The organism is Delftia sp. PE138, from assembly GCF_018320755.1.
Taxonomy (GTDB): domain Bacteria; phylum Pseudomonadota; class Gammaproteobacteria; order Burkholderiales; family Burkholderiaceae_C; genus Comamonas; species Comamonas tsuruhatensis.
Genome location: NZ_JABEPN010000002.1, coordinates 110,877 through 168,547, shown reverse-complemented (window position 1 = coordinate 168,547; position 57,671 = coordinate 110,877). Strand labels below are relative to the sequence as shown.

At 68.2% G+C, this 57,671-nt stretch carries 48 protein-coding genes and 2 riboswitches (2 of these 50 cut by a window edge); of the genes, 40 read left to right on the top strand and 8 right to left on the bottom strand.

The features are described from left to right. Nucleotides 1–1,041 carry the 5' portion of a fatty acid--CoA ligase gene (locus HFGMBDPB_RS09680; protein WP_047217052.1) on the bottom strand. Its footprint begins 564 nt before the window's first position, so the window shows 1,041 of its 1,605 coding nt (coding positions 1–1,041); its start codon is at nt 1,039–1,041; its stop codon lies off the left edge, out of view. 169 nt (nt 1,042–1,210) lie between these two features. Then, nucleotides 1,211–1,322: riboswitch (glycine riboswitch) on the top strand. Between the two features lie 15 nt (nt 1,323–1,337). Continuing rightward, a riboswitch (glycine riboswitch) is annotated at nt 1,338–1,456 on the top strand. Nucleotides 1,457–1,514: 58 nt separating this feature from the next. Here HFGMBDPB_RS09680 and gcvT point away from each other — a divergent pair. From gcvT to HFGMBDPB_RS09570, 22 genes are all read left to right on the top strand, one after another. Further along, the gene (gene gcvT, locus HFGMBDPB_RS09675; RefSeq protein WP_502757463.1) at nt 1,515–2,648 is read left to right on the top strand and encodes a glycine cleavage system aminomethyltransferase GcvT; all 1,134 of its coding nucleotides are present in this window, start codon (nt 1,515–1,517) and stop codon (nt 2,646–2,648) included. A 133-nt stretch (nt 2,649–2,781) separates the two neighbouring features. Further along, nucleotides 2,782–3,156, top strand: a complete 375-nt coding sequence (gene gcvH, locus HFGMBDPB_RS09670; RefSeq protein WP_012206130.1) for a glycine cleavage system protein GcvH — start codon at nt 2,782–2,784, stop codon at nt 3,154–3,156. 71 nt (nt 3,157–3,227) lie between these two features. Beyond that, entirely contained in the window at nt 3,228–6,119 is a 2,892-nt protein-coding gene (gene gcvP, locus HFGMBDPB_RS09665) for an aminomethyl-transferring glycine dehydrogenase (RefSeq protein WP_126312576.1), read from the top strand. 155 nt (nt 6,120–6,274) lie between these two features. After that, nucleotides 6,275–8,503, top strand: a complete 2,229-nt coding sequence (locus HFGMBDPB_RS09660; RefSeq protein WP_017404836.1) for a PAS domain-containing hybrid sensor histidine kinase/response regulator — start codon at nt 6,275–6,277, stop codon at nt 8,501–8,503. Continuing rightward, nucleotides 8,500–9,201 carry an RluA family pseudouridine synthase gene (locus tag HFGMBDPB_RS09655; RefSeq protein WP_126312575.1) on the top strand — a complete coding sequence of 234 codons (702 nt, stop codon included), beginning with the start codon at nt 8,500–8,502 and terminating at the stop codon, nt 9,199–9,201. Before HFGMBDPB_RS09660 ends, HFGMBDPB_RS09655 begins: the two co-directional genes overlap by 4 nt. Nucleotides 9,202–9,541: 340 nt before the next feature. Next, nucleotides 9,542–10,663, top strand: a complete 1,122-nt coding sequence (locus HFGMBDPB_RS09650; protein ID WP_016446333.1) for a branched-chain amino acid ABC transporter substrate-binding protein — start codon at nt 9,542–9,544, stop codon at nt 10,661–10,663. 100 nt (nt 10,664–10,763) lie between these two features. Continuing rightward, entirely contained in the window at nt 10,764–11,690 is a 927-nt protein-coding gene (livH, locus tag HFGMBDPB_RS09645) for a high-affinity branched-chain amino acid ABC transporter permease LivH (protein ID WP_016446334.1), read from the top strand. Next, nucleotides 11,690–12,928: a high-affinity branched-chain amino acid ABC transporter permease LivM gene (locus HFGMBDPB_RS09640; protein WP_016451503.1), complete on the top strand. Its 1,239-nt coding sequence runs from the start codon at nt 11,690–11,692 to the stop codon at nt 12,926–12,928. Before livH ends, HFGMBDPB_RS09640 begins: the two co-directional genes overlap by 1 nt. A gap of 52 nt (nt 12,929–12,980) precedes the next feature. Further along, nucleotides 12,981–13,748: a high-affinity branched-chain amino acid ABC transporter ATP-binding protein LivG gene (livG, locus tag HFGMBDPB_RS09635; RefSeq protein ID WP_016446336.1), complete on the top strand. Its 768-nt coding sequence runs from the start codon at nt 12,981–12,983 to the stop codon at nt 13,746–13,748. 8 nt (nt 13,749–13,756) lie between these two features. Then, nucleotides 13,757–14,458 carry an ABC transporter ATP-binding protein gene (locus HFGMBDPB_RS09630; protein ID WP_026062223.1) on the top strand — a complete coding sequence of 234 codons (702 nt, stop codon included), beginning with the start codon at nt 13,757–13,759 and terminating at the stop codon, nt 14,456–14,458. A gap of 167 nt (nt 14,459–14,625) precedes the next feature. Then, on the top strand, nt 14,626–15,546 hold the full coding sequence (pdxK, locus tag HFGMBDPB_RS09625) for a pyridoxine/pyridoxal/pyridoxamine kinase (RefSeq protein WP_212645314.1): 921 nt from the start codon (nt 14,626–14,628) through the stop codon (nt 15,544–15,546). After that, nucleotides 15,543–16,319 (top strand): SDR family NAD(P)-dependent oxidoreductase, encoded by a 777-nt coding sequence (locus tag HFGMBDPB_RS09620; RefSeq protein WP_212645313.1) that lies wholly within the window; start codon nt 15,543–15,545, stop codon nt 16,317–16,319. The genes pdxK and HFGMBDPB_RS09620 overlap by 4 nt, the downstream gene beginning before the upstream one ends. A gap of 292 nt (nt 16,320–16,611) precedes the next feature. Further along, nucleotides 16,612–17,586 carry a hypothetical protein gene (locus tag HFGMBDPB_RS09615; protein ID WP_016451500.1) on the top strand — a complete coding sequence of 325 codons (975 nt, stop codon included), beginning with the start codon at nt 16,612–16,614 and terminating at the stop codon, nt 17,584–17,586. 134 nt (nt 17,587–17,720) lie between these two features. Continuing rightward, complete coding sequence (gene ligD, locus HFGMBDPB_RS09610; protein ID WP_212645312.1) at nt 17,721–20,399, top strand: DNA ligase D; 2,679 nt, start codon at nt 17,721–17,723, stop codon at nt 20,397–20,399. Then, nucleotides 20,396–21,385, top strand: coding sequence for a non-homologous end joining protein Ku (ku, locus tag HFGMBDPB_RS09605; RefSeq protein ID WP_046988070.1), 990 nt, complete (start codon nt 20,396–20,398; stop codon nt 21,383–21,385). The genes ligD and ku overlap by 4 nt, the downstream gene beginning before the upstream one ends. A 216-nt stretch (nt 21,386–21,601) precedes the next feature. Continuing rightward, nucleotides 21,602–21,811 (top strand): hypothetical protein, encoded by a 210-nt coding sequence (locus HFGMBDPB_RS09600; RefSeq protein ID WP_212645311.1) that lies wholly within the window; start codon nt 21,602–21,604, stop codon nt 21,809–21,811. Nucleotides 21,812–21,952: 141 nt separating this feature from the next. Further along, complete coding sequence (locus tag HFGMBDPB_RS09595; protein ID WP_212645310.1) at nt 21,953–24,040, top strand: catalase; 2,088 nt, start codon at nt 21,953–21,955, stop codon at nt 24,038–24,040. A gap of 339 nt (nt 24,041–24,379) precedes the next feature. Then, nucleotides 24,380–25,441: a DNA topoisomerase IB gene (locus tag HFGMBDPB_RS09590; RefSeq protein ID WP_212645309.1), complete on the top strand. Its 1,062-nt coding sequence runs from the start codon at nt 24,380–24,382 to the stop codon at nt 25,439–25,441. Between the two features lie 162 nt (nt 25,442–25,603). Further along, entirely contained in the window at nt 25,604–27,199 is a 1,596-nt protein-coding gene (locus HFGMBDPB_RS09585; RefSeq protein ID WP_212645308.1) for a sigma-54-dependent transcriptional regulator, read from the top strand. A 95-nt stretch (nt 27,200–27,294) separates the two neighbouring features. Beyond that, a complete protein-coding gene (locus tag HFGMBDPB_RS09580; protein WP_047473796.1) occupies nt 27,295–27,822 on the top strand; it encodes a hypothetical protein in 528 nt (175 codons plus the stop codon). Nucleotides 27,823–27,892: 70 nt separating this feature from the next. Next, complete coding sequence (locus HFGMBDPB_RS09575) at nt 27,893–28,171, top strand: GlsB/YeaQ/YmgE family stress response membrane protein (protein ID WP_016446350.1); 279 nt, start codon at nt 27,893–27,895, stop codon at nt 28,169–28,171. Nucleotides 28,172–28,215: 44 nt separating this feature from the next. Next, nucleotides 28,216–28,359, top strand: a complete 144-nt coding sequence (locus HFGMBDPB_RS09570; RefSeq protein ID WP_212645307.1) for a hypothetical protein — start codon at nt 28,216–28,218, stop codon at nt 28,357–28,359. 92 nt (nt 28,360–28,451) lie between these two features. Here the strand turns inward: HFGMBDPB_RS09570 and HFGMBDPB_RS09565 are convergent, their stop codons facing one another. Continuing rightward, nucleotides 28,452–30,044: a nitrogen regulation protein NR(II) gene (locus tag HFGMBDPB_RS09565; protein WP_212645306.1), complete on the bottom strand. Its 1,593-nt coding sequence runs from the start codon at nt 30,042–30,044 to the stop codon at nt 28,452–28,454. Between the two features lie 233 nt (nt 30,045–30,277). Here HFGMBDPB_RS09565 and rpoN point away from each other — a divergent pair, with 233 nt between their 5' ends. From rpoN to HFGMBDPB_RS09525, 8 genes are all read left to right on the top strand, one after another. Next, on the top strand, nt 30,278–31,612 hold the full coding sequence (gene rpoN, locus HFGMBDPB_RS09560; protein WP_212645305.1) for an RNA polymerase factor sigma-54: 1,335 nt from the start codon (nt 30,278–30,280) through the stop codon (nt 31,610–31,612). 184 nt (nt 31,613–31,796) lie between these two features. Beyond that, nucleotides 31,797–32,096, top strand: coding sequence for a hypothetical protein (locus tag HFGMBDPB_RS09555; protein WP_212645304.1), 300 nt, complete (start codon nt 31,797–31,799; stop codon nt 32,094–32,096). A 49-nt stretch (nt 32,097–32,145) separates the two neighbouring features. Further along, nucleotides 32,146–32,340: a hypothetical protein gene (locus HFGMBDPB_RS09550; protein ID WP_016446355.1), complete on the top strand. Its 195-nt coding sequence runs from the start codon at nt 32,146–32,148 to the stop codon at nt 32,338–32,340. A 1-nt stretch (nt 32,341) separates the two neighbouring features. Next, nucleotides 32,342–32,593, top strand: coding sequence for a plasmid stabilization protein (locus HFGMBDPB_RS09545; RefSeq protein WP_212645303.1), 252 nt, complete (start codon nt 32,342–32,344; stop codon nt 32,591–32,593). Between the two features lie 80 nt (nt 32,594–32,673). Continuing rightward, a complete protein-coding gene (locus tag HFGMBDPB_RS09540) occupies nt 32,674–36,513 on the top strand; it encodes an ATP-binding protein (protein ID WP_212645302.1) in 3,840 nt (1,279 codons plus the stop codon). Nucleotides 36,514–36,606: 93 nt separating this feature from the next. Beyond that, nucleotides 36,607–37,884: an N-carbamyl-l-glutamate amidohydrolase ErtE gene (gene ertE, locus HFGMBDPB_RS09535; RefSeq protein ID WP_212645301.1), complete on the top strand. Its 1,278-nt coding sequence runs from the start codon at nt 36,607–36,609 to the stop codon at nt 37,882–37,884. Between the two features lie 254 nt (nt 37,885–38,138). Next, nucleotides 38,139–39,122 carry a Bug family tripartite tricarboxylate transporter substrate binding protein gene (locus HFGMBDPB_RS09530; protein ID WP_141831517.1) on the top strand — a complete coding sequence of 328 codons (984 nt, stop codon included), beginning with the start codon at nt 38,139–38,141 and terminating at the stop codon, nt 39,120–39,122. A 110-nt stretch (nt 39,123–39,232) separates the two neighbouring features. Beyond that, nucleotides 39,233–39,787, top strand: a complete 555-nt coding sequence (locus HFGMBDPB_RS09525) for a bacteriohemerythrin (protein ID WP_224986183.1) — start codon at nt 39,233–39,235, stop codon at nt 39,785–39,787. 88 nt (nt 39,788–39,875) lie between these two features. Here the strand turns inward: HFGMBDPB_RS09525 and HFGMBDPB_RS09520 are convergent, their stop codons facing one another. The 3 genes from HFGMBDPB_RS09520 to pobA all read right to left on the bottom strand — a co-directional run bounded on the left by HFGMBDPB_RS09520 (nt 39,876) and on the right by pobA (nt 42,502). Continuing rightward, nucleotides 39,876–40,313 carry a universal stress protein gene (locus HFGMBDPB_RS09520; protein WP_012206159.1) on the bottom strand — a complete coding sequence of 146 codons (438 nt, stop codon included), beginning with the start codon at nt 40,311–40,313 and terminating at the stop codon, nt 39,876–39,878. 99 nt (nt 40,314–40,412) lie between these two features. After that, nucleotides 40,413–41,195 carry a 2OG-Fe dioxygenase family protein gene (locus tag HFGMBDPB_RS09515; protein ID WP_016451485.1) on the bottom strand — a complete coding sequence of 261 codons (783 nt, stop codon included), beginning with the start codon at nt 41,193–41,195 and terminating at the stop codon, nt 40,413–40,415. A gap of 131 nt (nt 41,196–41,326) precedes the next feature. Next, nucleotides 41,327–42,502 carry a 4-hydroxybenzoate 3-monooxygenase gene (pobA, locus tag HFGMBDPB_RS09510; RefSeq protein WP_016446365.1) on the bottom strand — a complete coding sequence of 392 codons (1,176 nt, stop codon included), beginning with the start codon at nt 42,500–42,502 and terminating at the stop codon, nt 41,327–41,329. Between the two features lie 170 nt (nt 42,503–42,672). Between pobA and HFGMBDPB_RS09505 the strand changes: the two genes are divergently transcribed. Next, a complete protein-coding gene (locus HFGMBDPB_RS09505) occupies nt 42,673–43,455 on the top strand; it encodes an IclR family transcriptional regulator domain-containing protein (protein WP_061287940.1) in 783 nt (260 codons plus the stop codon). 34 nt (nt 43,456–43,489) lie between these two features. Here HFGMBDPB_RS09505 and HFGMBDPB_RS09500 read toward each other — a convergent pair whose 3' ends face one another. Continuing rightward, entirely contained in the window at nt 43,490–44,389 is a 900-nt protein-coding gene (locus HFGMBDPB_RS09500) for a LysR family transcriptional regulator (protein WP_212645300.1), read from the bottom strand. 203 nt (nt 44,390–44,592) lie between these two features. Between HFGMBDPB_RS09500 and HFGMBDPB_RS09495 the strand changes: the two genes are divergently transcribed. After that, nucleotides 44,593–45,600, top strand: coding sequence for a Bug family tripartite tricarboxylate transporter substrate binding protein (locus HFGMBDPB_RS09495; RefSeq protein WP_047475041.1), 1,008 nt, complete (start codon nt 44,593–44,595; stop codon nt 45,598–45,600). 75 nt (nt 45,601–45,675) lie between these two features. On the opposite strand, the gene HFGMBDPB_RS09490 is transcribed toward HFGMBDPB_RS09495, so the two are convergent. Beyond that, nucleotides 45,676–46,818 (bottom strand): DSD1 family PLP-dependent enzyme, encoded by a 1,143-nt coding sequence (locus tag HFGMBDPB_RS09490; RefSeq protein WP_212645299.1) that lies wholly within the window; start codon nt 46,816–46,818, stop codon nt 45,676–45,678. Nucleotides 46,819–46,829: 11 nt separating this feature from the next. After that, nucleotides 46,830–47,234 (bottom strand): GFA family protein, encoded by a 405-nt coding sequence (locus tag HFGMBDPB_RS09485; protein ID WP_046985990.1) that lies wholly within the window; start codon nt 47,232–47,234, stop codon nt 46,830–46,832. Between the two features lie 110 nt (nt 47,235–47,344). On the opposite strand from HFGMBDPB_RS09485, the gene HFGMBDPB_RS09480 reads away from it, so the two are divergent. The 8 genes from HFGMBDPB_RS09480 to HFGMBDPB_RS09445 form a co-directional block, all read left to right on the top strand. Continuing rightward, nucleotides 47,345–47,884 (top strand): DUF6886 family protein, encoded by a 540-nt coding sequence (locus HFGMBDPB_RS09480; protein ID WP_046985991.1) that lies wholly within the window; start codon nt 47,345–47,347, stop codon nt 47,882–47,884. A 177-nt stretch (nt 47,885–48,061) separates the two neighbouring features. Next, nucleotides 48,062–52,150 (top strand): TOMM system kinase/cyclase fusion protein, encoded by a 4,089-nt coding sequence (locus HFGMBDPB_RS09475; protein ID WP_212645298.1) that lies wholly within the window; start codon nt 48,062–48,064, stop codon nt 52,148–52,150. A gap of 17 nt (nt 52,151–52,167) precedes the next feature. Further along, nucleotides 52,168–52,953: a BMA_0021/BMA_0022 family TOMM bacteriocin gene (locus HFGMBDPB_RS09470; RefSeq protein WP_016446373.1), complete on the top strand. Its 786-nt coding sequence runs from the start codon at nt 52,168–52,170 to the stop codon at nt 52,951–52,953. After that, on the top strand, nt 52,928–53,794 hold the full coding sequence (locus HFGMBDPB_RS09465; protein ID WP_289087145.1) for a class I SAM-dependent methyltransferase: 867 nt from the start codon (nt 52,928–52,930) through the stop codon (nt 53,792–53,794). The genes HFGMBDPB_RS09470 and HFGMBDPB_RS09465 overlap by 26 nt, the downstream gene beginning before the upstream one ends. Next, the gene (locus HFGMBDPB_RS09460) at nt 53,751–55,961 is read left to right on the top strand and encodes a TOMM precursor leader peptide-binding protein (RefSeq protein ID WP_154834081.1); all 2,211 of its coding nucleotides are present in this window, start codon (nt 53,751–53,753) and stop codon (nt 55,959–55,961) included. Before HFGMBDPB_RS09465 ends, HFGMBDPB_RS09460 begins: the two co-directional genes overlap by 44 nt. 119 nt (nt 55,962–56,080) lie before the next feature. After that, nucleotides 56,081–57,025 (top strand): FHA domain-containing protein, encoded by a 945-nt coding sequence (locus tag HFGMBDPB_RS09455; protein ID WP_016446376.1) that lies wholly within the window; start codon nt 56,081–56,083, stop codon nt 57,023–57,025. A 198-nt stretch (nt 57,026–57,223) separates the two neighbouring features. Next, complete coding sequence (locus HFGMBDPB_RS09450) at nt 57,224–57,559, top strand: hypothetical protein (protein WP_223275358.1); 336 nt, start codon at nt 57,224–57,226, stop codon at nt 57,557–57,559. A gap of 94 nt (nt 57,560–57,653) precedes the next feature. Next, a protein-coding gene (locus HFGMBDPB_RS09445) for a GFA family protein (RefSeq protein WP_212645297.1) crosses the window boundary here: on the top strand, nt 57,654–57,671 show its 5' portion. 390 nt of this gene lie beyond the right edge of the window; 18 of the gene's 408 nt are visible here — the first part of the coding sequence; it begins with the start codon at nt 57,654–57,656; its stop codon lies beyond the right edge, outside the window.

Sequence of the window (57,671 nt, the reverse complement as noted above, 5' to 3'; positions counted from 1 at the left end):
CGAGCCCGCGTGCGAGAGTTGCTCGCGCGGCAGGAGGATGGACATGCAGGGCCCCATCTCGGTGGTGCCGTAGACCTGGACCAGGTCGCTGCCGACCTTGCGTGTCCATTCGCGGATCAGGTGCGGCGCCATGGAGGCGCCGCCGTACTCCACCAGCCGCAGCGCGGGCGCCTGCTCAGGCGAGGCAATGGGGTCGGCCAGCAGCATGGTGACCATGGTGGGCGCCGCGAAGAAGAAGCTCACGCGCTCTTCGCGGATCAGGCGCCAGGCCTCGGTCACGTCGAAGCGGCGCAGCAGCACCTGGGTGGCACCGGCCTGCAGGCGCGGCAAAAAGCTGGTGTGCAGCTCGGCCGTGTGGTTGAGCGGCGCCATGGCCAGGCCCACGTCGTCGCGCGTGAACTGCATGGTCTGGTGCATGAGGGCGTTGTGCGCCAGCTTGCTGCGGTGCGTATGCAGCACGCCCTTGGGCCGGCCCGTGGTGCCGCTGGTGTACATGAGGATGCAGGGGTCGCTCTCGCGCACATGGGCCTGGGGCGGCGCGCTGCTGCGGCCACTGGCCAGGGCGGACAGGCGCTGCGTGGCCCAGGCCGGCAGCGGGTCGGCCGGGGCATCGTCGGCAAAGATCCAGTGCTCGATGCCCGTGCCAGTGCCGCCACCTTCGGCCTTGAGCAGGGCCTGGGCGCGTGCGGCCACCTCGCCGCCCTCGTGCTCGAACACAAGGGCGCGCGCTGCGCCGTCCTTGAGGATGAAGGCCAGCTCCTGCGCCGCCAGCCGGTAGTTGATGGGATTGAAGATGGCGCCCAGGCGCGCGGCCGCCAGCATGGTGAAAACAAAGGCCGGCGTGTTGTAGAGAAAGGCCGCGACCACGTCGCCATGGCCTATGCCCAGCTCGGCCAGGCCGTGGGCGTGGCGGTTGACTTCGGCATCGAGCTGGGCGTAGGTCCAGGCGCGGCGCTCGCCGCCCTCCCACGCGACCAGGGCTTCCTTGTTCGGCAGGTAACGTGCCGGCCAGGCCAATGTGTCTCCCAGCGTCTGCTGCATGTGCGCTTCTTCCTTCTCGCTCACGAGATTTCATATATCGATGCACCTCAATGTAGGAGATTTTTTAGACAGTTATGCAATTTGCAAATGCATCCATGCAGGCAAGCGCATGGAGTTGCAGTCGGCCCGCGGAAATCCCGAAGCCGCGCGGACGCTGGCCGCAGCTAGAATGCGCCGGTCAGGAGAGAGTGCCCGCCCGGCCGCAACGGTCGCAGGCAGCGGCACCGCCGAAGGCGCAGGGTTCGTCCCGAACGCTCAGGCAAAAGGACTGGCACCGCCTGCCGCCACGGCCGCAGGCGTTCCTAGCTGGAGAGAGATGCAGGGCACGGCGGTGTGCCCCATCCACCGAAGGAGCAAGCCCCACGCATGGAAGGTGCGGGTGAATCTCTCAGGTAAAGCGGACAGCAGGGCAGCACATCCCGGAGGACCGGGATGGCGTTATGCCTTGTTCCTTGCCTGAAAGAGAGCCCTCCTTGTCCGCTGCCTCCACCACCGATCTGCTCAAGACCCCGCTGTTCGACCTGCACCAGGAACTGGGCGCGCGCATGGTGCCGTTTGCCGGCTACTCCATGCCCGTGCAATACCCGCAGGGGCTGATGGCCGAGCATCTGCACACGCGCGAGGCGGCAGGCCTGTTCGATGTCTCGCACATGGGCCAGATCAGCGTGCGCGGTGCCGACGCCGGGGCCGCGCTGGAGTCGCTGATGCCCATGGACGTGCTGGGACTGGGCGAACACCGCCAGCGCTACGGCCTGCTGCTCAATGAGGCGGGCGGCATTCTGGACGACCTGATGTTCGTGCGCCGCGAGGACGACCTGTTCCTGATCGTCAACGGCGCCTGCAAGCACGAAGACCTGGCGCACATCCAGGCCCGCATCGGCCAGCGCTGCGGAATCGAGCCCCAGTTCGACCGGGGCCTGCTGGCGCTGCAGGGCCCGCAGGCCGCAGCCGCGATGGAGCGCCTGCTGCCGGATACGGCCGGCCTGGTGTTCATGACAGGCGGCCACTTCGACTGGGAGGGGGCCGAGCTGTACATCACGCGCAGCGGCTACACCGGCGAGGACGGCTTCGAGATCTCCCTGCCCCCCAGCCACGCCGAGGCCTTTGCCCGTGCCCTGCTGGCCCAGCCCGAAGTCAGGCCCGTGGGCCTGGGCGCGCGCAATTCGCTGCGCCTGGAAGCCGGCCTGTGCCTGTACGGCAACGATCTGGACACGACCACCACCCCGGCCGAGGCCGCCCTGAACTGGGCCGTGCAGAAGGTCCGCCGCATCGGGGGCGAGCGCGAAGGCGGCTTTCCCGGCGCAGCCACCGTGCTGGCCCAGCTGCAGTCGCCCGAGCTGCTCACGCGCAAGCGCGTGGGCCTGGTGGCCCTGGAGCGCGTGCCCGTGCGCGAAGGCACGGAACTGCTGGATGCCGGCGGCCGCAAGGTCGGCCAGGTCACCAGCGGCCTGCTGTCGCCCACGCTGAACCAGCCCGTGGCCCTGGCGTACGTGGAGCCGGGCAGCGCCGCCGTCGGCACCACGCTGCAGGCCATGGTGCGCGGCAAGGCCGTGCCCATGCAGGTGCAGGCCACGCCCTTCGTGGCGCCCCGCTATCACCGCGGTTGAGGACAGCCTGCGCGCTTGGCGTGGATGGAGTTCGGCGGATTCGTTTTTCCTGCCATCGCATGCCGCTACAGTGCGCACTGACCTTTCTCAAACCGCCTTTCACAGGTTTTTTTAGTTTCTATCGGAGCAAGCCATGAGCATCCAGTATTCCAAGGACCACGAGTGGATCAACGCCGCCAACCCTGACGCGGCCATCGTCGGCATCACCCTCCACGCGCAGGATGCGCTGGGCGACGTGGTGTTCGTCGACCTGCCCGCCGTGGGCACCAGCTTCAACCAGGGCGATGTGGCCGGCGTGGTCGAGTCCGTCAAGGCCGCCGCCGATGTCTACATGCCCGTCAGCGGCGAGATCGTCGAAGTCAACGAGGCCCTGCGCGACGACCCCTCCCTGGCCAACAGCGACCCGCTGGGCGAAGGCTGGTTCTTCAAGGTCAAGCTCAGCGACGCAGGCCAGCTGGCCGCGCTGCTTGACGAAGCCGCCTACACGGCCTTTGCCCAGAGCAACTGACGCCACTTTCCGGCCAGGACGGGCGCCAGGGCCCGCCCTGGCGCTTTTCAGCTTTTGAGACAGGTCCCTCCATGCTGATGCCCTCCACCCAGCCCCTTGCCGCCCTCGAGAACGCCACCGAATTCGTGGCCCGCCATATCGGCATCGCGCCCGAAGACGAGGCCCACATGCTCAGCGCCATCGGCGCGGCATCGCGCGATGCGCTGATCGACGCCATCGTCCCGCCCTCCATCCGGCGCCACCAGCCCATGGCGCTGCCGCCAGCGGCCACCGAGGCCCAGGCGCTGGCCGAACTCAAGGCGCTGGCAGGCCGCAACCAGTTGCTCAAAAGCTTCATCGGCCAGGGCTACTACGGCACGCACACGCCCGGCGTCATCCTGCGCAACATTCTCGAGAACCCCGCCTGGTACACGGCCTACACGCCCTACCAGGCCGAGATCTCGCAAGGCCGCATGGAGGCCCTGGTCAACTTCCAGACCATGGTCTGCGACCTGACGGCCATGCCGATTGCCAACGCCTCCATGCTGGACGAGGCCACGGCGGCCGCCGAGGCCATGACGCTGGCCAAGCGCTCCGTCAAAAGCAAGAGCAACCGTTTCGTGGTGGCCGGCGATGCCCACCCCCAGACCATCGAGGTGATACAGACGCGCGCCGCGCCGCTGGGCATCGAGGTGCTGCTGGCCAACTCGCTGGAGGAATGGAACCAGCTGATGGAGGGCGACTACTTCGCCGTGCTGGCCCAGTACCCTGCCACCAGCGGCCGCATCGACGATCTGCGCGCCGACGTGGACAAGGCCCATGGCAAGCAGGCCGCCTTCATCGTGGCCACCGACCTGCTGGCGCTGACCCTGATCACGCCGCCCGGCGAATGGGGAGCCGACATCGTGGTGGGCACCACCCAGCGCTTTGGCATGCCCATGGGCGCCGGCGGCCCGCACGCCGCCTTCATGGCCTGCCGCGACGAGTTCAAGCGCTCCCTGCCCGGCCGCCTGGTCGGTGTGAGCGTGGACGTGCACGGCAAGCCCGCCTACCGCCTGGCACTGCAGACGCGCGAGCAGCACATCCGCCGCGAAAAGGCCACCTCCAACATTTGCACGGCCCAGGTGCTGCCCGCCGTGGTGGCCAGCATGTACGCCGTCTACCACGGCCCCGAGGGCCTGGAGCGCATCGCCCGCCGCGTGGCCTCGTACACGGCCATCCTGGCGCGCGGCCTGGCCGAGCTGGGCGCGCCGCTGCGCGAGGCGCCCAGCTTCGACACGCTGAGCCTGCACACGGGCGCGGCCACCCAGGCCATCGTGGAGCGTGCCGTGTCCCTGGGCGCCAACCTGCGCGTGTATTTCAAGGAATACCTGTGCATCTCGCTGGACGAGACCACCACGCGCGCCGATGTCGAGCTGCTGTGGAAGATCTTCGCCCGGGACGGCCAGGCCCTGCCCAGCTTCACCGCCTTCGAAAAGGGCGTGGAGCCGCTGATTCCCGACGGACTGCGCCGCAGCAGCGCCTTCCTCACGCACCCGGTGTTCAACACCCACCGCTCCGAGACCGCCATGCTGCGCTACATCCGCCAGCTGTCGGACAAGGACCTGGCGCTGGACCGCAGCATGATCCCGCTGGGCTCCTGCACCATGAAGCTCAACGCCACCAGCGAGATGATTCCCATCACCTGGCCCGAATTCGCCCAGGTGCACCCCTTTGCCCCGGCCGACCAGCAGCAGGGCTATGCGGAACTGGACAAGCAGCTGCGCGACTGGCTGTGCCAGGCCACGGGCTACGCCGGCATCAGCCTGCAGCCCAATGCCGGCAGCCAGGGTGAGTACGCGGGCCTGCTGGCCATCAAGGGCTGGCATGCGAGCCGGGGCCAGTCGCACCGCAACGTCTGCCTGATTCCCAGCAGCGCCCACGGCACCAACCCCGCCAGCGCGCAGATGGTGGGCATGCAGGTGGTGGTCACCGCCTGCGACGCCAACGGCAACGTCGACATGGCGGACCTGGCGGCCAAGTGCGAGCAGCACAGTGCCAACCTGGCCTGCATCATGATCACCTACCCCAGCACGCACGGCGTGTTCGAGACCCAGGTCAAGGAGCTGTGCAAGCTGGTGCATGACCACGGCGGCCGCGTCTACGTGGACGGCGCCAACATGAACGCCCTGGTGGGCCTGGCCGCGCCGGGCAGCTTCGGCGGCGATGTCAGCCACCTGAACCTGCACAAGACCTTCTGCATCCCGCACGGCGGCGGCGGCCCGGGCGTGGGCCCCGTCTGCGTGGTCGAGGATCTCGTGCCCTTCCTGCCCGGCCATGCCACCACGGGCCTTGCGGGCGGCACGGGCGCGATCAGTGCCGCGCCGCTGGGCAATGCGGCCGTGCTGCCCATCAGCTGGATGTACATCCGCATGATGGGCGCCCAGGGCCTGACCCTGGCCACCGAGACCGCCATCCTCAGCGCCAACTACATCAGCGCCCGGCTGCGCGACCACTACCCCACGCTGTACGCGGGCGAGCACGGCCATGTGGCGCACGAGTGCATCCTGGACCTGCGCCAGTTCAAGGAAAGCACGGGCGTCATGGCCGAGGACGTGGCCAAGCGCCTGATCGACTACGGCTTCCATGCGCCCACGCTGTCCTTCCCCGTGCCCAACACGCTGATGGTGGAGCCCACCGAAAGCGAAAGCCTGTACGAGCTAGACCGCTTCGTGGACGCCATGATCGCCATCCGCGAGGAAATCCGCGCCATCGAGCAGGGCCGCCTGCCCCAGGACGACAACCCGCTCAAGAACGCGCCGCACACGGCCGAGACCCTGCTGGCTTCGGAATGGACCCACCCGTACAGCCGCGAGGCCGCCGCCTACCCCGTGGCTGCCCTGCGCCAGTCCAAGTACTGGTGTCCCGTGGGCCGGGTGGACAACGTCTACGGCGACCGCAACCTCTACTGCAGCTGCATCCCGGTCGACGCTTACCTGAGCTGAAGCACCTGCCACCCAAAGGGGCGCTTGTGGCGCCCCGGCCGGCGCGCGTACACTGCGGCCCTGCCCGCGCCGGGCCCCGGTCCATCTGCCGGACGCCAGGCGCGGGCGACCAGGATTTGTGCGGCAGATGCCGCTTTCCCCAGCGCCAGCACGCGATGAGCAGCCAAGACCCTTCCGACCAGCCTCGCGACGACGAGCACCTGCCCCTGCATGCCTTGCTGGCGCCCGGCGCCGACCTGCCCCCCGTCGAACGTTTCCCCTCCTTCCAGCCCGAAGACGATCCGCTGCAGGCCCTGGTCGCCGAGCTGCGCAACTACCAGCGCGAGCTGGAGATCCAGAACCGCGTGCTGGACTACAGCCAGGCCGTGGCCGAAAGCGCCTCCGAGCGCTTCGAAGCCCTGTTTGCCAGCATTCCCCTGCCCCTGCTGGTGGTGGACGAGCACGACATGGTGGTGCAGGCCAACGCCATGGCGCACAGCGCCTTCCAGCCCACCGAGCATGACCGGCTGCTGGTCAATTTCGCGCCCTTCGTGCACCCTGACGACGCCGAGCGCGTGCGCGAGACCTTCGTTGCGGCACGCGAGCTGGGCCGCACCGAGGCCCACGAGGTCTGCTTCGACATCACCGAGCAGCACCAGCTGCGCGCCGACCTGCATGTGGCCTGCATCGCCATTCCGCAGCAAAGCGGCCCGCCCATTGCGCAGTACCTGTGCGCCGTGGTCGACCAGGGTCCGCTGCTGGCCGAGCGCCTGGCGCTGCAGCAGCGCAACCACCAGCTGTTCCTGAGCGAGCGGCGGCTCGAATCGGTCATCAACTCGGCCCTGGACGCCATCATCTGCCTGGACCACGAGCAGCGCATCACCGTCTTCAATCCCACGGCTGCCGCCCTGTTTCTGTGTCCGCCGCACGACGCGCTGGGCAGTCCGCTGGAGCGTTTCCTGCCCGATGCGGCCCAGGCCCTGTCCTTTGCGCCACTGACCACGCAGGCCGTGCTGGGCGAGATGACGGCACGCACGGCCAGCGGCCGCGAAATCCCGGTCGAGGTCAGCGTCTCCTTCGAGCACCACAGCGGCGGCGAGACCACCACCGTGTTCGCGCGCGACCTCACCAGCCGCAAGAAGGCCGAGGCACAGCGCAACGAGCTGGAAGACCAGCTGCGCGAATCGCACAAGATGCAGGCCCTGGGCACCATGGCAGGCGGCATTGCCCACGACTTCAACAACATCGTGGGCGCCATCCTGGGCAATGTGGAGCTGGCCAAGGCCGACTGCGGCGGCAATGCCGCAGCCATCGAAAGCCTGCAGGAGATCGAAAAGGCCGGCCGCCGCGCGCGCGACCTGGTGCGCCAGATCCTGACGTTCAGCCGCAATGAACCGCCGCAGCGCAAGCCCGTGCAGGCGCGCGAGGTCATGGGCGACACGGCGCGGCTGCTGCGCGTGACCCTGCCGCCCGCCGTGGAGCTGCAGGTGCACGTGCCGCCGCAGATGCCGCCCATGCTGGCCGACGCCATGCAGGTGGAGCAGGCCCTGTTCAACCTGTGCACCAATGCCATGCACGCCCTGGGCGAGCGGCGCGGCCTGATCCAGATGGATGCCGACCTGGTGCGCCCGGACCAGCGCCTGTGCGAGCGCCTGGGCCTGCCGCCCGTCAGCTATGTGGCGCTGTCGGTGCAGGACAACGGCCCCGGCATGGACGCACGCACGCTGCAGCGCATCTTCGAGCCCTTCTTCACCACCAAGCCCGTGGGCCAGGGAACGGGCCTGGGCCTGCCCGTGGTGCACGGTGTCATGCGCAACCACGGCGGCGCCGTGGACGTGTACAGCATCCCCGGCCAGGGCAGCCGCTTCACGCTGTACTTTCCTCCGGCCGACCCCCTGACGCCGGCCGACTCTGCACCGGCCGAGCCCCTCGCCGCCCAGGCGCTGCCCAGCGCACCCGAGCCCCTGGCGGCCGCGGAAACCCCGACCGGCCCGCAGTTCGCCCTGCTGCCCGACCCGCAGGCCGCGCAGCAGCATGTGATGTACGTGGACGATGACCAGGCCCTGGTCTTTCTGGTGCAGCGCCTGCTGCGCCGGCGCGGCTACCAGGTCAGCGGCTTCACCGATCCGCACGAGGCCATCGAGGCGCTGCGCGCCGCGCCCCAGGACTGCGACCTGCTGGTCACCGACTACAACATGCCCGGCTACAGCGGCATCGACCTGGTGCATGAGGCCCTGTCCATCCAGCCGCAGCTGCCCATCGCGCTGGCCTCGGGCTACATCACCACCGAGATCGAGCAGGCCGCATTGGCTGCAGGCGCCAGGGCCCTGGTCCACAAGCCCAACGACGTGGAAGAGCTGTGCGCCACGGTGCACAGGCTGCTGAATGAGCGGGGAACGGCTTGAACCCTGAGCAACGCGATGGCGGCGCCAGTGCAGGTGACGGCGCAGGCGTCATCTGCCTGCACGAGGATGCCGAACTGCTGGTGCTGGACAAGCCCAGCGGCCTGCTGTGCGTGCCCGGGCGCGGCCCAGACAAGCAGGACTGCCTGAGCGCCCGCGCCCTGCAGCGCTGGCCCGATGCGCTGGTCGTGCACCGGCTGGACCAGGCCACCTCGGGCCTGGTGATCATGGCGCGCAGCCTGGCCAGCCAGCGCCTGCTGAGCGAGGCCTTTGCGCAGCGCCGCGTGCACAAGCGCTATGTGGCCGTGGTGGCAGGCAGCCCCGCCGCGCGGCAAGCCGGCGCATGGCAGAGCATCGACCTGCCGATTGCAGCCGACTGGGAGCGGCGCCCGCTGCGCATCATCGATGCCGTGCAGGGCAAGCCCAGCCAGACCCTGTGGCGCGCCCTGCTAGGCGCGCAAGCCACCGAAGTCCGGGATGCAATCACCACGCGGGTGCAGCTGCAGCCCGTGACGGGACGCACCCACCAGCTGCGCGTGCACATGGCCGCGCTGGGCCATCCCATCCTGGGCGATGCGCTCTATGCCGATGCCGCCGTGCAGGCGCTGTCGCCGCGCCTGCTGCTGCATGCGCAGCTGCTGGAGCTGGCGCATCCCCTGTCTGGCGAGACGCTGCGTTTCGAATCCGCCGCGCCGTTCTGATCCATCGCAGGAACACGCAAATCATCGCCACCGCGTACGTTGCTGCAATGCAACATTCAGCGTACGTGTTTCCCCTTCTTGCAGTTGGTCATATTGACTTCATGAAGCACCGTCAGGGTGCATCGTCGGCATCAGCCGTTTTCTTCGGCCAAAACAGCCCCCGCCCGACGGCGCAGGCCGCGATGGGAGCCTTAGCGAAAAGCCTGTTGCCGCGCCAGCCCCGGGATACCCTGTTGCCATTGGTAACCAGGCGATTAACCTGTGCTTCTTTGCGCGGCTAGCCCCTACAGGAGCCACCGCGTTTTTCAGAACGCTTTACCCAAAGTTGAAGGAAGTACTCATGAGCATTCCGTTCCGCATGCACACCGTCGTCGCCGCCCTGGGTTTGGCTGGCGCCGCCCTGTTCTCCACAGCGCATGCGCAAATCAAGATCGCCATGGTGGTTCCCACCACCGGCCCGCTGACGCAGTATGGCGACATGGTCAAGGAAGGCGTGAACACCGCCGTGGAAATGGCCAATGCGGCCGGCGGCGTCAACGGCAAGAAGATCGAGCTGGTGTCCGTCGATGACGCCTGCGAACCCAAGCAAGGTCCCGTGGCCGCCAACCGCGTGGTCAACGCCAAGATCGGCTACGTGATCGGCCCCGTCTGCTCGGGCGCATCGATTGCCGCAGCCCCGATCTACAACAACGAAGGCGTGGTCGTGGTGACCCCCTCGGCGACGTCCCCCGCCCTGACCGACGGCAAGAACTACCACTTCATCTTCCGCACCATCGGCCGCGATGACCAGCAGGGCCCGGCCGCCGCCAAGTTCATCCTGGAAAAGGCCAAGCCCAAGAAGGTTGCCGTGCTGCACGACAAGCAGTCGTATGGCCAGGGCATTGCATCCTCCGTGCGCGACGACCTGAAGAAGGCCGGCGTGGAAGTGGCCCTGTTCGAAGGCATCAACGCCGGCGACAGCGACTACTCCGCCGTCATCACCAAGCTCAAGAGCGCCGGCGTGGACTTCATCTACTACGGTGGCTACCACCCCGAAATGGGCCTGCTGCTGCGCCAGGCTTCCGAGCAGGGCCTGAAGGTCCGCATGATGGGCCCCGAAGGCGTGGGCAACCCCGAAGTCAACGCCATCGCCGGCAACGCCGTCGAAGGCATGCTGGTGACCCTGCCCGCAGACTTCTCGGCCAACCCCAAGAACGCCGCCGTGGTCAAGGCCTTCAAGGACAAGAAGCGCAATCCTTCGGGCGCCTTCCAGCTGACCGCATTTGCCGCCACGCAAGTGCTGCTGGACAGCATCAAGGCCGTGGGCGACAGCCCCGCCAAGGTGGCTGACCACCTGCACAAGTCCAACTTCGAGACCGTTCTGGGCTCGGTGGGCTGGAACAAGCAGGGCGACCTGAAGTCCTTCGACTTCCAGGTGTTCGAATGGCACAAGGACGGCAGCAAGTCGGTCGCTGCCAAGTAATCCCCCTCCGTCTGACTGACCGGGGCACGCATTCGGCGTGTCCCGGTCGTCTGCATCCTGGCCTTTTAGGCCTTTTCCTGTTTTGGGGCGGCATTACACCATGTCAGAACTCTTACCTCAGCTGATACAGCAGCTGTTCAACGGACTGTCCCTGGGCGCCATCTATGCCCTGATCGCCATCGGCTACACGATGGTCTACGGCATCATCGGGATGATCAACTTCGCCCACGGCGACATCTACATGATCGGGGCCTACATCGGCCTGGTCACGCTGTCGGCCATAGGCACGCAAAGCGGCCTGCCGGTGTGGGCCATCATCGGCCTGATGCTGGTGGTCTCGGTCTTCGTCACCGGCGTCTATGGCCTGGTGGTGGAGCAGGTGGCCTACAAGCCGCTGCGCCGCAGTCCCCGCCTGGTGGCCCTGATCTCGGCCATCGGCATGTCCATCTTCCTGCAGAACTGGGTGGCCCTGGGCCAGGGTGCGCGCGACATGGCCGTGCCCTCGCTGCTGCCGGGCGCGCTGCGCTTCGGTGCCGAAGGCGGCTTCGAGATCTATGTGCCCTACTCGCGCATCCTGATCATCGTGGTGGCCATCGTGCTCATGGTGCTGCTGACGCTGTACATCCGCCACTCGCGCATGGGCCGCGCCTCGCGCGCCTGCGCCCAGGACATGCACATGGCCAGCCTGCTGGGCATCGACACCAACCGCGTGATCTCGTTCACCTTCGTGCTGGGCGCCATGCTGGCGGCCGTGGGCGGGGTGCTGATCGCGCTGGCCGTGGGCAAGCTCAACCCGTTCATCGGCTTTCTGGCCGGCATCAAGGCCTTCACGGCCGCGGTGCTGGGCGGCATCGGCTCCATCCCCGGCGCCATGCTGGGCGGCGTGCTGCTGGGCGTGGCCGAGACCTTTGCGGCAGCCTACATCTCGTCCGAGTACAAGGACATCGTGGCCTTCGGCCTGCTGGTGCTGATCCTGCTGTTCCGCCCCACGGGCCTGCTGGGCAAACCTGAAGTGGAGAAGGTCTGATGAAAACCAAACCCACTTTGAACCTGCGCGACGCCCTGATCGCCACGGTAATGACGGCCGTGGTCGTCACGCCCATCTTCGGCCTGCACCTGGAACGCGCCGGCACCCGCACCATCATCAACCCCGACTGGACGGTGGTGGCCTGGGCCTGCGCCCTGGTCTTCCTGGTGCAGCTGCTGCGCCCGCTGATCGCGGCGAAGATGCCCAAGGTCTCGCTGCCCTCGCTGCCGCAGGCGCGCCCCAGCCACCGCAACGGCCTGATGCTGGCGGCCCTGCTGATCGCCGTGTCCTGGCCCTTCTTTGCGGGCCGCAACGCGGTGGACATCGCCACGCTGGCCATGATCTACGTGATGCTGGGCCTGGGCCTGAACATCGTCGTGGGCTTTGCCGGCCTGCTGGACCTGGGCTTCGTGGGCTTCTACGCCGTGGGCGCCTACACCTATGCGCTGCTCTTCCACTGGGCCGGCTGGTCCTTCTGGGAAGCGCTGCCGCTGGCCGGTGCCGCTGCCGCGATGTTCGGCTTCGTGCTGGGTTTTCCGGTGCTGCGGCTGCGCGGTGACTACCTGGCCATCGTGACCCTGGGCTTTGGCGAGATCATCCGCCTGCTGCTGGTCAACCTGACCAGCATCACGGGCGGGCCGGACGGCATCTCCAGCATCCCCAAGCCCACGGTGCTGGGCCTGGAGATGACGCGCACCCCCTCCACCGAGGGCGGCACGACGTTCCACCAGTTCCTGGGGCTGGAGTTCAGCTCGCTGCACATGGTGATCTTCCTGTACCTGATGGCACTGCTGCTGGCCGTGGTCACGCTGTGGATCTCCAACCGCCTGGTGCGCATGCCCATAGGCCGCGCCTGGGAGGCACTGCGCGAGGACGAGATCGCCTGCCGCTCGCTGGGCCTGAACCCCATGAAGATCAAGCTGTCGGCCTTCACGCTGGGCGCCATGTTCGCAGGCTTCGGCGGCGCCTTCTTCGCGGCGCGCCAAGGCATCGTCAACCCCGAGTCCTTCACCTTCATCGAGTCGGCGCTGATCCTGTCCATCGTGGTGCTGGGCGGCATGGGCTCGCAGCTGGGCGTGATCATCGCGGCCATCTTGCTGACGGTGCTGCCCGAGCTGGCGCGCGAGTTCTCCGAGTACCGCATGCTGATCTTCGGCCTGGTGATGGTGCTGATGATGGTCTGGCGCCCGCAGGGCCTGCTGCCCATGCGCCGTCGCCATGTGGAGGTGCGCTCATGAGGCATGCCGACACCATGATTTTTGGGACAACAGATAGCAGCAAGGGCCGGCAATGAGCGAGTATTTGCTAGAAGTCAAAGACCTGTGCATGCGCTTCGGCGGCCTGCTGGCCGTGGACCACGTGGGCTTCAACGTGCGTCCGCAGGAAGTGTTTGCCATCATCGGCCCCAACGGCGCCGGCAAGACCACGGTGTTCAACTGCATCAGCGGTTTCTACCAACCCAGCAGCGGCTCCATCGCGCTGGACGGCAGCGCCATCGAGGGGCGCAGCAGCCACCACGTGGCCAACCACGGCGTGGTGCGCACCTTCCAGAACGTGCGCCTGTTCAAGTCCATGACGGTGCTGGAAAACCTGCTGGTGGCACAACACCGCCGCTCCGGCGTCAACCTGCTGTCGGGCCTGTTCAACACGGCGGGCTACCGCCGCAGCGAAGAGGAAAAGATCGAGAGCGCCCTGCACTGGCTGGACGTGATGGGCCTGCGCGAGTTCGTCAACCGCGAGGCCGGCAACCTGGCCTACGGCCACCAGCGCCGCCTGGAGATCGCGCGCTGCATGATCACCAAGCCGCGCGTGCTCATGCTTGACGAACCCGCCGCCGGCCTGAACCCGCAGGAGAAAAAGGACCTGCAGGGCCTGATCGACCAGCTGCGCCGCCAGTACGGCATTGCCGTGCTGCTGATCGAGCACGACATGGGCCTGGTCATGGGCGTGTCCGAGCGCATCCTGGTCATGGAGTACGGCAAGCCCATCGCCATGGGCCTGCCGGATGCCATTCGCAACGATGAACGGGTCATCAAGGCCTATCTGGGAGAAGCCTGATGCCTGCCATGCTGCAATTGGAGAACATCTCCACCCACTACGGCGCCATCTGCGCGGTCGACAGCGTCAGCCTGCACGTCAACCAGGGCGAGATCGTCTCGCTGATCGGCTCCAACGGCGCCGGCAAGACCTCGCTGCTGATGACGGTGTGCGGCAACCCGCGCGCCAGCTCGGGCCGCATCTCGTTCGAGGGCGAGGACATCACCCAGCTTCCTTCGCACCACATCATGCGCAAGGGCATTGCGGTCTCGCCAGAAGGGCGGCGCATCTTCTCGGACCTCACGGTCACCGACAACCTGAAGATGGGCGGATTCTTCCTGGACAAGCCGCAGATCGAGGCCGGCATCGAACATGTGTTCGGCCTCTTCCCGCGCCTGCGCGAGCGCGCCCACCAGCGCGCCGGCACCATGTCGGGCGGCGAGCAGCAGATGCTGGCCATCGGCCGCGCGCTGATGAGCAAGCCCCGCCTGCTGCTGCTGGACGAGCCCACGCTGGGCCTGGCGCCGCTGATCATTGCGCAGATCTTCGAGATCATCCAGACCATCCGCGCCGCTGGCGTCACGGTCTTCCTGGTCGAGCAGAACGCCAACCGCGCCCTGCAGATCGCCGACCGCGGCTATGTGCTGGAGACCGGCAAGGTGGTGCTGGAGGACACCGGCGCCAACCTGCTGACCAACGACGCCGTGCGCCGCGCCTACCTGGGCGCCTGACAACGCACAGGCGCCCAGCGCTCCACGGGCCCGCCCTTTGGCGGGCCTTTTTCTTTTCACACGCAGATCGCACAGTGGTCTGGTCCTGCGCGGCCGATTGTGGGGTCTGCGGCCTGGGCGCAGGCGTTATAAAACACGTCCCTGCCTCTCATTGCTCCCCCACGCCCATGAACGCCCCCGCCCCCCAAGACATGCTGCACCCCCTGGCCATCGACGTGGTGTCCGTGCAGTCCCAGGTCGTCTACGGCCGCGTTGGCAACAACGTGGCCATGCCCACGCTGCAGGCCCTGGGACTGGCGGCGGCGGCCGTGCCCACGGTGGTGTTCAGCAATACGCCGCACTATCCCAGCATCCACGGCGGAGCAATTGCCGCCGAGTGGTTTGCGGGCTATCTGCAGGACCTGGGCGCGCGCGGCGCGCTCGGGCAACTGCAGGCCGTGCTGGCCGGCTACCTGGGCGGGCCGGACCAGGCCGGGCTGCTGGCGGACTGGGTGGCGGGCCTGCTGCAGCAGCGCCCCGGCCTGCGCGTGGTGGTGGACCCGGTGATCGGCGACCACGACAGCGGCATCTATGTGGACCCCGCCATGGTCGAGGCCTACCAGCGCCACCTGCTGCCCCTGGCCGACGGACTGACACCCAACCATTTCGAGCTGGAACGGCTGACCGCGCGCCCTGTGCACGGCATGGACGATGTGGTCCAGGCCGCGCGCAGCCTGCTGACCGGCCGCACGCAGTGGGTGGCCGTGACCAGCGCGGCGCCCGAGCTGGGCGGCGAGCATGCACTGCGCATGCGCGTGGCGCTGGTCACGCGCGAGGACGTGCATGTGGTCACCCACGCGCGCGTGGATGCGGTGCCCAAGGGAACGGGCGACTTGTTCAGCGCCGCGCTCACCGGCCACTGGCTGCAGGGCGCCAGCCTGCGCGAGGCGGCCGAGCGCGCCTGCGAACGCATCGTGCAGGCGCTGGAGCGCACGCGGCAGGCGCGCAGCGCCGAGCTGCTGCTGCCCTCGGACCCCGTCGCCGCCAGGGCAATGACCGCGCAGGCAGCACCGGCAACACGGGCACAAGCGATACCATCGCCCGCATGAACAATGCATCGCCTCTTCTTTCCCTGACGATTCTCACGGGCGCTTCGCGCGGCATGGGCCTGGCCATGGCCCGGCAACTGCTCGATGCCGGCCATGAGCTGGTCACGCTGTCGCGCTCCACCAGCGAAGACCTGAACCGGGCCGCCGCCACGGCAGGCGCCCCGCTGCAGCAGTGGAGCGTGGACCTGGGCGAGCCCGAGGCAGCGGCCCGCAGGCTGGGCGAATGGCTCGCCGGGCTGGACGCCACGCGCTACGCCAGCGTCACCCTGATCAACAACGCGGGCGTGATTCCGCAGATCGCGCCGCTGTCGCAGCTGCGGCCCGCCGACATCGCCCAGGCCATGCGCGTGGGACTGGAGGCGCCCATGCTGCTGACGGCCGCCTTCCTGGCCGCCACCGAAGGCTGGACGGCCGTGCCGCGCAAGGTGCTCAACATCTCTTCCGGCCTGGGGCGGCGCGCCATTGCCTCGCAGGCCTCCTACTGCGCGGCCAAGGCCGGCATGGACCATTTCAGCCGCAGCTTGGCGCTGGACGAGGCGCTCAAGCCCCACGGCGCGCGCATCTGCTCGCTGGCGCCCGGCGTCATCGACACCGACATGCAGGTGCAGCTGCGCAGCGCCGATGCCGCAGCCTTTCCCGACGCAGGCAACTTCGCCCAGCTCAAGGAGGGCGGCAAGCTGTCCACGCCCGAGCAGGCCGCCACCCTGGTGCTGGGCTGGCTGCAGCGCGCGGATTTTGGCGAGCAGGTCGTGGCCGACGTGCGCCAGCCCTGAACGTACGGGTCTGGCAGGCCCGATGCAGCAATGAAAACACCGGCAGCAGACAGAAACATATCGCCGTGCTGCCGGAAACAATCCAGCCATTCGCCCTGGAAAATATTCCGCAAGTTTTACCGGTTGCAGGAATCATTTTCCATATCCAGGCCGCGCATTGCCTTGGAAACCGTCATCTGGCAAAGGATGACGTTTTTCGTCTGAGTTTGCCAGTCCTGCTTTTCCAATCCTCCTACAGTGGCATTTATTTCGGCTGGCAAGAATGGGGCACTCAACTCCAGGAAATCCAGCCATGTCCATTGCCTATTCCGATCCCCTGGCAGCGCCAGTGGTCCCTGCGGCCAATACATCCGTCAGCGGTGTTTCATGGGCGGCGATATTCGCGGGCGCCATGGCGGCGGCCTCGCTGTCGCTGCTGCTGTTCATTCTGGGCACGGGCCTGGGCCTGTCGTCTGTCTCGGTATGGACCGGCCAAGGCATGGATGCCGGCGCCCTGGGGTGGACGGCCGTGGCCTGGATCGCCTTCACCCAGCTGGCCTCCGCCGGCGTGGGCGGGTACCTGGCCGGGCGGCTGCGCACCCGCTGGCAAGGCGTGCATACGGACGAGGTCTACTTCCGCGACACGGCCCACGGCTTTCTGTCCTGGGCGCTGGCCACGCTGGCCATGGTGGCCCTGATGGGCGCTGCGGCCGGTGGTGCGGTGTCCGGCGCCTTCAAGGCGGCGCAGACCGTGGCCACCAGCGCCTCCAGCGTGGTGGGTGGCGCGATCGGCGCCGCCGGCGGTGCGGCTGCTGGCGGTGCCGCAGCCATGGCCGGTGCCTCGGGCGCCGATGCCTCGCCCCAGGGCCTGGCCTACTGGACCGGCAGCCTGTTCCGCAATTCCGCGGCAACCTCCGGCAGCACAACGCCTGCCGACATGGCCAGCGCCACGCGGGAGGCCGGCGTGATCTTTGCCCAGTCGCTGCGCACCGGCCAGCTTTCTGCGGCCGATGAGCAATATCTGGCCCAGCTGATTGCGCGCAATTCCGATATTCCGGTGGAAGAAGCGCAAAAGAAAGTGCGAAGCACCTTTGATTCCGTACAGATGCAGATAAAGCAGGCCGAGCAAAAGGCAGAAGAGGCCAAGCAAAAGGCCAAGCAGGCCGCTGAAGAAACGCGAAAGGCCACCGCCCATTCCATGCTCTGGCTGTTTGTTTCCCTGATGCTGGGCGCCTTTGTGGGCAGCCTGTGCGCCACCTGGGGTGGCCGCCAACGCGATGCCATTTGATTTTGCATCGCAGTCAACACCATCCAACCATTCATTGAACGGAGGCCATTCATGCGATCCATACTGCTTTTTCTTCTGGGCGTGCCCATTCCCATCATCATTTTGATTGCACTGATGTTCTGAAGGAGCGCCGCATGCCCGCACCGCGCCGCAGCCACCCGGCCGCGCAGCAGCCGCGGCGGGCTGCTGCGGCCGGCGGGCAGGACAGGGCTGCCGCTTCGCTGGCGGCCTACCGGCAAAAGCGCGACTTCACGCGCACGCCGGAGCCCTCGGCAGAACCTTCCAGCGACGCGATTGCAGGGCAGCCCGGCACGGGTGTCCTGCAATTCGTCATTCAAAAGCACTGGGCCAGCCACCTGCACTACGACTTCCGGCTGGAGCTGGACGGCAGCATGAAAAGCTGGGCCGTGCCCAAGGGCCCCAGCTACGACCCGGCCGACAAGCGCATGGCCGTGCAGGTGGAAGACCACCCCATGGCCTACAACCGCTTCGAAGGCCAGATTCCGCCGGGCCAGTACGGTGCGGGCAAGGTCATCATCTGGGACCGGGGCACCTGGTGGCCACAAGGCGACGCCGCCGAGGGCCTTCGCAAGGGCAAGCTCAAGTTCGAGTTGCGCGGCCACAAGCTGCAGGGCCGCTGGACCCTGGTGCGCATGCGCGGCAAGGACGATGCCAAAAAACCCGCGTGGCTGCTGATCAAGGAGCATGACGGGCTGGAACGCGCCGCCGGCGAATTCAGCGTGGTCGAGGACATGCCCGACAGCGTGGCGGGCCTTCCCCTGGAACCTGCAGCAGCGGCAACGACAGAAACAGAAACAACAACAGCAACAGCGCCAGCGCCAGCACGAAAGCAGCACGCCGGCACCGCGACCATGCCGCAGGAGATCGCCCCCCAGCTGGCGACCTTGGTGGACCGCCCGCCCACGGAGGCCGGGCAATGGATCTTCGAGAGCAAGTTCGACGGCTACCGCCTGCTGGCCCGCATCGACAGCGGTACCGTGCGGCTTGTCACGCGCAACGGCAAGGACTGGACCGCCAGAATGCCTGCCCTGGCCCGCGCCTTGGCGGCCCTGCCCTTGCAAACAGGCTGGATCGACGGCGAGGTGCTGATGCTGGACAGCGACGACCGCCCCGACTTCCAGGCCCTGCAGAACGCCTTCGACGGCGAGCACACCGACCTGCTGGTCTTCTTCGCCTTCGACCTGCTGTGGCACGACGGCCAGGACCTGCGCCAGCAGCCCGTGGAACAGCGCCGCCAGCGGTTGCAGGAGCTGCTGCACAAGGCGCCGTCGGACCGCGTTCGGTTCAGCCAGGCCTTTGACGCCCCGCCCGCCGACCTGATGGCCGCCGCCTGCCGGCTGGGCCTGGAGGGCGTGATCGGCAAGCGGCGCGGCAGCGCCTACGTCTCGCGGCGCAGCATGGACTGGATCAAGCTCAAGTGCGGCCACCGCCAGGAGTTCGTGATCGCCGGCTATACCGATCCCCAGGGCTCGCGCACCGGCCTGGGGGCCCTGGTCCTCGCCGTGCATGGCGAGGACGGGCAGCTGCACGCGGCCGGCAAGGTCGGCACGGGTTTCAACGCACGCACCCTGGCCGACCTGCGCCAGCGCCTGGACGGCCTGGCCACCGGCACATCCCCGCTGGCAGACACCCGGGGCCTTGGCAGCCAGGTGCACTGGGTGCGCCCCACCCTGCTGGCCGAAGTCTCGTTCGCGCAATGGACCGCGGACGGCCGCATCCGCCACGCCGTATTCCAGGGACTGCGCACGGACAAGCCTGCGCGCCGCATCGCAAAAGAGGAGCCACAGCACGTGCCATCGACCGCATCTTCACCCCGCACCGCAACCCGCCACAAAGCCGCCCCGCCCCGCATGGCCAAGGCGGCGCGCCTGCCCGCCACGATCGCCATCACCCATGCCGAGCGTGTCATCGACCCCTCCACCGGCATCACCAAGATGGAGCTGGCGCGCTACTACGCCACGGTGGCCCCCTTCATGATCACCCACCTCAAGGCCCGGCCCGTGGCCATGGTGCGCGCGCCGGAGGGCATCGAGGGCGAGCTGTTCTTCCAGAAACACATGGACCAGACGCCGCTGCAGGGCATTGCCGCCCTGGCGCCCGAACTCGATCCCGGCCATGCGCCGCTGATGGAGGTGGCGCGGCGTGAAGGCCTGGTGGCGGCCGCGCAGATGAACACCATCGAATGGCACACCTGGAATGCCCGCCGGGACCGCATCGACCGGCCCGACCGCATGACCTTCGACCTGGACCCCGGCGAGGGCGTGCCCTGGACGCAGGTGCAGGAAGCGGCCACCTTGCTGCATGTGCTGCTGCAGGAGCTGGAGCTGCCGGCCTTCCTCAAGACCAGCGGCGGCAAGGGCCTGCATGTGGTCGTGCCGATCAAGCGGCTGCTGGACTGGGACACGGTCAAGGCCTTCTCCCAGGCCCTGGTCCAGCACCTGGCCAGCACCGTGCCCCAGCGCTTCGTGGCCAAGAGCGGGCCACGCAACCGCGTGGGAAAAATCTTCGTGGACTACCTGCGCAACGGCTTTGACGCCACCACGGCCTGCGCGTGGACAGCGCGTGCGCGGCCCGGCATGGGCATCTCCGTGCCCGTGGGCTGGAACGAGCTCGACAGGCTCACGGGCGGCGCGCACTGGACCATTCGCTCGGTGGACCAGCGCCTGCGCCTGGGCAACTCGCCCTGGGAGCACTACGGCACGGCGGCCACCAGCCTGGGCCGCGCCATGAAGGCGCTGGGCTTCGAGGCACCGGCCCGCGAAGCGCCGCCAACGAGGAAAGCACAACGATGACCAGGAAAGCCACATCTCCCCGCACGGCCCCGGCCGTCTCCTCGCGCAGCCTGTGGAAGGGGGCCATCAGCTTTGGCCTGGTCCACATCCCGATAGGCCTGTATGCAGCCACGGCCAGCACGGACATCGACTTCGACTGGCTGGACAAGCGCAACATGCAGCCCGTGGGCTACAAGCGCATCAACAAGGTCACGGGCAAGGAGGTGGCCTCGGCCGACATCGTCAAGGGCGTGGAATTCGAAGAAGGCCGCTACGTGGTGCTGAGCGCCGAAGAGATTGCCGCCGCCTTTCCCAAGACCACGCAGACCATAGAGATCGAGGCCTTTGTCGATGCCGACGATATCCCCTTCATCTACCTGGAGCGGCCCTACTACACCGCCCCCCTGCACCGGGGCGGGAAGGTCTACGCACTGCTGCGCGAGGCGCTGCGCAAGAGCAACAAGGTGGGCGTGGCCAAGGTCGTCATCCAGGCCAAGCAGCACCTGGCCATCCTGATCCCCTGCGGCCGGGCGCTGGTGCTGAACCTGCTGCGCTGGGGCGGCGAGATCCGTTCCTTCGAGCAGCTGGACCTGCCGCCGCTGGACGCAAGGGCCGCAGGCATCAAGGCCGCCGAAATGACCATGGCCCTGGCACTGATCAAGGACATGAGCCAGGCCTGGGACGCCGACCAGTTCCGCAACTCCTTCAGCGAGGAAATCCACCAGCTGGTGCAGGCCAAGGCCCATGCGGGCGACGTGCAAAGTGTGCAAAGGCAGCAGGACGCGCCCGCCGCACCCGCCAACGCAGCCGTGCTGGATCTGACCGCCCTGCTCAGGAGCAGCCTGGGCAAGGCAGGCAGCGGGGCCCCCGCCCCCGCGGCCAAGGAAAAAAATACCGGGGCGGCGGCAAAAGCTGCAAAAGCTGCAAAAGCGCCCGCGACCCGGACAACACCCAAGCCCCGAAAGCCAGCGTCCAAGGCGCCTGCAAAACGTTCAACATCCAAATGAAACGGACCATTGCCGTTTTGCATAATCTACAAATGGCATTTCATGATAAAAAATACATGCATTTTTGCCGCAAAAATGGATTCCATGATATTCATAGCAAATTCCAATGATTTACCAAAAGTAATCTTCCGAATTTCCTACACGCCGTGGATTTTTCAGGCAGCACAATGAAATTGCAGTGATGACGGCATCGCTGTTTACTTAAGGAGTATGGAAATGACGCAACAGACCAATAACCCTCAAGGCAACACGGCCAGCAACCAGCAAAACGACAAGAACAAGCAGAACCAGCAGCAGCAACAAAACAATCCGGGGCAGCAGCAGCAAAGCAATCCCAATAATCCCAACTATCAGCAACAGCAGAGCAACCCCCAGCGCAACCAGCCGGGTCAGCAGCAAAAGCAGGACAGCCACCAGCAGCGTTGAGCCGCAGGTTGCATGACCTGAAAAAAGGGTCCTCCGGGCCCTTTTTTTATTTTCCCATTGCGGCAACTGAAAAACATACCGTTGCTCCGCTTGAAATATCCGCGTCAAAAGAACATGGCGTTCATTCCCAAGGAGTGCATCATGGCCAAGAAAGCCCCAGCTGAAAAGAAATCCCCATCCCAATGCCCCGCTGGCCACGGCGGAGAACTCCAGCAGCAGGCCGAAGCCTCTCATCCTGTATTGACGACGCAGCAGGGCATACCGGTTGCGGACAACCAGAATTCATTGAAGCAAGGGCCAAAGGGACCCACGCTGCTGGAAGATTTCATATTGCGCGAGAAAATCACGCATTTCGACCATGAGCGCATTCCGGAGCGGATCGTCCATGCACGCGGCACAGGTGTCCACGGTTATTTCCAGCTGACCGATTCACTGGAGCAGTACACCACCGCCAAGGTGCTGACCGAAACCGGCAAGCAGGTGCCGGTCTTCGTGCGCTTTTCCACCGTGGCCGGCGGCGCAGGCTCGGTGGACACCCCGCGGGACGTGCGCGGCTTCGCCATCAAGTTCTATACCGAAGAGGGCAACTGGGATCTGGTCGGCAACAACATTCCGGTGTTCTTCATCCAGGACGCCATGAAGTTTCCCGACCTGGTCCATGCCGTGAAGATGGAGCCGGACCGGGGCTTTCCACAGGCTGCCACGGCGCACGACACGTTCTGGGACTTCATCTCCCTCATGCCCGAGTCCATGCACATGGTCATGTGGATCATGAGCGACCGCACCATCGCGCGCAGCCTGCGCATGATCGAGGGCTTTGGCGTGCACAGTTTCCGGCTGGTCAATGCGCAAGGCAAAAGCACCTTCGTGAAATTCCACTGGCGGCCCGAGCTGGGCATCCAGTCCACGGTCTGGGACGAGGCCCTGAAGCTGCAGGCCGCAGACAACGACTACCACCGCCGCGACCTGTTCGAGGCCATCGAGGCCGGCGACTACCCGGCCTGGGAGCTGTGCGTGCAGCTGTTCTCGCAGGAACAGGCCGACGCCCTGCCCTATGACCATCTGGACCCCACCAAGATCATTCCGGAAGAGGAAATACCGCTGCGCAAGATCGGCCGCTTCGTGCTGGACCGCTGGCCCGACAACTTCTTTGCCGAGACCGAGCAGGTCGCCTTCTGCCCGGCCAACCTGCCCCCGGGCATCGACTTCAGCAACGATCCGCTGCTGCAGGGCCGCCTTTTCTCCTACCTGGACACCCAGCTGTCGCGACTGGGCGGGCCCAACTTCACGCAGCTGCCCATCAACGCGCCCAAATGCCCGTTTGCCCACGACCAGCGCGACGGCCATATGCAGACCCAGGTGCCCAAGGGCCGCGTGGCCTACGAGCCCTCCAGCCTGCAGGCCGACAGTCCGCGCGCCTCGGCGGCGCGCGGCTTCAGGCACTTTGCCCAGGATGACGGGGACGGCGCCAAGGGCCGCATCCGCCCCGAAAGCTTTGCCGACCACTACAGCCAGGCGCGCATGTTCTACGCCAGCCAGAGCGCGGTGGAGCAGGCCCACATCGCCAGCGCCCTGGTGTTCGAGCTGTCCAAGGTGCAGACGCCGCATGTGCGACTGGCCGTGGTGGGCCACCTGCAGGTGATAGACGCCGACCTGGCAAAGCGCGTGGCCGACGGCCTGGGCCTGCCCCAACTGCCGCCTGCCGCCAAGCCTGCCGTGCCCCCGCAAAAGCTGCCGCCCAGCCCGGCCACGCGCATCATCGACCGCATGAAACCCACACTGCAGGGCCGCTGCGTGGCCATCCTGGTGGATGAAGGCTCCAGCGCCCGGCACATTGCCGCCTTCCACAAGGCCCTGGTGGCGCAAAAGGCCAGTGTGAAGATCATTGCGCCCAAGATCGGCGGCGCCACGCTGGACGACGGCAGCCACCTGCCCGCAGACGGCCAGCTGGCCGGATCGCCCTCGGCGCAGTTCGACGCCGTGGTGTCCATCCTCACGCCCCAGCGCGGCGAAGCCCTGGCCCGGGAAGCGGCCGCCCAGGACTGGTTCCGCGATGCCTTCGGCCACCTCAAGGCCATTGCGGCCTGCAAGGCCACGGGGCACATCCTGCAGACCGCGGGCATCACGCCGGACGAGGGAGTGTTTCCCATCGACACGCCCAAGCCCTTTGTCGAAGGCGCCAAGAAACGCTTCTGGGACCGCGAGCCCACGCTGAGGACGCTGGCCTGAGGCCGCAGGCCACCGGTTTTCGCGAATCATTGCTACCAAATGTCAACGCTTCGGCCCCGTGCAAGGGTCCGGGCATGGCGATTGCTGCAGCGGCTGCATGGCCGCTGCGGCCCGCCACCATCACAGGAGAAACCGTTCCATGATCGCTGCACCACCCACACCGCCTGCCACACCTCCCGTCGCTCCGCCGGTCAATCCGCCGCCGACCGAGCCGCTGGTGCCACCCGTGGGTGATCCTCCGCCGGCTCCGGCGCCTTCGCCCTATTCCGATCCCCCCATCGCACCTCCGCCGCCGCAGGGGTTGCACTGACTGCAGACCTCATCCATGTCAACGACCGCATGCCCGGCTGGCGCCGCGTGCGGCGTGGCAAAGGCTTTTCCTATGTGGACCAGGACGGCAGGCCCGTGCGCGACGCCCAGGCGCTGGAGCGCATCCGCAAATTGGCCATTCCACCGGCCTATGTGGATGTATGGATCTGCCCTGACGCCCGGGGCCACCTGCAGGCCACGGGCCGCGATGCCCGCGGGCGCAAGCAATACCGCTATCACCCGCAGTGGCAGGAGCAGCGCAAGCAGGTCAAGTTCGACCGCATGCGCGAGTTCGGCCGGCATCTGCCCGCCATTCGGCGTGCCGTGGCGCGGGACCTCAGGCCGGGGCGGCCGCAGCTCGAAACCGTGGTGGCCACCATCGTCTGGCTGCTGGACTGCACGGCGCTGCGCGTTGGCAATGACGAGTATTCAGAAGCCAATGGATCCTTCGGCCTGACCACGCTCAGGAACCGCCATGCCCAGGTGCGCGCCGGCGAGCTGACGCTGAGCTTCAAGGGCAAGAGCGGCGTCGCCCAGCAGGCCCGCGTGTCCGACCGGGCCGTGGCCCGCATCGTCAAGCGCTGCCAGGACCTGCCGGGGCAGCGGCTTTTCCAGTTCGTGGACGACGAGGGAGATGTTCACCATGTGCGCTCCGAGCACGTGAACGACTACATCCGCAGGATCTGCAGCCAGGCCGGGGCAGACGAGGCAGACAGACCGGACTTCAGTGCCAAGGACTTCCGTACCTGGCATGCCAGCGTGTACGCGCTGGAGCTGGCCATGGCCGCCGCAGCGTCACCGGCGGGCAGCCGCCATCCGGGCGCGCTCACCTTCACGGACCTGATCGCCGAGGTGGCGCGGCGCCTGGGCAATACCTGTACGGTTTGCCGCAAGTTCTACATCCATCCCCAGGTACTGGCCCTGTGCGAGCAGCCCGGACAATGCCCGCCCGCCGCGACCGCTGCACCCGCACGGCGCACGCGCGGGCTGAGCGCCAAGGAATGCCTGTTCCTGGGCCTGCTGGAGCCCCAGCCCCGGCCCCGCAGGACCCCGCCCCGCCGTGGCCAGGGCGCCAGCCGCCGGCCCGCCTGATCCGCTTGATCCCCTCTTTGCGGCGACGGCGGCGGGGACCGGACCACCCGGCAAGCACTGTGCCTGTGGACTGACACAGATGCATACATCCCAGCCCCTAAACTGCCGGATCATGAATTTTTGTCAAAACAGGCTGCGGCCGGCAGCTCTGGAGGCCATGGAATGAACCACGTGCTGATCGTCGATGACGACGCGGACTCGGCAGCCACCATGCGCGAACTGGTGGGCGTGGACCGCTTTTCGGTCGCCGTGGCCCACACCCTGCGCGATGCGCGCCGCCAGATGGCCATGCAGCCGCCCAGCCTGGTTCTGCTGGACCTGCAGCTGCCCGATGGCAACGGCATGGACCTGTTCGGCGACCGGCAAGTGCCGCAGGACTCGCAGATCGTGCTGGTGACCGGCCATGCCAGCCTGGACTCCTCCATCGAAGCCCTGCGCCGAGGCGCCATGGACTATCTGGTCAAGCCCGTGGGCATAGGCCGGCTCGAGGACATTCTTTCGCGCTTTCTCATCCCCACGCCGGGCCTGTCGGGCGCGGACAGCCGCAACGGCGCAGGCCCGGCCTCCAATCAGATCACGGCACAAGACCATTGCGCACCCGCTGGCAGCTACTGCGCGCAGGAAGGCCGCTTTGGCCGGCTCCTGGGCCAATCGCCTCCCATGCAGCGCCTGTACCAGCAGATGGAGCGCGTGGCGGGCACCTCGGTCACGGTGTTTCTCACGGGAGAGAGCGGCACCGGCAAGGAGGTCGTGGCGCAGACCCTGCACGACTTGAGCCAGCGGCGCAGCCGCCCGTTTCTTGCCGTGAACTGCGGCGCCATTTCGCCGCATCTCATCGAAAGCGAGATCTTCGGCCACGAAAAGGGCAGCTTCACGGGTGCCGACCGCCAGCACCAGGGCTTTTTCGAGCGCGCGGCCACGGGCACGCTGTTCCTGGACGAGATCACGGAAATGCCCATGGAGCTGCAGGTCAAGCTGCTGCGCGTGCTGGAGACCGGCCGCTTCATGCGCGTGGGCTCCACCCAGACGCTGCAGACCGATGTGCGCGTGATCGCCGCCACCAACCGCTGCCCCTTCGAGGCCGTGGCCAGCGGCAGGCTGCGCGAGGACCTGCTGTACCGGCTGAACGTCTTTCCCATCGAGCTGCCGCCGCTGCGCGAGCGCCTGTCCGACGTCCCGCTGCTGGCCCAGCACTTGCTGCAGGCCATCTCGCAGCGAGAGGGGCAGACCAAGCAGTTCACGGCGTCGGCCCTGAGGCAGTTGGCGCAGCACAGCTGGCCCGGCAATGTGCGCGAGCTGCGCAATGCCGTGCAGCGTGCCTACGTCATGGAGCCCGGCCCGCAGGTAGGCACCGAATGGCTGCCCCGCCCACCGGTGGCCATTGCCCAGCCCGCCCCCATGCCGGTGTCATTGCACGCATCCGTGCACACATCCGTGCCTGCACAGCTGGCCGCCAACGCCCCGCAATTGCCGCCCACTGCGCAGGCCGCGCCTGTCGCCGTGCATCCGTTCGCCGACCACGGCGCGGCAGGCGACGCCTACGACCTGCCCGATATGGAGCCGGCCACCATACAGCTGCCCATCGGCATGACCATGGCGCAGGCCGAGCGGCTGCTGATCCAGGCCACGCTCAAGCAGTGCAAGTACCAGAAGGAACGCACGGCCGCCGTGCTCGGCATCAGCCTCAAGACGCTGTACAACCGGCTCAAGGACTATGCGGGCGGCAAAAAGGACAGGACGGACCCCGAACCCGGCTGACACGTGCGCAGACGCGCACAGCACCTGCTGCCGTTGCCTTGCGGGCACGCTGCTTGCCACCCTGCAAGCACCTTTGAGCAACCAAGGACAAGCCCATGGACTCCTCTCCTGCCCGCGCCTACGGTGTCTTCAAGCCCGTGGGCCACATGGTGGTCTCTTTTCCCACGGCTGCGCAGGCCGATGACGGCATGGCGGCGCTGCAGGCGCTGAACCTGCCCGAGCAGGACGTACGGCGCTACACCGACCGGGAAATGCTGGCCCAGATCGACCAAGACCTGCGACAGGCCAGCCCCGTGGCCGCCGTGGGCCAGGAACTCAATCTGGTCAAGGCCCACCAGGCCCTGGCCGAGCGCGGCTACCACTGGCTGGTGGTACGGGTGGACAGCGACGAGGCCGCACGCAACGCCGCCGATGCCCTCAAGGCCGCCGGCGCCGAGCGCGCCCAGCTCTACGGCCGCTTCATCATCGAGGAATTGATAGAACACGCCGCCGATCTGCCCCAGGTCAGCGAGTCGCCCGACCGGGGCCTGGACGCCCAGACACCTTCAGGCCGCGAAGCCGAGCGGGCACAAATCCGCCCCGCGCCGGCCCAGGGCAACGGCACCCCGCGACCGGAGCGCTGAGTCGCTTGCGACGGGCAGGCACGCCGATTGCCATTGATATTCAACTGCAACTTTTGTCAAAGGCGATGCCATGGATTTCCTCATCTGGCTGATGGTGGGCGGGCTGATCGGCTGGATCACCAGCATGGTCACGAACACCCAGGCCCAGCAAGGCATTTTGCTCAACGTGGCAATAGGCGCCATCGGCGCCTTGCTGGGCGGCTGGCTGCTGGCGCCGCTGCTGGCGCCCTCGGCCATGGATGCGCAGGCGCAGGTGCCTGCCACATCCATGTCCATCTTCATTTCCATGGCCAGCGCCGTTGCGCTGCTGGCCATCTTCAACCTGTGCAAACCGCGCATGCGCCACTGAGCCGGCCCGGCCACGGGCCATTGACTTGCAGGAAAGGAGCCTCCATGAGCAAAGATCCCTTCCAGACCAGAAGTACCGCTGGCAGCACCGACCTCTCCCGCAAGGGCAGCGCCGTGTGCAAGAAACCGCTGCGCTCCATTGCCACGGCGCTGGCGGCGGGGCTGCTGATCGCGCGCCTCGCACGCTGACCGGGCTCGGCCCTCCTCTCTTTTTCGACTTTCCTGCTTGCTGACTGCGCGCCCCGGCGCGCAGTCCTGTTTCCAGGACCGCGAATGCCAGCTCAGTCCAGGCTTTGCGCAAGACAATCCTGCGCCGCCATGGGCACGCGCGGCAGGACCAGAGAGACGGCCAGGCCGCCGCTGTCTCCATCGCCGTCGCCTCCCTCGCTGCCGCCCTCGGCCCACGCCACGCCACCGCCAGCCAGGCACAGCCGGCGCGCCAGGGCCAGGCCGCAGGAGGCATCTGCATCGGCGTCGCTCAACCGCACGCCGGGGCGGGATTCCTGCGGCCGCTGCGGCGCCTCGGCGCTGGCTGCGGCCACTACGCCCGCTACGCCCGCTTCGCCCGGACCCACCCCCTCCGGCCCCGGCTCGGTGTCCTGCCAGTGGGCCACGGCCTCGATGCGGATCTCCACCTGCTCGCCCTTGGCGGCCGATGCCGCAAGATGTCCGCCCACGGGATGTGCCGCCATGCGCACGCGGGCGCCATCGGGCAAGGCCTCGCGCACGGACAGGAAAATGCTGATCAGCGCCAGCTCCAGCTCGTCAGGGTCCACATACACGCCCAGGCGCGCGGCCGGCTGGCCCGGCGGGCTGGCCTCGGCGGGCTCAGCCACCTCCAGCGCCACGCGCTTTCCCAGGACCACGGCCAGCGTGCCCCGCACGCCCGGCAACCAGCGGTACAGATCCACCACCAGCGCATGCGTGCTGTGGCGCGGCCCGAAGCGCAGCAGCTGCTGCGTCAACCGGCTGGCCGTGTCCACCGAACGCAGCATGGCCTGTGCAGGCAGGCGCAGGTTCGGGTCCTCCGAACGACGCTCAATCAGATAGGCGCTGTTGCTCAGAACGCCGAGCTGGTTGTTGAACTCATGGGAGAAGCGGCCTGCCAGCCGGCCGACCACCTGCAGGCGCTCGTTCTGGATATGGGCCTCGCCGGCTTCGTTGTCCCGCTCCCCCGGTGCGCCGCCGGCCTGGCTGCGCCGGGCCGGCCTCATCGGGTCCGCCCTGCCACGCAGGGCCAGCCCCGCCAGGCCCAGGCCGGCCAGCGCAAACAACACGATCGCCGCCCAGATCACGCCCCTCAGGAGCGGGGAACACGCCGGATCCAGCGCGGAACAGGGAACCCAGCTCACCCAGGTCCAGCCCTGGGCCGTCCTGCTGAAGAAAACGCGCAGGGTGCCGCCCTGCGCATCGGGCACATCCAGCCAGCCGTGCGCCAGGCTGGAAGCCAGGCGCTCGCTGAAATCAGCGGGCAAGGCAGGCTGACCCGTTGCCGCAGCCGTGCCGGCCGGCACCGCACGGCCCGCGCTGTCCACCAGAAAGCCGGACCATCCCGCCTCCAGCAGCGGTTGGACGGCAGCCAGCGCCTGCTCGGCATTGGCAGCGCGTGGCTCCTGCCTGTCCAGCAGGCGGGCCGCGGCCATGCTGGCGATGCGAACGGCCTGCTCCTGCGCCGCGTGCCCGGATTGATAGGCGCGCAACAGCAGCCAGGACGAGGCGGCCAGCACAAGCACCAGCAAGGCCAGAAGCAACAGGACCCGTCTCAGGCGCATGGACATGGATGGCCCGCGTGCGGCGCCGCGCGCCCCGCCTTGCGGGACTGCATTGAGGGTTCCCGGCGGCGGGACCGTGTGAAAACTGGTGGATTGGTACATGGCAAAGTTTGCAGAAAACCTTGCGCCCGAGCGGAAATTTTTACCGCAGGCGCCTTGAGCGGCCCTGCTGTTGCAAAGCCGATACCCGCAGCGACGGCCGAACCCCGGGCCCCTGTGCCTTCTGCGCAGCAAGTACGCAGCAGGTTTCGTGCCCAAAGTGTATCCAGACGATTCGCCACGCTGATCGGGGCATGAACGTTGCGTCCTTGTGGCCATCGCAACAAGGAGACGAGATGGGTTCCATGCACCTCAAGGCGGACATACGCCAGTCCCAGACGCTTTCCCCGCGCTTGCAGCACGCGGTGCGCATGCTGCAGATGTCCTCGCTGGACTTTGCCGCGATGGTGCGCAGCAAGATGGAGGACAACCCATTCCTGGAAGATGCCGAGCCCGCAGATGACCGCGACCTGTGGGTGGCCGACATGCACCTGGGCGCGCGCCAGGCCGTTGACGCGGAAGGCTCCGCCATGGACACGGCTGCCTGCGAAACCACGCTGGCCATGCACCTGCACGGCCAGCTCAACGTGACGGCCATGACGCCGCGCGACCTGTGCATGGCGCGCGCCATCGTGGAATCGCTGGACGACGACGGCTATCTGCGCACGGACCTGCAGGAGCTGGCCGGCCTGCTGGCGCTCAGCCCGGCGCCCGATGCGCAGGAAATGCTCATCGCCCTGCGACTGGTGCAATCGCTGGATCCGGCGGGCGTGGCCGCGCGCAGCGTGGGCGAATGCCTGTTGCTGCAATGCCCGCAGATGGCCGACGCCACGCTGCGCCAGCTGTCGCAGACCCTGCTGCAGCACCACATGGACGCGCTGGCCGCGCGCGACGTGCCGCGGCTGGCCAAGGCGCTGCAGGTGCCGGCGGCCCAGATCGTGCAGGCCATGAATGCCATACGGCGCCTCAACCCCAGGCCTGGCTGGAGCTTCGGCTCCACGCGCGTGGACTACATCGTTCCCGACGTGATCGTGCGCAGGGGACCGAGCGGCTGGAATGTGCAACTGAACCCCGCCGTCGTGCCGCGCGTGCGACTGAACAGCGTCTACGAGCAGCTGTTCCAGCGCCACCGCTGCACGGGCCAGGCCCAGCTGGCCGACCATCTGCAGGACGCGCGCTGGACCGTGCGCAATGTGGAGCAGCGCTTTTCCACCATCCTGGACGTGGCCCGGGCCATCGTGCGAAAGCAGGAGCTGTTCCTGGAGTTCGGCGCCATGGCCATGAAGCCGCTGGTGCTGCGCGAAATTGCCGAGGAAGTGGGTGTGCACGAATCCACCGTCTCGCGCGTGACCAACAACAAGTACATGGCCACGCCCACGGGCGTGTTCGAGCTCAAGCACTTCTTCTCGCGCCCCATGCTCAGTGCCAGCGGCAGCGCCTGCTCGGCCACGGCCATCCGCGAGCTGATCGGCGACATCATCGCGGCCGAATCCGATGCCCGGCCCCTGTCCGACGTCGATATCGCACGCCAGCTGGGCGCCCAGGGCCTGGTCGTGGCCCGCCGCACCGTCACCAAGTACCGCCAGCTGCTGCGCATAGCGCCGGCCGACCGGCGCAGGCGCCACGGCTGACACGGCACCTGCCGTCGCGGCCGCGGCCTTGCGATGGCCCTTGGCGCCGCTGCCCGTGGCGGTGTGTCCTGCCAAGCCCCACTGCCGTGCAGCGGCTTGTCGCTCCCCCAGGTCCTGCCTTGTCCGACAGTTGCAGGCCGCCGTCCGGCCTAAGGTGAAGGCTCATGGATTGAAGGAGACCGCCATGGACACCCCTCCCCGCAGAGTGCACGCCCCCCTCGAACGCCAGCGCAGCGAGAACAACCACATCCGCGATGGCCGCTGGCCGCTGCGCATCGCCGCCCTCACGGCCGCCGTCGCACTGATCCTGGTGCTGATGTTCAACTTCATGGCACCCAGGGGGCGGCTGGATGCGCCCAGCGCCACCGGAGGGCCAGCGACAGAACCCACCTCCTCTGCCTCGCCGGCCGCACCTGCCGCGCCGTCCATGACGCCGCCGCAGGCCGATCCGGCCACCGCACCCGCCACCACCGCGCCACGCTGAGCCCGCTTGCGCACTTGTATCAACCCTTCCCCTCAGGACAGCAGCAGCCATGAACCACCCCCTGCCCCACGCACCCAATATTCCCCAGGTGCCGACCACGCCCAACGACCCCGTGGCACCCGACGATCCCAACCGCCAGCCCGGCCGCCCGCGCGGACCCGAGCCGATAGATCCGCCCACCACGGCGCCCCCCATAGAATTGCCGCCCGCGCCCGAGCAGGAACAGACCCGCAAGGGAGAGTGACATGCCCCGAGGAGACCAATCCACCGATACCCATGAGCGAAAACGCCAGGCCCGGCACATAGTGCACAGCCACGAATCGCGCGGCGCAGGCCATGAAGAGGCCGAAAGGCGCCTGTGGGCCACCGTGGACAAGGACAGCGGCGGCGGCAGGCAATCGGGCTGCGGCCGGGGCCGGCAAGCAGCGCATTGCGCTGCCCGCAAGAGCGCCCGCAGGCGAGGCGCCGCACCTGCAGCGCAATCCGCCTCGCGATAGCTGCGCCGCCACCGCGGCCCCGGCGCCTGGATCAACGACACAGGCCGGCCCGCGAAGTCGGCAATCCCGTGGGAGAACCCGTGAATTCAGAAGACGGTTTTGGATTCCTGCCGCAGCGCGGCGAAATGGCGGCGCGCGTGCGCGCCCACGACTGGGCGGCCACGCCCCTGGGCACGCCGCAGAGCTGGCCGCAAAGCCTGCGCAACGCCGCCAGCCTGATGCTGGGCTCGCGCTTTCCCATCATCATCTGGTGGGGCGATGACTTCCGGCTGATCTACAACGACGCCTACATTCCCTTCCTGGGCACCAGCAAGCACCCCAAGGCGCTGGGACAGGCCGGCGCGCAATGCTGGAGCGAGATCTGGGACGACATCGGCCCCATGCTGGAGGGCGTGCTGCGCACGGGCCAGGCCACCTGGTCCACCGATGCGCGCTACTTCTTCGACCGCGAGCTGCCGCAGGAAGAGGTCTTCGTCACCTTCACCTACGGCCCCATCCTGGCCGATAACGGCATCACCGTGCAGGGCGTGTTCTGCCCCTGCACCGACACCACCGAGAAAATCGTCAGCCGGCGGCGCCTGGAGACGCTGCACCGCCTGGGCATCCGCACGCTGGACATGCGCAGTGCCAAGGACGCGGGCGAAAAGGTCTGCGCCGTGCTGGATGAAAACCCCTACGACGTGCCCTTCGCCATCATCTACGAGTGCCAGGCCGCCCCGGATGCAGGCAGCGCAGACACCGCTCCCCCGGCCTTCCAGCTGCTGTGCTCCACCGGCATGGACACCGACCTGGCGGCCGACCCCGCGCCCTGGCCGCTGGCCCAGGCCGTGCAATCGGGCCAGCCGGCCAACGTGGACCTGGCGCAGCTGGGCCTGACCCTGCCTGGCGGCCCCTGGCCCGAACCCTCGCGCCTGGCGCGCATCGTGCCCGTTCGCTGGTCGGGCGACGGCCAGGCCTCGGGCGTGCTGGTGCTGGGCGTCAGCCCGCGCCGCCCGCTGGATGCGGAGTACTGCGCCTTCCTCGATATGGTGGCAAGCCACACGGGCGGCGTTGTCGCGCACGCCGTGGCCTATGAGCAGGAAGCGCGGCGCGCCCGGGCCCTGGCCGAGGTGGACCGTGCCAAGACCGTGTTCTTCTCCAACGTCAGCCACGAGCTGCGCACGCCGCTGACGCTGATCCTGGGGCCGCTGGACGACGCCCTGCGCGAGCACGGCGGCCACCTGCCGCCCGATCAGGCGCAGATGGTCCACCGCAACGCGCTGCGCCTGCAAAAGCTGGTCAACGCCCTGCTGGACTTCGCGCGCATCGAGGCTGGGCGCATGCAGGCCAGCTACGAGCCCACGGACCTGGCCCGCGCCACGGCCGAGCTGGCCAGCGTGTTCCGCTCGGCCATGGAGCAGGCGGGCCTGCGGCTGCGCGTGGACTGCCCGCCACTGCAAGGGCCGGTCTACGTGGACCAGGACATGTACGAAAAGATCGTGCTCAACCTGCTGTCCAACGCCTTCAAGTTCACCTTGCAGGGCGAGATCGCCGTGGCGCTGCACGACGCGGGCCCTGCGGTGGAGCTGTCCGTCAGCGACACCGGCTCGGGCATTGCGCCCCAGCACCTGCCCCATCTTTTCCAGCGCTTTCACCGCATTCCGGGCAAGCCCGCCCGCACGCACGAGGGCACGGGCATCGGCCTGGCCCTGGTGCAGGAACTGGTGCGGCTGCATGGCGGCACCATCACGGTCACCAGCACGGAGGGCGAGGGCAGCCGCTTCACCGTGCGGCTGCCCAAGGGCAGCGCGCACTTGCCGGCCGAACAGGTGAACCCCATCGCGTCACCGTCAACCCCGCCGCCGCCGGGGCACGGCGCGGGCGCCCCGGCCGCACGCCAGCTCATGGACGAGACGCGGCAGTGGGTGCCGGGCGAATCGCCCACGCACGTCCCGCACGCCCCGCACGGCATGCCGGCTGGGGCCGAACCGCAAGGCCCCCGGCCGCGCATCGTCTGCGCCGACGACAACGCCGACATGCGCGGCTACATCGGCCAGTTGCTGCGTCCGCTGTACGAGGTGGAAGTGGCCGGCGACGGCCGGGCCGCGCTGGACTGCATCCGGCGCCAGCGGCCCGATCTCGTGATTGCCGACGTGATGATGCCCGTGCTCGACGGCTTCGAGCTGCTGCATGCGCTGCGCAGCGACGAGGCCACGCGCTCCACCCCCGTCATCATGCTGTCCGCGCGTGCAGGCCAGGAGGCCCAGGTCGAAGGCCTGCGCGCAGGCGCGGACGACTACCTGGTCAAGCCCTTTTCGGCGCGCGAGCTGCTGGCGCGCGTCGCCTCGCTGCTGCAGCTCGAGCGCGTGCGCGAGCAGGCCCATGCTGCCCTGCGCGCCAACGAGAAAAGGCTGCGCGCCATCATCGACCAGATGCCGGCGGGCGTGGGCGTGTCCGACATGGGCGGCACCATGGTGCTCAGCAATGCGCTGATGGACCGATTCGTCCCGCGCGCCATCCCGTCCACCCTTGCCGACCGCGTGCAGCGCTGGCGCGGCTGGGACGACAAGGGCCGGCCCATACCGCCCGAGAACTGGCCCGGCAGGCGCGCGCTGCGCGGCGAGGTGGTCATGCCGGGGCTGGAGATGCTGCACACCGACGACGAGGGCCGCGAATGGTGGATGCGCGTCAGCGCCGCTCCGCTGCGCGATGACGGCGGGCAGCTCGTGGGCACCTGCTCCGTCATCCAGGACATCACCGAACTCAAGCGCGCCGAGCAGCACCTCAGGGAGGCCGACCGGCGCAAGGACGAGTTCCTGGCAACCCTGGCCCACGAGCTGCGCAATCCGCTGGCACCCATCAGCCACGGCCTGCAAATCCTCAAGCGCACCGTCCATGGCGACGACAGCGCGCGCCGCAGCCAGGAGATGCTGGAGCGCCAGGTCAACCACATGGTGCGCATGGTGGACGACCTGCTGGAGGTCTCGCGCATCACCACGGGCAAGGTCCAGCTGCGCAAGGAGGTGGTGGACCTGAACAACGTGCTGCAAGGCGTGGCGGCGGCCAGCCATGCGGTCATGGAATCCGGCGGCCACCAGCTTCGGCTGGAGCTGCCCGCCGAGACCCTGCTGCTGCCGGCCGACCCCGTGCGGCTGGCGCAAATGGTCACCAACCTTCTCAACAATGCCGCCAAATACACCGATCCCGGCGGCCACATCGTGCTGGCGGCCTGGGCAGAGGGTGCGCAGGCCGTGATCTCCGTGCGTGACGACGGCATAGGCATCCCCGCCGCGCTGCTGGACAGGATCTTCGACATGTTCATGCAGGTGGACCGCGGCGGCCGCCGGGGCCAGGGGGGCCTGGGCATCGGCCTGACCCTGGTGCGCAGCCTGGTGGAGATGCACGGCGGCAGCGTGCAGGCGCTCAGCGAAGGTCCGGGCCAGGGCAGCGAATTGCGGCTGCGCCTGCCCTTGCCGGCCCATGCACCTGCCGATGCATCCGCCCATGCACCCGCCGATGTGCCCTCCCTGCCCGGACCGGCCGCAGGCGCGCAGTCCGGGGACGCGCCAGCCTTCGGCCGCATCCTGGTGGTCGATGACAACGCGGACGCCGCCGACACCCTGTCCATGCTGCTAGGGCTGCTGGGAGCCGAGGTCGAGATCGCCCGCGACGGCCCCGGCGCGCTGGCCATGCACGACGCCTTCAGGCCCGACGTCGTGCTGCTGGACATCGGCCTGCCCGGCATGGACGGCCTGGAAGTTGCGCGCCGCATCCGCGCCCGTCAGGGCCGCGACCAGGTCCTGCTGATCGCCCTCACGGGCTGGGGGCAGGAGGATGACCTGAGACGATCGCGCGAGGCCGGCATGGACCACCACCTGGTCAAGCCCGTGAGCTTCGACACGCTGGAGCGGTTGCTCAGGAGCCTGCGCACGTCTGCATGAGCACCGCCTTTGCGCGCGACAATCCCCGCTTCGCCCAGCCTGCCTGCGCCGCCTGCGCGGCTCGCGCGCCTGCCGCAGAACTCACCGAGACCCATGACCGCCCTGCCCCCCATCAATGCCGAGCGCCTTTGGCGCCGTGTCCAGACCCTGTCCACCTTCACCCTGCCCGACCGGCCCTGGACCCGCCGCGCCTTCTCGCCCGAGTTCGACCAGGCCCGCGCCTGGCTGCGCGCCGAGTTCGCGGCCGCGGGCATGCAGGTGCATCTGGATGAAGGCGGCAATCTGGTCGGCCGCCTGCCGGCTGCCCAGGCCGCTGCGGGCAGCGCAGAACGCGCCCCCATCTCCACCGGCTCGCACTGCGACACCGTGATGATGGGCGGGCGCTTCGACGGCATCATCGGCGTGCTGGCCGGCATCGAGGTGGCGCACTGCCTGCATGAAAACGGCATCGCCCTGCAGCACCCGTTCGAGGTGATCGACTTCCTGTCCGAAGAACCCAGCGACTACGGCATCTCCTGCATAGGCAGCCGCGCGCTGTCGGGCAAGCTGGACGCCGCCATGCTGGCCGCCCGCAACCCGCAAGGCGAAACCCTGGCCGAAGGCATGCGGCGCATCGGCGCACGGCCCGAGGCGCTGGACCGCCCGCTGCGCAGCGCCGGCGGCACGGCCGCCTTTGTGGAGCTGCACATAGAGCAGGGCCCGGTGCTGGAGCAGCGCGGCCTGCCCATTGGCGTGGTGACGAACATCGTGGGCATACGCCGCGTGGGCTTCACCGTGCACGGCCAGGCCGACCACGCAGGCACCACGCCCATGGACATCCGGCAGGACGCGCTGGTGGGCGCGGCGCGCATCATCGATGCGGCCAACCGCAAGGCCGCTGCGCTCAATGGCCAGCCCCACTATGTGGTGGCCACCGTGGGCCGGCTCTCGCTCACGCCCAATGCCTCCAATGCCGTGCCTGGCCTGGTCGAGATGATGATGGAAGTGCGCAGCGACCACGCCGGCGTGCTGGAGCGCTTCCCCGAGGAACTGCTGGCCGAAGTCCTGCCCGGCCTGGCCGCCCTGCGCGTGCGTGCCGAGATGGCCGACGTGAGCCGCTCCCAGCCCACGGACTGCGCTGGCCTGGTCATGCAGGGCGTGGAGCAGGCCTGCGACAACCTGGGCTACGCCCACATGCGCATGCCCAGCGGCGCCGGCCATGACGCCGTCTACATGGCGCCCACCGGCCCCATGGGCATGATCTTCATCCCCTGCCTCCACGGCCGCAGCCACGCGCCCGAGGAATGGATAGAGCCGTCCCAGCTGCTGGACGGCACCCGGGTGCTGTACGAGACGGTGCGCGTGCTGGACAGGCAGTGGGCGCAGGGCTGAGCGCCTGGCCTGCGGCCAGGCACCAAGGCGGCATAAAATAGCCCGCTTCCCTCTGGAGCAGGCACAAGCTGCTCCTTGGTGGAAGCCCCTGTGGCACAGATTGCGGAAATCCGCCCAAATAGCGGGTTTCCCAATGCAAGATGGCGGAACCACCCTCCCCGATCATCGACAACCCACCGCATGGGCGGCCCGGCACTGCCGGACCGCTGCGAGAAGGTTGCACCGCCCCATCAGACCCTGGAGTTTCTTCTTTCATGTTCCGCCAACTGATCACCTGCACCGCCGTGGCCGCCGCCATGGGCCTGAGCTTTTCCGCAGCCGCCCAAGGTGCGGCTGCCGACTATCCGAACAAGCCCGTGCGCATGATCGTGCCCTTCCCGCCCGGCGGCGGCACCGACATCCTCGCGCGCGTGGTGTCCAACAAGCTCACCGAAGTCAGCAAGTGGACCGTGGTGCCCGACAACCGCGCGGGCGCAGGCGGCACCATCGGCATCACCGAGGCCGCCAAGGCAGCGCCCACGGGCTACGACATGGTCATGGGCCAGAAGGACAACGTGGTCCTGGGCCCCTACCTCTACAAGAACCTGCCCTGGAACCCCGTCAAGGACCTGGTGCCCGTGGCCCACGTGGCCTACACGCCCATCGTGATCGCCACCAGCGTGAACTCGCCCTACAAGACCCTGGCCGACATCGTGGCCGCTGCCAAGCAGCACCCGGGCAAGGTGACCTACGGTTCGCCGGGCAATGGCACCAGCATCCACATCTCGGGCGTGCTGCTGGAGAAGGCGGCGGGCATCCAGCTGGTGCATGTGCCCTACAAGGGCTCCAACCCGGCATTGATGGACGCGCTGGCCGGCAACGTGGACCTGCTGGTGTCCTCCGTGCCCTCGGCCATCGGCCAGATCAAGGCCGGCAAGCTGCGCGCCATCGCCGTCACATCGGCAAAGCGCTCGTCCTCGCTGCCCGACACGCCCACGCTGGCCGAAGCGGGCCTCAAGGGCTTTGACGTGAGCACCTGGTACGGCCTGTTCATGCCCAAGGGCACGCCAACGGCCATCGTGACCAAGGTCAACGCCGAAGTGAACAAGCTGCTGGCCATGCCCGAAGTGCGCGACGCCATCCAGACCCAGGGCGCCGAACCCCAGTCCATGAGCGTGGCCGACTTCGACAAGATGTTCCAGGCCGACTTCAAGCAGTCCAAGCAGATCGTCGAGTCCTCGGGCGCCAAGATCGAGTGACATGCCTGCGGTGCCAGGGCTGCATGCCCGGCACCGCCTGCATTGGCCAACGCCGCATTTCATTGATGCAGATCAGCCTGATCTGCATCAAGGAGCTATGTGACAGTCCCGTGAATACTTCTCTGGAAATCACCGAATTCCTGGAGAACGTCATGGCATTGCTGGTCTGGGTCCCCGAGCTGGACACCGGGATTGCAGAAATCGACCGGCAGCACCGCCGCATCGTCGATTACATCAACAAGCTCTACGAGCTGCGCTCGTCGCCCGACCGTGAGGCCCTGGGTGATGTCATCGGCGAGATGATCGACTACACCGTCTCGCACTTCGTGTTCGAGGAAAGCCTGATCGAGAGCGCCGGCTACATGTTCGCCGGCCCGCACAAGAAGGTGCACGAGCTGTTCACGCGCCGCGTGATCGAGATGCAGACCCGCTTCGATGCGGGCGAGGACGTGGCCGCCGAGCTGCACGGCATGCTCTCTCGCTGGCTGTTCAACCACATCCGCAACGAAGACACCGGCTACGTGGACTCGGCCAAGGCCTATCTGCGCATGGCGCGCGAGTCCAGTCCTGCCGCCGAGAAGGAAAGGCTCAAGAACGAAGTGCTGCAGGAATTGGAACTGCAGCGCAAGAAAAAAGGCTGGCTGGCACGGCTGCTCAATCGCTGATCGCCCTCCCCCTTGCAGCGCAACAACAAAAACGGCTCCCGAGGGAGCCGTTGACGTTTCACCCGGCAAAGGGCCGAGGGCCCGGTGATTACTCGCGCACCACCAGCACCGGCACGCGCACTGCGCCCAGCACGCGCTGGGTCACGCTGCCCAGCATCAGCTTTTCCAGACCACGGCGGCCTTGCGAGCCCATGATGATCAGGTCGGCGCCCGTGCTCTCGAGCACGCGCACGATGCCTTCGTGCACCGCATGGCCTTCGCCGACCACGGTGGTGGCGGTGATGCCGGCCTCGTCGGTGATCTTCTTGACGGCGTCCAGCGTGGTGTTGGCCTCGGCCGTGGCCGCGCTCAGGTACTGCGACTGGCCGTAGGCGAAGTCGGCGCCCACGCCCGTGAACGGATAGGGGTCCACCACGTAGACCGCCGTCAGCGTGCTGCCAAAGGCCTTGGCCAGCTCCACGCCCTTGTGAACCGCCAGCATCGAGCTGTTGGAGCCGTCCACGGGAACCAGGATGTGCTTGAACATGCGTTTTCTCCTTTGTGCTTGGCCGCCGTCAACAATCGGAGGCGGCCGGGTCTATGAACCAAAGTGTGCGCCCATCATGCGCCAGCATCTTGAGCTGCATCAATCCTTGCGGCGACGCGTCAGCTCCGAGCCCTGGAAACCCTGGCGGCGATAGGTCAGCACCAGCGTATCGCGCACGCCGCCCGGCTGCTCGGGCTGGATGGGCGTGGTCTCGTGGATCATGCGGGCATCGTCCAGCAGCATCACCGACCAGGGCTCGGTCAGCGTGAAGCGCTGGCCGCTGGGGCCCGTGGCCTCGAAGATGCGCGTCTCGCCGCCCTTCACGCCCTCGCGCCCGACCAGGATCACGGCCACCAGGTCCACGCCGTCGCGGTGCGCGCCTTCGGGGGTGGGCCGGCCAATGCCGTCCGTGGTGTCGATGCGGAACTGGTGGGACTCGATGAACCAGCGCTCGTGCTGCACATCATCGCCCTGGGCGCAGAACACCTGGTCGGACAGGCCCGCCAGCGCCAGCAGCAGGCGGCTCCAGGTGGCGCTTTGCGCCGTGGCATCGCGCATGGGCTCGAACATGCGCAGCATGCCGCCATGCAGGGCGTTGTACTCCACCGGCTGCCAGTGCGCGCGGTGCTCCACCTGCTGCAGCCCGTCCTGCCCCGCGATGAAGCAGGAATGGCGGCGGCGCCGGTAGCGCCCGCCGTCCTTCAGAAAGGCATCGGGCGGCAGCTGGGCCCAGTCGGCATCGAGCGCATGCAGCTCGGTCAAGGACACGCCCGCCCAGGCCGCGAATTCGTCGGGGCGCAGCACCGCATAGCCTGCGTCGCGCAGCGACTGCGCTGCATTCTGGGGAGCGATATAGGGAGGGGGAAACGTGATGTGCGCCATAACCTGCCAAGCTTACTCCTCGCCCGCACCCGTCCGGGCGAGGCGGCCTGCAAATTTGCGCAATGCTGTGGCGACAGGCGCGCATCAATGCGGGCGCAGCCTCGGCGGCGCCCGGGGCCTCACGCCGGCCCTCACACCAGCGGCAACCCCACATAGTTCTCCGCCAGCGAGGTCGAGCCTGCCCGGGAGTTGACGATGTAGTCCAGCTCCGCCTCCTGCACCTTGGTGTCGAAGCCGCCCGCGTCGGGGAAGCGGTGCATGAGCGAGGTCATCCACCACGAAAAGCGCTCGGCCTTCCAGACGCGGCGCAGGCATTGCTCGGAGTAGCCGTCGATGCCTTCGGGCGCCTTGTCGCGGTAGTACTGCGCGAAGGCGCTGGACAGGTAGCCCACGTCCGAGGCGGCCAGGTTCAGGCCCTTGGCGCCCGTGGGCGGCACGATGTGGGCCGCGTCGCCGGCCAGGAACAGGCGGCCGAAGCGCATGGGCTCGGTCACGAAGCTGCGCAGCGGGGCAATGCTCTTTTCCAGCGAGGGACCGGTCACCAGGCGCTCGCGGGCCTCGGGGTCCAGGCGCAGGCGCAGTTCGTTCCAGAAGGCCTCGTCGCTCCAGTCCTCCACTTTCTCGGTCAGCGGCACCTGCAGGTAGTAGCGGCTGCGCGTGGCGCTGCGCTGGCTGCACAGTGCGAATCCGCGCTCGGTCTGGGCGTAGATCAGTTCGTGCGAGACGGGCGGCGTGTCCGACAGCAGGCCCAGCCAGCCGAAGGGGTAGACCTTCTCGAAGGTGCGCACCTTGTCCTGGGGCACGCTGGCGCGGCAGATGCCGTGAAAGCCGTCGCAGCCGGCGATGAAGTCGCATTGCAGCTCATGGACCTGGCCGTCCTTCTCATAGCGCACGACGGGGCTGTCGCCATCGAAGCCCACGGGCTGCACGTTGGCGGCCTCGTAGACCGTGGTCAGGCCCTCGGCGGCGCGCACTTCCATCAGGTCGCGCGTGACCTCGGTCTGGCCGTAGACCATGACGCGCTTGCCGCCGGTCAGGCCATGCAGGTCGATGCGGTGGCGCTGGCCGCCGAACAGCAGCTCGATGCCGTCGTGCGGCAGGCCTTCGGCGCGCATGCGGGCATCGGCGCCGGCCTGCTCCAGCAGGTCCACGGTGACCTGTTCGAGCACGCCGGCGCGGATGCGTCCCAGCACGTAGTCGGCGCTGCGCTGCTCGATGATGACGTTGTCTATGCCTGCGCGGTACAGCAGCTGGCCGAGAAGCAGGCCGGCAGGGCCTGCGCCGATGATGGCGACTTGGGTACGCATTGATCTGTCTCCGTTGCGTTGTTCGATGTCATGGCCGGTTCATGCCATGGCCTGGTCCCAAGACTAGTTTTGAGGCAGCGCAAAGACGAGGGGCTGGCACATGAGTTGCGCGGTGATCGCGCAATCTGCGCGACAATCGCGCACTACCTGCATGCCCGCCCTCCCCGCCCATGAACCAGCCCTTTCCCATCGACCCCGATGACTTCATCGCCGGACTGGCCAAGGGCCTGGCCGTGCTGGAGAGCTTCGACACCGAGCGCCAGCGCCTGAACGCCACCATGGCGGCCGAGCGCTCGGGCATCACGCGCACGGCCGCGCGCCGCCATCTGCTGACCTTGACGCACCTGGGTTATCTGGAGACGGACGGCAGCCATTTCTGGCTGGCGCCCAAGGTGCTGCGGCTGTCGGGCAGCTACCTGGCCTCGGCGCGGCTGCCGCGCATCGTCCAGCCCGTGCTCTACCGGCTGGCGGCGCAGACCCAGCTGTCGTTTTCCTGCGTGGTGCGCGATGGCCACGAGGTGGTCATCGTCGCGCGCAGCGCCCTGCACGAGCGCGGCCAGCGCCTCATGGCCCACGGCCTGCACCTGGGCAGCCGCCTGCCCGCCCATGCCACCTCCACGGGCCGCGTGCTGCTGGCCGCCCTGCCTGGGGCCGAGCTCAGGCAATGGCTGGCCTCGCACGACCTGCGGCGCCTGACCGCCCACACGGTCACCGACAGCGCAGCGCTGGAAGGCGTGCTGGACGAAGTGCGCCGCCAGGATTTCTGCCTGGCCCTGGAAGAGCATGAGCTGGCCGTGCAAGCCCTGGCCGTGCCGCTGCGCAACATGGAGGGCCGCACGGTGGCCGCGCTCAACATCGTGACCTCGCCCCAGCGCATGGCGCCGGCCGACATGGTGGCCGAGCTGCTGCCGCTGCTGCAGGAGGCGGCGCGGGAGCTGCGGCCGTTGCTCTGAGGCCTGGCTGAACCGCCGCCGTCGCTGCAACCGCTCAGAGCGGCGCGCACACCAGCCGGCTCAGTTCGCGCAGGGCCAGAGAAGTCTTGCGGATCAGCGGCGTGGCCTTTTTCTTGGCCGACTGCGCCAGGCACAGCGTGCTCACCACGTGGGGCGATTCGATGGGAATGCCCACCAGCTCGGCATCGGTCAGGTGGCTGCGCATGGCGCTGTCGGTCAGCGCGGCGTAGCCGTAGCCGCCGCGCACCAGGTCCAGGATGGCCGGCACGCTGGACACTTCCCAGACCACGTTGAGCTTGACCTGGGACAGCGTGGCCTGCGCTTCCATCAGCTTGCGGAAGATCTGGCCGCGCTGCGGCATGATCAACGGAAACTGCGACAGCTCTTCAAAGCGCACGCTGCTGCGCCCGCCCAGCGTGCGCGTCGGGCCGATCAGGCACAGGCGCTCTTCCAGCACGGGCGTGACCTCAATGTGCGGATGCGGCTCGGGCGTATAGACCAGGCCCAGGTCCATGCGACCCGAGGTCAGCCATTCGGCAATGTTCATGGAAAAGCCCTCGACCACGGCCAGCCGGGCCTTGGGCATGTCCTTGCTGAACAGATCGATCAGTGGCAGCGTCAAGCGCCGCGCCAGGCTGGGCGGCAGGCCCACCACGATGCGGCCCACGGGCTCGTCGCGCTGGCTGCCCAGATCCTCCTTGGCCAGCGCCACGCGCTGCATGATGGCGTGGCCGTGCTCCAGCAGGCGGCGGCCCGCGTCGGTCAGGGTCACGCCGCGGCCGGTGCGGATCAGCAGGGTTTCGCGCAGCTCGGTCTCCAGCGCCCGCACCTGGCGGCTCAGTGCGGGCTGGGCCGTCTCCAGCAGCACGGCCGCCTTGCTGAAGCTGCCGGTCTCGGCCACATGCACGAACGTCTCTATCTGCTGCAAATTCATGTTCTCTCGCCTCCTCACTTATGCCATTTTGCTATAGCTGCTAGCGCCAGCCACGGCTAGGTGCTTTGCAACGAACTGACACAATGCGGCGACTGGATGATCCAGCCGCTCCCGCAAGAGAGCGTAAAAACAAGAGCAGCCTGTGCCTTGCCGGCATAGGACCAAGCCACCCAGCAAGCCCAACAGCGACTCGGAGACAAACCATGAAAGACAGCGCCTTCCGCATCAATCGCCGCCAGGCGGGCCTCGCCCTTGGCGCCCTGGCCATGGGCGCCCTGGCACCCGCGCGCGCCCAGTCGGGTGCCGCCGCCAACTGGCCCACCAAGCAGGTGCGCATCATCAACCCCTTCCCCGTGGGCGGCGGGCCGGACGGCACCTCGCGCCTGGTGGCCGACAAGCTGGCGCGCCTGTGGAACCAGCCCGTCATCGTGGAAAACCGCCCGGGGGGCAACGGCTTCATCGCCATCGAGGCCTTCAAGCGGGGCGCCACCGACGGCACGGACATCATCCAGCTGGACAACGTCCACCTGGCCGCCTATCCCCACCTGTTCAAGAAGCTGCCCTACAGCATCGACAAGGACTTCGAAGTCGTCCTGCCGCTGTTTCGCACCTTCTTCTTCGTCTGCGTGCCGGTCAACAGCCCCTACAAGACCGTGGCCGACCTGATTGCCGACGCCAAGGCGCGCCCCGGCAAGCTCAACTACGGCTCGTGGTCCGTGGGCAACCCGGTGCACCTGGGCTCGGCCCTGCTGGAGTCGCTGACGGGCACCAAGATGGAACACGTCATCTACAAGGAAACCAGCCAGCTGTACACCAGCGTGGCCACGGGCGAGCTGGCCTTTGCGCTGGGCTCCTCGGGCACGGCCGGCCCGCTGATGCGCTCGGGCAAGCTGCGCTTCCTGGCCGTGCTGGCGCCCCACCGCCTCAAGGGCTATGAAGACGTGCCCACCGTGGCCGAGTCCGGCGGCCCGGCCGATGCCGTGGTCACCGGCTGGAATGCCTTTGCCGTCTCCAAGTCCACGCCGCCGGCCGTGGTCGAGAAGATCCGCCAGGACACCATGAAGGCCCTGCGCGAGCCCGACATCCAGCCCAAGTTCCAGACCTTCGGCTACGAGAACTACTTCCCCACGCCCGAAGAGTTCAAGGCCTTCATCGTCGAGGAAAACAAGCGCTTTGGCGACGTGATCCGCCGCGCCAAGATCGAGCTGTAAGCCACAGGCCACAGCAGGCCGCAGACGCAAAAAAGCCGCCGCGCCGCAAGGCCGGCGGCTTCTTTCATGCCGTCTTCAGCGCGACAGCCCGCGCGCCGCAATCGGCCACAGCGCGTGCACCGTGCCGCCCTGCAGCACCACCAGCTCGTCGTGCAGGTTGAATGTCGGGTCCACGTGCGAGGGCAGCAGCTGCAGCACGCTGCCCAGGGCGGGCGCCTGGGCGCCAGGCTCCACGCATACCACGCTGTGCTCGTCATTGATGGCCACGCAGCGCAGGCCCGGCGTGCCGTAGACGGCGGGCGGGCCGCATTCGGCCGAGGTGGATTTCAGGCCCGCATCGAGGATGACGCGATCCGGCGCGGGCGTGCTCATCACCGTGGACAGCAGGAACAGGCTGCGGCGAAAGGCCAGCGCCCCGCCCCATTCGTTGGCGCCGTAGTCGCCATCCATGAAGGCATAGGAGCCCGGCTGCAGCTCGGTGTAGACGCCGCTGGCCGCATCGAACTCCACGCTGCCCGTGCCGCCGCCCGTGATGGTGTGGCACGCCAGGCCGTTGTCGCGCAGCAGCTGCGCGCAGGCCGCCGCCCGGCTCGCAGCCTCCTGGCAGGCCTGCGCACGCTCTTCGCGGCTGCGCCGGTGCTGCGCCGCTCCGTGGTAGGCCTGCAGGCCCGCGAAATTCAAGCCCGGCAGATCACGCGCCTGCCGCGCCAGGGCCAGCACGGCCTCGGCACCGGGCACGCCGCAGCGGCCCTGGCCCACGTCCACCTCGACGAGCACGTCGATCTCCACGCCCGCATGCGCCATGGCCTGGGACAGCTGCACCAGGTTGGCCGCGTTGTCCACGCACACGGCCATGCGCGCACTGCGCGCCAGCCGGGCCAGCAGCGCGTGCTTGGCCGGCCCCACGACCTCGTTGCTGATCAGGATGTCGCGCACGCCGGCCGCCACAAAGGGCAGCGCTTCGCTCACCTTCTGGCAGCAGATGCCACGCGCGCCCAGCGCCAGCTGGCGCAGCGCGATCTGGGGGCACTTGTGCGCCTTGGCATGCGGGCGCAGCGCCACGCCATGGCGGTCGGCCCAGTCCTGCATGGTGCGCAGGTTGGCATCGAAGGCCGTCAGGTCCAGCGCCAGGCTGGGTGTGTCGATGCGATCGAGCGGATCGCCGGGCCGTGCGGCAGGCTCCAGTGCCAGACCGCTGGCGTCATCGTGCAAGGGCATGGTGCTGTGCCTCATTCCTGCGGGGGCGCGTACTGGGCGATGACCTCGGCCTCGGTCATGGTCGGCGTCTGGTTGGCGAAGTCGTAGTAGCCGGGCTTTCTGTCGATGTAGATCTGCGTGGCCAACTCAAAGTCCTGCGACTCGAAGGCGCCGGCCGGCACAAAGTACTCGCCCGTGGCGTGCAGCCGGTAGTACAGGTGCGTGCCGCATTGCCTGCAGAAGGCGCGCTCGGCCCATTCGGAGGAGGCATAGGTGCCTATGTGCTCGCCGCCCTCGAACTTCACATCGGGCCCGCAATGCACCGCCAGCATGGGGCCACCGCCCCAGCGCCGGCAGTACCCACAGTGGCAGGCCCCGATTTCCCGGGCCTGGGGAGAGAAAAAGCTGACAGCGCCGCAAAGACAGTGACCGTTCATGGTGCGTGGACCTTTCCGTGGGTTGCGAGTACCTGGGATTATTCACAGGTGTCGCGCATCATAGGGGATGGCGGGCCGCCTGCAAATCGCCGCGCCCTACACTGCGCGCCATGCGACTTTTTCATTTCAGCGAAGACGGGGACATCCGGCAGTTCCAACCCCGCCCGGTCCTGAAGGCGGCCCCCCGCCGCCAGGGACAGGAGTGGCTCAACGGCCCCCTGGTGTGGGCCATCGCACAGACGCATCAGCGGCTGTACCTGTTTCCGCGCGAATGCCCGCGCATCGTCATATGGCCGCACGAGCACAGCACCAGCGAAGACAGGGCGCAATGGCTGAACGACCTGCCCGCCGCAGCACAGGCCGTGGCCTATGTGGAGACCGCCTGGGCCGCGCGCCTGCATGCAGCCCGGATACACCGGTATGAGCTTCCAGTCGAGCCGTTCGAAAGCCTGGAGGATGCCGGCATGTACGTGAGCCGGCAGACCGTGCAGCCCCTGCGCCGGGACCTGCTGGTCGATCTGCCGCAAGCAATAGCGGAATGCGGCACCGAGCTGCGCATCGTCGATTCCCTGCAGCCGCTGCGCGGCGTCTGGGACAGCTCGCTGCATGCCAGCGGCATACGGCTGCGCAATGCGGCCAGCTGGGCCTGAGCACCGGACGCCACAGCGATGGCGGCGGCGACGGCAACCATGGGCAAGCACGTAGGCAAAAACAGGCAATTGCATTCGGACGTACGCTATAGTAACGAACGGTATCAAAAGCACGGTCTGCCGTATGACAAATGGACGACTGGATACCCTCCAGGAGGATACCCAACCGAGGCTGAAATGCACGATGCCATCACCAACCCCACGCAAGCTGCGGTGACCCCGGTGGCGCCAGCCCCCCTGGAAATACCCGATTACGAACTGCTGGAAACCTTGGGATCAGGTGGCTACGGCACCGTCTACCGTGCGCGACACCGGCGCACGGGTGCATCGGTGGCCATCAAGGTCGTCAGGCTGCAGGAAGGCGGCCGCCAGGTGGAGCGCTTCCACCGCGAGACCATGCTGTGCGCGTCCCTGCACCATCCGCACATCGTCCAGTTGCTGGACAAGGGCGAGCAAGGCGACTGCGTCTACGGCGTCTTCGAATATGTGCCCGGCGAGACCCTCAAGAGCCTGATCCGCCGCCAGGGCGTGCTGACGGCCGCCGAGGCCGGCCGCCTCATGGCCGAGGTGCTCGATGCGCTGGACTGCGCGCATGCCGCCGGCATCGTGCACCGCGACCTCAAGCCCGACAACGTGATGGTCACCTCCACGGGCGCCGTGCGGCACGCCATGGTGCTGGACTTCGGCATCGGCACCGTGATCCCGCAGTTTGCCGGCCCGCAGGTCTCGCAGCTCACCATGGGCGACGAGTGCCTGGGCACGCCGGCCTACAGCGCCCCCGAGCAGCTGCGCGGCGAGCCGCCCAGCGCCCGCACCGACCTGTATGCCTGGGGGCTGATGTTCCTCGAATGCCTGACGGGCACGCCCGCCGTGCAGGGCGCCTCGGTGGCCGAGATCGTGCACCGCCAGCTCAGCCCGCAGGAAGTGCAGCTGCCGCCGGCCATCTCCACCCACCCCATCGCCGCCCTGCTGCGCAAGGCGCTCAAGAAGAGGCCTGCGGAGCGCAGCGACTCGGCGGCGGCCCTGCTCAGGGACCTCATGCGCGTGCGGCTGGACGATCTGGTGGGCCAGTTGCCCGCCGCCGCCCAGGTGCAGCAGGCGGACCTGACACGCACCGTGGCCACCACGCGCGTTTTCTCGGAAGTGCGGCAGCTGACCGTGCTGTGCTGCAGCGTGTCGCTGTGGCCCGGCAGCGATGCCGACGTCATGGACAGCGCGGCACGCACCGTAGGCCAGCCCTCGCAGGCCCTGAACATCGAGGACATCGAGCTGCTGCAGCGCGAGGAACTCACGCTGTTCTCCGACGTTGCCACCCGGCGCGGAGGCATGCTGGCGGGCACGCTGGGCGACCGCATGCTGGTGCTCTTCGGCTACCCGCACACCAGCGACACCGATGCCCGCCAGGCCGGCATGACGGCGCAGGAGCTGCTGACGCTCAGCCGCAGCCGCGCGGCCGCCATCGAGCAGGTCCACGGACTGCACCTGGGAATCCGCATGGGCCTGCACACCGGCATGGCCGTGGTGGTCGGCGGCGAAGCGCCCTCGGGCCATGCCGTCAACGTGGCCATGCGGCTGGAGGCCATCGCCGATGCGGGCACCCTGCTGGCCAGCGAAAGCAGCCACCGCCTGCTGTCGCGTCATGCGCGCTTCGAGAAGGCCGGCAGCCTGCGCCTGCCCGGCCAGCCTGCGGGCATGCAGACCTATCGCCTGGAGCTGGAGCAGCCAGCCGAGCTACTGCAGGGACCTGTGTCCGATGCAGCCTTGCAGTGCATAGGCCGCGAACCCGAACTGCAGCGCCTGCACGACGCATGGGCGCGGGCCCGCGAAGCCGGGGGCAATGCGCTGTGGATTCGCGGCGAGCCGGGCATCGGCAAATCCTGCCTGGCCGACATGCTGCTCGTCCACGCCAGGACACAGGGCGCGAACACCGTGGTGCTGCAATGCCAGCCCGAGCACCGCAACACCGCGCTGACCCCTTTCCTGGGCCTGATACGGCAGCGGCTGGAGGCGGCCGATCCCCCGCAGGACCACCGCGAGCAGATGCGCGAAGCCCTGCGCGCCGCAGGCTGCGATGCCGAGGCCGCCCTGCCCATTCTGTGCGCCTGGCTCTCGCTGCCCCTGGGCGACTGCGAGCCCAGCCGCATCTCGGCCGTCATGCAAAGGGCGCTGCTGCTGCAGTCCACCGCGCAATGGCTGCTGCACATGTCCGAAGCCGAGCCCTTGCTGCTGGTCGTGGAAGACGTGCACTGGGCCGATCCCACCAGCATCGAACTGCTGGAGCAACTGGTCGCGCGCCTGCCCGGGCGGCGCGTGCTGCTGGTGCTCACGGCGCGTCCGCAGTGGCAACCGCCCGAAGGCCTGCAGGCCGACTGCGTGGACGTGCGGCGGCTGGAAGACGCCCAGGCCACCGAACTGGCCCGCCAGACGCTGGCACCGCGCAGGCTCAGCCCTGCCGTGATCCGCCACGTGGTGGAGCGCACCGACGGCGTGCCGCTGTTCATCCAGGAAATGGCGCGCATGCTGCTGGATGCCCACCTGGTGGAGGAAGACGGCGTCTGGGACTTTCGCCATGCCGAGCTGCCGGCCGCCATTCCGCTCACGCTGCGCGACTCGCTGGTCAGCCGCTTTGACCGCATCGGCCCGCTCAAGCCCCTGCTGCAGCTGGCCGCCACCATGGGCCGGCACTTCGACTTCGACCTGCTGTGCGCCTGCCTGGAACGCCCGCAGGGCGAAGTCGGGCAGGAACTGGCCGCCCTGGGCCAGGCCGGCCTGGTGATTGCCGACGAACGCGCGGGCCCGGGCGCCTACATGTTCCGCCACGCGCTGATCAGGGACACGGCCTACGAATGCATGCTGGTATCGCAGCGCCGGCTGCTGCACCGCGACGTGGCCCTGGCCCTGATGCAGCACCAGCCGCAGCGCGTTGCGGCGGAACCCGCAGGCGTGGCCCAGCACTGGGCGGACGCCGGCGACCACGCCCAGGCCGTGGCCCTGGCCGTGCGGCAGTTGCGCATCACCCAGCTGCGCTCGCTCAACGATGAAACCATTGCCTACGCGCGCCACATCGACGACTGGCTGCAACAGCTCCAGGGCGTGGCCCAGCGCGAGGCGCGGCTGGACGTCAACAGCTACGTGACCCAGGCGCTGATGAACAAGCACGGCTGGGCCCATGCCCAGGTGGTGGAACGCATCGCGCTGTCGCAGGAGCTGCTGGCCGGCCCGGGCGCCAACGCCGTGGCCGACTACAAGCAGGTGCAGCACCTGTGGATGCTGATCACCTACCACCACGTGGCCAGCAACCGCGAGGAAGTGCGCCAGCTCAGCCACCGGCTGCTGGAGCAGGCCGTGCGCCAGCAGGACACGGGCGTGCTGGTGGCCGCCCAGACCTACCTGGGACTGGCCCACTACTCCGACGGCCGATTCGAGCAGGCCGAAGAAGCGCTGACCGACGCCATCACCCGCTACGACCCCGTGGCCCATGCCCACCATGCGGCCGAGTTCGGCTTCGACACGCGCGTCTGGGCCACCTGCGGGCGCGCCCTGGTGCGCTGGTTCGCCGGCTTCGACCAGGCCGCGCTGGCCGATGCGAACGACGCAGTGCGCCTGGCGCACGAGGTCTCGCACATCCCATCCCTGAGCATGGCCCTGCTCTACCAGGCCCTGGTCCACCAGGCACGTGGCGACAAGGAAAGCGCCTTGGCCACCACGGGCGAACTGCTGGACATCACGGCCCGCTACGGCCTGCCTGCGTTCTCGGGCTATGCGGACATCATCCGCTGCTGGGCGCTGGGTGACGGCGCAGGCAGCGCCAGCGCCGAGGGCATTGAACGCGCCAGCGGCACGGCGCAGCTGCTCTGGGACATGGGCTGCCGCTACTGCCAGACCTACTACCGCTCCTTCGTCGCCGAAATGCTGGCGGCCAGCGGGCGCTGGACCGAGGCCCTGGACAAGATCGACGAATGCCTGCGCCTGGCCGACGTGCTGGACGAACGGCTGCACAGCAGCGAGCTGCACCTGAAGAAGGCCCGCTTCCTGCTGGCCATGGGCGCCGACCACGCGGCCGTGCAGGACAGCCTGGCCCAGGCGGCCGGGACTGCGCGCACTGCCGGCAAGTACCGCACCGAAACCGAGGCACTGGCCCTGTCGCAGGCCCTGGCACCCGCCAGGCCGGACGTGGCCGCGCGCCTGAGTGAGCTGGCCGCGCTGCGGCCTGAACTGTCCGTGCACCTGTCCGGGCCCCTGCCCGGCCAGGCGCATTTTTCTTGAACCGAGGATGAAGTCACATGACCACCCAGCTGCAGAATACTGAACCGTTGCTCGCATTCCGCCTTGCCTACCTGCGGGCCATCGCCCGCTCCTGGCAGGATGACGCCTACCGCCGTGACCTGCTGGGGCAGCGCGACATCCAGCCCATGCTGCACCGCGACTTCAACCTGCCGACCCAGTGGCCCCAGGTCGATGTGTCGCTGCGCCTGAGCGACGACCCCACCCAGCGCGCCGAATGGAAGCCCGTGCTCACGGCCGGCTGGATCGGTCCCGACGATGAATTCGTCATCGTCCTGCCCCAGGCGCCCCAGACCCATGCCTCCGAGGCCCTGGCCGCCTACTACCAGCTGTTCCCCAACTTCATGGGCGTGAGCACCTCGTTCGAGGAACCGAACAACGGCATGCTCAGGGCTGCCCTGCCCACGGGCCTGGGCATCCCCGGCGGCGGCCCCGACTCGCTGCTGGCCTTCGGCGGCGTGGTGTTGCGCGCCATCGCCCTGGCCTGGCAGTCGCCCGAGTTCCACGCGGAGCTGACGCGTGACGACGGCAAGGACAAGGCCCCCGTGCTGAGCCAATGGCTGGGCTACAACAACCCGTTCAACTTCCAGGTCCGCTTCGAGACCGAACAGGCCTTCACCTGGGACGCCGCGCGCGGCGAGTGGAACCTGCAGCGCGCAGACGGCACGGCCATCAAGAACGGCATCGTGCTGAACTACCCGGTGGCACCCGCCGAGCAGGACCTGTGGGCCATCGCCCTCACCTCCTACAACAACACCGGTGACGCCTATCCCTTCACCTGCTGATACGGCACCGGCGCAGCTGCAAGGGGCCACGGCCACCTTGCTGCTGACGCTGGCGGCACGTGCCCGCGCTGCAGGTGCGGCAGCTCCCCCGGAGCTGCACGACCTGCCGCCCTTTGCCGATCCCGAGGCGTGCCGCATCGCGGCGGCGCTGCCCCAGGCCAGCGAGGCGCACGCCGCCGACCCCGCCTTTGTGCGCAGCGTGGTGCTGCGCACGCAGCTGTTCGACCGGCTCACCACGCAATTCCTGAGCGCGCATCCGTCCGGCCTGTGCATTGCGCTGGGCGCGGGCCTGTGCACGCGGCGCAGCCGCCTGGCGGCCCTGGCCGGCACCGCACGCTGGCTGAACGTGGACCTGCCCGACGCCATTGCGCTGCGCGATCAATACATGGACGGCGACGAAACCCGCCTTGCCTGCTCCATCCTCGACACCTCCTGGCTGGACGCCGCCGCCCTGCCCGGCAGCCAGCCCGTTCTGGTGCTGCTCGAAGGCGTCTGCCCCTACCTTCCCCAGGCGCCGCTGGAGGCCATGCTGCAGCAGCTGGCCCAGCGTTTTGCCGCGCCCGGCAGCCCGCCGTGCACCGTGGTGCTCGACCATGTGCACCCTGCCCTTGCACGGCTGCCCATGCAGGTGGGCGGCATGCGGCTGCCCGTCGTCTCCGGCTTTGCGGACGGCGCCCAGATGGAGCGCATCCACCCCGCCATCCGCATCAGCCTGCAGGAGCACCTGTATGCCCGGTTCTCGCAGCAGCACCAGCTGTTCGAGACCGCCTTCCACGCCACCACCGGCCAGCACCCGTATGCCGTCGTCCGCCTTGAACTGGGAGCCCCGTCCCTTGCCTGAGCCTGCGGCCCCGGACCTGTTTGCCGACGCCTTCCGCTGGCACGAGAAATTCCTGTCCCCCGTGCAGCAGGGCGACCGCCTTTTGCTGACCAGCGAACGTGACACCCTGGCCCTGGGCTCCGCCGCCGTCCTGGCGCTCAACGCCCCGCTGCAGGCCGGCACCAGCCTCATGCAGCACTGCGCCACAGCGCCCGATGCGCCGCTTGCGCAGATGCTGCACGCCCTGGGCGCCCTGCTGCGCCAGGGCCTGGTCCAGCCGGTGCTGCACAGCGGCTTGAACGGCCACGGTTATCTGCAACCGGATTTCTCGGCCCCGCCCGTGCGCCTGCAGGCATCGGAGCAGATCGACATCGTCCTGCTGACTGCAGCGCTGGACAGCACAGCCGCCTGCCACTGGGCTGCGGCCGTGGCCACGCAGGCACCCGCCCCCACCCCGCTCACCATCGTTTTCTGCGACGACTACCTGGACCCGCGCCTGGGCGCCATCGACGCCGGCCAGCGTGCCGCAGGCCGGCCCTGGCTGCCGGTCCGGCCCGCGGGCGAGCAGGCCATGGCCGGGCCCTTGTTCACGCCCCATGCCGGCACCGCATCGGCCTGCTGGCATTGCCTGGCGCACCGCTGGCAACGCAACCATCCCGCACGCGCCGCGCAAGGCGGCCCGCCGCACGACAGCGGCCGCTGCCCGCCCGTGCGCGCCGGCGCCGACCTCATCGCCACGCGGCTGCAGGCCCTGCTGCCCACGGTGCAGCGCCTGCTGGCGCACACCGATGCGGCGCAAACCGTGTGGACGCTGGAGCCCCCCCAGGCCCACCCCGTGGCCGCCCGCCCGCAATGCCCGCACTGCGGCACACCGGGGCTGATGGCACTGCGCCAACGCGAACCCATTGCGCCAGTTCCCGGCACGCATGCCGCGCGCGCCGACGGCGGCTGGCGCAGCGTGCCGGCCGAGACCACGGTGCAGCGCCTGTCCCGGCACGTCAGCCCGCTGACCGGCGTGATTGCCCGGGTCACGCCGCTGACGGCCGAGACCGACGAAGCGCTCACCGTCTACCGCAGCGAAATCTTCAGAACGCCCGCGCCTGGCAGCGGCTTCCTGGCAGCCCCCCCGACACAGCTGTGCCTGGGCAAGGGCCTGTCGGCCATGCAGGCCCGCGCCAGCGCCATGTGCGAAGCCGTGGAGCGCTACGCCGCCTTCCACCAGGGCGATGAAGCCGTGGTCGTCGCCCCCGCCGCGCAGCTGGATGCGCCCTGCATTCCTCCCACAGCGCTGGCCCGCTTCAGCGACCGGCAGACCGCCCGCTTTGCCGCCGACAGGCCGCCGCATGCCGTGGCCCCCGGCGCCGGCCAGGGCGAACCCCTGTGGTGGGCGCCCGCCTGGTCCCTGACCGCCGATGCGCGCCGCTACCTGCCGCTGGGCTTTTGCCTGGCCCATGCGCCCGCGCAAAGCCAGCACCACGTGGGCTGGACCTCCAACGGCTGCGCCGCAGGCAACACACGGGAAGAGGCCATCCTCCAAGGCTTCATGGAACTGGTGGAACGCGACGCCGCCGCCATCTGGTGGTACGGCCAGATCCGCAGGCCCGCCATCGCGCTGGACGGCATCGCCGCAGCCACGCGCCAGCGCCTGGCGCGCAGCTGCGGCCCGCAATGGTCGTACTGGCTGCTGGACATCACCCATGACTTCGGCATACCGGTCGTGGTCTGCGTGGGCCGCCACGCGGATACCGGCCATTGGGCCGTGGGCTTTGGCTGCAGCCTGGACCGCGCCCTGGCCTGCGAACGCGCCCTCACCGAAATCAGCCAGCTGATCGCGGCGGGCAAGGGCTTTGCCGTGCCGCAGCAGGTGCAGGCCTTTCTGCATCCGCTGGACGGCACCGATGCGCCGCCGCAACAGCCTGCGCAGCAGGCGGACACCGCGCCGCCGGACATTGCCCGGGCCATTGCGCACTGCGTGGACATCGCACGGGGCCTGGGCCTGGAAACCATCGTCTACGACCACTCGCGCCCCGACATCCCTCTGTACACCGTCAAGGTCGTGGTTCCGGGACTGTGCCATATCTGGCCGGAACTGGGCAATCCACGGCTGCGCGACGTGCCCGTGGCCCTGGGCTGGCGCAGCCGGCCGCTGCAGGAATCCGAGTTCAATCCGCAGGCGCTGTACGTTTGACAAACTGAAACGCGCAGCGGGCATGTACTCTCTCGGCTTGGCAACAGGCTGCCGGCTCCGGGCCAATGCGCCCCCAGCCCACCCCCTGTTCACACAAGCCCCAAGGAGAATTCGAGGCGATGGCCCTCTTTCGTAACCAACTCGACGGCAGCATCGTCGTGCTGCGGCCCCTGCATACCTTCGGCCGCCACCCCTCGGTCTGCCAGACCGTCATGAAGGCGCCCGACGTCTCCCAGGTCCACGCCCTGTTCCGCTGGAACCGGCAGACCTGGGAAATCGTGGACCAGAGCCGCAACGGCACCATGCTCAACGGCGTGCGCCTGGTCGCCGGCCGCTGGACCGTACTGACCGTGGGCGCCAGGCTCAGCATGGGCGAAGGCGCAGAAGCGGCCTGGACCGTGCAAGACCTGGGACCGCCCGTCACCTGCCTGAGCCCCGGCCCGGGCCTGCCCCAGGACGCCCCCCTGGCCCTGAACCCGCGCGGCACCCTGCTGCCCGACGCCCAGGAGCCCGAAGCCAACGTCTTCTTCGAAGACGGCCGCTGGCTGCTGGAGTCCGGCGACGGCACCGAGCCCCTGGTGGACGGCGCCATGGTCCACACCTCGGCAGGCAGCTGGGAATTCGTGCAATGCGACGACCTGGAATCCACGCGGGAAAGCAGCTTCGACCCGCATGCGCCCAAGCCGCCGGACGTGTCCTTTCGCTTCCACGTCAGCCAGAACGAGGAGCACGCCAGCCTGACCGTCATGAGCGACGGCAAGCCCATCGCGCTGGGTGAACGCATACACCACTACACCCTGGTCACCCTGGCCCGCGTGCGCCAGCAGGACGCCCACAAGGGCCTGGCCCCCGCAAGCCAGGGCTGGATAGAGCTCGACGCGCTCTCGCGCATGCTGGGCGTGGATTCGTCGTACGTGAACATCCAGATCTTCCGCGCCAAGCACCAGATCCTCAGCGCCCTGCCCGAATGCGCGGCCTTGCCGGCCCTGGTGGAGCGGCGGCGCGGCAGCCTGCGCTTCGGGGACTTTGCGTTCGAGATCGAGGGCGGGGCGCGCAGCGCCTGAACGGCGAACTGCAACGGAGAACGGCAGGCACACGGCGCATCGCTCGCCGTATGTAATCAGCTGTAATTTTCTTGTTGTGCACACGTCAATAAAGTGGGAACCGGTTCCTGCCGCCTGCGGCAAGGACCTCTCACCCTCCTCCCGGACCGGGTTGCCCGAGTCCACTGGCGCACCTGGAAACCGCAAATGAGCATGGACATGCGACGTGTACTGTTGATCCCCGCCAGCGCGCGGCCCGTTGACCCTGGCCTGGCCAGCCTTTCCATGGACGCACAGGTCTGGGAAAACGGCTATCCCCTGGTCGTCGGCAAGGCCCGCCACGGCCTGCTGCAGGACTTCTGGCGGCACTACTACGGCGAATCCGCCGCCATGTTCGTGGCCTCGGACCAGCTGCTGGAACTGCACAACGACATCATGGCCGCCATCCCCGCCTGCGTGGGCGAGATGCCGGTGCTGCGTTTTCTCAACGACCTCGGAAGAATGTGCCTGCAGGCGCATGGGGACGGCAGCGGGCTGCAGGTCATCGGCGACTGACGAAACGGATGACTCCTGGGGTTGCCGCGCATCCCTGTCGCGGCATTGGGGCGCATGCACAATGGCATGCGCCTTTTTTCGTGCCCGCCCGACCATGAGCAACGCCCCGGAT

Coding starts and splice junctions, on each gene's coding strand:
- HFGMBDPB_RS09490 (WP_212645299.1), bottom strand. CDS start 46,818: ATGCCCTTGCACGATGACGCCAGCGGTCTGGCACTGGAGCCTGCCGCA.
- HFGMBDPB_RS09600 (WP_212645311.1), top strand. CDS start 21,602: ATGACGCAACAGACCAATAACCCTCAAGGCAACACGGCCAGCAACCAG.
- HFGMBDPB_RS09660 (WP_017404836.1), top strand. CDS start 6,275: ATGAGCAGCCAAGACCCTTCCGACCAGCCTCGCGACGACGAGCACCTG.
- HFGMBDPB_RS09500 (WP_212645300.1), bottom strand. CDS start 44,389: ATGAATTTGCAGCAGATAGAGACGTTCGTGCATGTGGCCGAGACCGGC.
- HFGMBDPB_RS09620 (WP_212645313.1), top strand. CDS start 15,543: ATGAACAATGCATCGCCTCTTCTTTCCCTGACGATTCTCACGGGCGCT.
- HFGMBDPB_RS09545 (WP_212645303.1), top strand. CDS start 32,342: ATGCCCCGAGGAGACCAATCCACCGATACCCATGAGCGAAAACGCCAG.
- HFGMBDPB_RS09470 (WP_016446373.1), top strand. CDS start 52,168: ATGACCACCCAGCTGCAGAATACTGAACCGTTGCTCGCATTCCGCCTT.
- pobA (WP_016446365.1), bottom strand. CDS start 42,502: ATGCGTACCCAAGTCGCCATCATCGGCGCAGGCCCTGCCGGCCTGCTT.
- gcvH (WP_012206130.1), top strand. CDS start 2,782: ATGAGCATCCAGTATTCCAAGGACCACGAGTGGATCAACGCCGCCAAC.
- HFGMBDPB_RS09530 (WP_141831517.1), top strand. CDS start 38,139: ATGTTCCGCCAACTGATCACCTGCACCGCCGTGGCCGCCGCCATGGGC.
- ku (WP_046988070.1), top strand. CDS start 20,396: ATGACCAGGAAAGCCACATCTCCCCGCACGGCCCCGGCCGTCTCCTCG.
- HFGMBDPB_RS09650 (WP_016446333.1), top strand. CDS start 9,542: ATGAGCATTCCGTTCCGCATGCACACCGTCGTCGCCGCCCTGGGTTTG.
- rpoN (WP_212645305.1), top strand. CDS start 30,278: ATGGGTTCCATGCACCTCAAGGCGGACATACGCCAGTCCCAGACGCTT.
- HFGMBDPB_RS09565 (WP_212645306.1), bottom strand. CDS start 30,044: ATGTACCAATCCACCAGTTTTCACACGGTCCCGCCGCCGGGAACCCTC.
- HFGMBDPB_RS09480 (WP_046985991.1), top strand. CDS start 47,345: ATGCGACTTTTTCATTTCAGCGAAGACGGGGACATCCGGCAGTTCCAA.
- HFGMBDPB_RS09450 (WP_223275358.1), top strand. CDS start 57,224: ATGCGACGTGTACTGTTGATCCCCGCCAGCGCGCGGCCCGTTGACCCT.
- HFGMBDPB_RS09615 (WP_016451500.1), top strand. CDS start 16,612: ATGTCCATTGCCTATTCCGATCCCCTGGCAGCGCCAGTGGTCCCTGCG.
- HFGMBDPB_RS09595 (WP_212645310.1), top strand. CDS start 21,953: ATGGCCAAGAAAGCCCCAGCTGAAAAGAAATCCCCATCCCAATGCCCC.
- HFGMBDPB_RS09485 (WP_046985990.1), bottom strand. CDS start 47,234: ATGAACGGTCACTGTCTTTGCGGCGCTGTCAGCTTTTTCTCTCCCCAG.
- HFGMBDPB_RS09575 (WP_016446350.1), top strand. CDS start 27,893: ATGGATTTCCTCATCTGGCTGATGGTGGGCGGGCTGATCGGCTGGATC.
- livH (WP_016446334.1), top strand. CDS start 10,764: ATGTCAGAACTCTTACCTCAGCTGATACAGCAGCTGTTCAACGGACTG.
- HFGMBDPB_RS09550 (WP_016446355.1), top strand. CDS start 32,146: ATGAACCACCCCCTGCCCCACGCACCCAATATTCCCCAGGTGCCGACC.
- HFGMBDPB_RS09515 (WP_016451485.1), bottom strand. CDS start 41,195: ATGGCGCACATCACGTTTCCCCCTCCCTATATCGCTCCCCAGAATGCA.
- HFGMBDPB_RS09520 (WP_012206159.1), bottom strand. CDS start 40,313: ATGTTCAAGCACATCCTGGTTCCCGTGGACGGCTCCAACAGCTCGATG.
- HFGMBDPB_RS09570 (WP_212645307.1), top strand. CDS start 28,216: ATGAGCAAAGATCCCTTCCAGACCAGAAGTACCGCTGGCAGCACCGAC.
- HFGMBDPB_RS09580 (WP_047473796.1), top strand. CDS start 27,295: ATGGACTCCTCTCCTGCCCGCGCCTACGGTGTCTTCAAGCCCGTGGGC.
- livG (WP_016446336.1), top strand. CDS start 12,981: ATGAGCGAGTATTTGCTAGAAGTCAAAGACCTGTGCATGCGCTTCGGC.
- HFGMBDPB_RS09585 (WP_212645308.1), top strand. CDS start 25,604: ATGAACCACGTGCTGATCGTCGATGACGACGCGGACTCGGCAGCCACC.
- ertE (WP_212645301.1), top strand. CDS start 36,607: ATGACCGCCCTGCCCCCCATCAATGCCGAGCGCCTTTGGCGCCGTGTC.
- HFGMBDPB_RS09640 (WP_016451503.1), top strand. CDS start 11,690: ATGAAAACCAAACCCACTTTGAACCTGCGCGACGCCCTGATCGCCACG.
- HFGMBDPB_RS09555 (WP_212645304.1), top strand. CDS start 31,797: ATGGACACCCCTCCCCGCAGAGTGCACGCCCCCCTCGAACGCCAGCGC.
- pdxK (WP_212645314.1), top strand. CDS start 14,626: ATGAACGCCCCCGCCCCCCAAGACATGCTGCACCCCCTGGCCATCGAC.
- HFGMBDPB_RS09495 (WP_047475041.1), top strand. CDS start 44,593: ATGAAAGACAGCGCCTTCCGCATCAATCGCCGCCAGGCGGGCCTCGCC.
- HFGMBDPB_RS09630 (WP_026062223.1), top strand. CDS start 13,757: ATGCTGCAATTGGAGAACATCTCCACCCACTACGGCGCCATCTGCGCG.
- HFGMBDPB_RS09475 (WP_212645298.1), top strand. CDS start 48,062: ATGCACGATGCCATCACCAACCCCACGCAAGCTGCGGTGACCCCGGTG.
- ligD (WP_212645312.1), top strand. CDS start 17,721: ATGCCCGCACCGCGCCGCAGCCACCCGGCCGCGCAGCAGCCGCGGCGG.
- HFGMBDPB_RS09505 (WP_061287940.1), top strand. CDS start 42,673: ATGAACCAGCCCTTTCCCATCGACCCCGATGACTTCATCGCCGGACTG.
- HFGMBDPB_RS09455 (WP_016446376.1), top strand. CDS start 56,081: ATGGCCCTCTTTCGTAACCAACTCGACGGCAGCATCGTCGTGCTGCGG.
- gcvP (WP_126312576.1), top strand. CDS start 3,228: ATGCTGATGCCCTCCACCCAGCCCCTTGCCGCCCTCGAGAACGCCACC.
- HFGMBDPB_RS09590 (WP_212645309.1), top strand. CDS start 24,380: ATGCCCGGCTGGCGCCGCGTGCGGCGTGGCAAAGGCTTTTCCTATGTG.
- HFGMBDPB_RS09460 (WP_154834081.1), top strand. CDS start 53,751: ATGCCGTCGTCCGCCTTGAACTGGGAGCCCCGTCCCTTGCCTGAGCCT.